This window comes from Luteimonas sp. 9C (genome assembly GCF_902506295.1).
In the GTDB taxonomy this organism is placed as follows: Bacteria; Pseudomonadota; Gammaproteobacteria; order Xanthomonadales; family Xanthomonadaceae; genus Luteimonas.
Genome location: NZ_LR733312.1, coordinates 1137626 through 1191878, shown reverse-complemented (window position 1 = coordinate 1191878; position 54253 = coordinate 1137626). Strand labels below are relative to the sequence as shown.

The following is a 54253-nucleotide window of genomic DNA, read 5'->3' as shown; positions in this document are numbered from 1 at the left end:
AAGGGAGAGCGGCAAGATGCCTATGCAGTAGATGAGGAGCAAGAAGGTGGATACAGAGTAGAGAAGTATCATTTGCCCTTGCGAAAGCTGGTTGTACCAATTCTGGAGCTTAGATGCTCCAGCTCCGTCATGCCGCTTCGGCTCTTCACTGCACGAGGGGCAGGCCCCTGACGATTCGCTTATATCTAGTCCGCATTTGCTGCAGAAACATGCAATTTCCTTGTTTGCCTAACGCCTGAATTAAGCCGACCCGCGAAGCGGGTTCGGCTTGAATGAATTGTTAGGGCTCAGCATAGTTCAGCGACACCATGTACGCACCGCCGCTGAGCAGAGTTATGGATGCCCAGATTTTGCGATCGGCTGGCATTGGAAAGGCTCCTACCTGGAATCGCTGACCTTCCGAAAGGCTTGCTTGGTGTGCTGCCCATGCGGTAGCAACCTGTTCAAGGCTTGCGGATTGGTCATCTGGGGTCTCTGGCAACTCCAGTCCACCGGTGTCAGCTGTGATCTGAGCCGCGGCTTCTTCCAACGCATTCTTGATTGAATCGACGTCTTGGCCCGAGTAGATGATGATCATGACTCGGGCCAGACGGCTGTCTTGAAAGTAGAAAGACGTGAGAGCTGGCTGACCGCGAAAAGGAAATGACTTGGTGCCAAGGTCGCCGTTGCTGAGAGCGTAATAGGGACCAGGTATTTCTTGCAGTTGAACCTGCTGCGGCGTCATGCCAAAACGCCATCCTTCATAGCCGGCGCTCTTGGCAGATAACGGCATGATCAACAGTGCAGCAAGTAGGATCTGCAACACTCGCATCACTTTCTCCTGAGCCCTAACGCTTGAATTTAGCCGCGCCGCGAAGCGGCGTCGGCTTGAATGAATTGTTAGGTGGCACTTGCATCATTGTCCCCGCGGGATTGCCAAGTAGGCCACGTAGATGCCGACGATGGCAATCGCTGAGCCCCATACCCACTGCCAGTGCTTGAGATAGAAGCCAACAAGTGACCGAGCAAAGCGGGCCGTCCAGTGATACTCGATATGGCGCTTAGGCAGGGTGAGAATGCCAGGCGCGTTGTAGCCGCCAGTTTCTACTGTTTTGCCTTTGTACCATTCTTTCAGCGCGCGAAACATGTCGTGCCACCTAACGACAGAATTAAGCCGAACCGCGAAGCGGTTTCGGCTTGGATGAATTGTTAGGCGCCACTCCGTACGTGGACGCTCTGCAGCTGTGGGAAGCGAGAAATGATCTGAACTGCCTCATCCCAATGATCCTCCAGAAACGATCCGTCGATAGGTAGAAATGCGGCCGGTGCGTCCTTGAACTGGAACTCGAGGCCTCTACCTGGGATGAACCGTCTGTGGATCGAGACGGGCACACGGCCCTCGCGAAGATGCCATGCAAGCTCGTCGATCACGACGTTCCAGCCATCTTCGTCCAGCTGATCGATCCAATCCATGGCGCCTAACGCCTGAATTAAGCCGACCCGCGAAGCGGGTTCGGCTTGAATAAATTGTTAGCCCAGCCACTGCAAAGCTGATTTGCGCCTCACAGGAAGTCTTGACCACCCGTCGAAGCCAATGCGGGTGGTAAGTTCTGCTCGGAGGGCTTGGAGCGCAGCCATGACTAAGTGTGTTTGCTTCTCGCAATCAGCTAGATTGTAGACGCGCTCGCCATGAGCGAGCTTGTTCCGCATCGTTACAGCCGCGGGGACGTGCTGCCAGATCGAGTTACCAAGCATCTTGCTGAGTGATTCACCGCGCGGGTCAAATGCAGGCCAGAATTCCTGGAGGTTCTTAAAGCCCGCGTTGCTGAAAAGGATATCTGCATGAGCTGAGGTGAAGCCGCGGCGAATTGCCATGCACTTTAATGAGCGCTTCACCGTCTTTTCGAAGGTGAAGACTGTAGTAACTAATGCCTCGGCTTTGTGGCCATTGGTTCTCAGTGACTCGATTCGCCTCAGCGCCTCTTCAAATCCGAGCGTGACTGGATACACGAAACACTCCCTGCGGGGCTAACAGTTGAGTTAACCGCACCACGGAGTGGCGTCGGCTTGAATGAATTGTTAGCCGCCGCGCATCAGGGGCAGCAACGAGTCGTTGAAGAGTGACCATTTATCAAGGAACGTCACAAGATGATTAGAGTTGACCACGAATGTCACCTTCTCTTTTGACCTCGATATGTCATCAAAGCTCCAGTCCAAGTCCTCCGGTGCGACGGCAAACTCATTGGAAAGCTGTTTCCGGAACCTGATCCACGGTACCTCAGTGATCTGCTGAGAGCTGGCCTCTCCATTTGCAAGAGAAATGTCCGCTGCGTCGATCGCGCTCGCCGATAGTTGAGCCGTTGTCACGATGACGCTCACGTAACACCTGAAGCCGTAGCTCCTCGAAACGGTGTGCGGGTACTCTTCGTTCGCAACGGCCTCAGTAGCTGTTACCACCTCGTGAGCGAGTCGCTCTAGGAGGGGTCGCGACTTCGAGTCTTGACCCGCAACCACACAGAAGTCGGATACGTAGGACGACGGCGAGCTGCGCACATCGAGGTAGCCCCGGTGTTCCTTTCCATGCCCCTCTGTGTTGTTAATGAGGATGCGGCTATCGATAGTTTTCTCGGAACCTTCGGCTGTGATGAACACCCAGTCAGACTCAAGTACGCGCTTGCACTCAACGACCATCACACAGTTGCTGGCATTGACCAAGACCAGGTCGGCGAATCCGCTCTGCCCGTTAGCGTGTAGCCAAGCGTGTTCACGGTGGAGCACCTTCCATCTTGACGCCGTCCCCTGCACGGCGCGCTCCACTGCAAGTTGGAGAGGAAAGCCCGAGCTGTTGACGATCTTGGCAAGGTCGGAATGATTTCGCATCGTGGTGGCTAACGCCTGAGTTAAGCCGCGCCACGAAGTGGCGTCGGCTTGAACGAATGGTTAGGCCCCATGGCGGCGCCCTTCGACCACAAGGTATCCCACCAGCAGGACAGCCGCGATGGCAGCGACCATTGCAATAGTTCGCTGGGCCCAGACAATTTGGAAGGCGGGCACATAGAGCGCTGCAAATAGAATGGCCGCACCCAGTGCGAAGCGGAGCCTAGCTGTGAAGACGAGCCACGCGGCGAAGAACCTGAAGCAGCCGCTGATGAAGAACCCCACCCGCCACTGCAAAGGCGAGTTAGCGAAGTGGACCAATGCCGGCCAGCGGGTAGGCACTTCACCGGCGAAGCTCAGAGCAGAGCCGAAGACGGGCCAGATTGAAAGCCACACTAGCAATCCGATAGCGAGGATCGCTGAAATTGGACGACGGGCACTCTGTTCCATGGGGCCTAACGCCTGAATTAAGCCGCGCCGCGAAGCGGCGTCGGCTTGAATGAATTGTTAGGGCCCAACCAGCGACAGAGCAAGTGAGTTATGAGTGCCACTGGCAAGCCACAGATGATTGGCCAAATACCCGACCGGAAGAAAGCCGAAGGCGACCGTGTAGATGAAGAGTAACCGGGCCGAAGTTGCTGGCTCCAGAAGTGAGTTTGTATGTCTGGCCGACTCAATTGCTCCATATGCGGCCATAGTGCCCGCAACTATGAGTAGAGACAAAAGCGCAAAAGCCTCGACTTTCAATAGCTCACGAAGCTCTCTCATTGGGCCCTAACACCTTAGTTAAGCCGAACCGCGAAGCGGTTTCGGCTTGAATGAATTGTTAGGCACCACTCCGTACGTGGACGCTTTGCAGCTGTGGGAAGTAAGAAATGATCTGAACTGCCTCATCCCAGTGGTCCTCCAGAAGCGATCCCTCGATCGGTAAAAACGCGACTGGTGCGTCCTTGAACTGGAACTCGAGGCCTCCAACTGGGATGAACCGTCTTTGGATCGAGACGGGGAAACGGCCCTCGCGAAGATGCCATGCGAGTTCGTCGATCACCACATTCCAACCATCTTCGTCCAGCTGATCGATCCAATCCATGGTGCCTAACGCCTGAATTAAGCCGACCCGCGAAGCGGGTTCGGCTTGAATGAGTTGTTAGGCCTCATGGCTGGCACACTGCACTAATCGAACCAACTGCGTCGCCCGATACGCCAAGCTGAAGCCAGCAAGAAGATTGACTGCTGTAGTACTCCCAGAAACTACCAGACTCTCGCTCTGATCTGATGGGCTGGCCGTAGAGCGCCAAAGCCTTTGACAGAGGAGCGCCCGGACAAACGCCTGAAGGGGTACAAGCATCCTGTCCCGTGGCATCGAGCTGGAGCACGTGACGTGACTTGTCCGGAGCAGCCTGCTCTAGCCAACCGATAAGCACGGTCAGCCCCGGATACTCAAACGCAATGCTCTCGCCCGCGTCAGATTGCCGGATTGGTCGACCAAGCGCGGCCACAACTTGACTCTCAGAGTCACCAAGCGCCACGCCGCCGAGGCTAAGCTCACTGTCCGATATAGACGTGCCAGGATCGGTCGCTGATCCTGTAACGAGCGCGACGGCGAGAACGATGTTCTTCATGAGGCCTAACGCCTGAATTAAGCCGCGCCGCGAAGCGGCGTCGGCTTGAATGAATTGTTAGGCCTCATCCGACTTGCTGGTGCAACCTTGGACAAGGTGCTCGCGAACTTGCTGAAGCGACTGGAAGAGCGGTGTGGGTTCGAGCCTTGCGATCTCAAGCAGCGCCTCAACGAGGTGCGCGTGGTGCTCTGACGACGCCGCAACCAAGCGGTAGGTGCCGCTCTGGACAGAGAACCAACCTCGCTTGTTGGGGGTGATGAACTCCGCTTCTAGCGGTGAGCCATCAGCGGCCCAGAACAACCAGGTAGCAGCTTCCACATCCAGCCCTTCGCAGTACGCAACGGCGTCGCCCTCGGTTGGGAAAACCGTCAGCGATCCTTCTTCGGTCTCGACGGCAAAGATCATGTAGGCCTAACGCCTGAGTTAAGCCGTGCCGCGAAGCGGCATCGGCTTGAATGAACTGTTAGGCGACTTCTGTGGCATGTCTCAGACTCCATGTACTACGTGGCAAGTGGTTCATTGAGAATGCTCCTCGCCTTGCGTCGCATTTCCTCGTAGTCTGCTACTAGATCGTTGCATTTGGCCTCTGCAGCCTTGCTGCTGCACTTAACTCGGCCAGCCGCCCGCCCTGTAAATTCATGCCAAAGGGAGTCGGGGTTTTCAATCTCGCGCCTTCCGTCATGTCGAATGAGTACTTCAGGGTGGTGTGTGCGTATCGTCTCAGGTGGTAGGCGCGAGCGTATGTCGTTCGCAGGAACTGCAATCCAATCGGTCGCGACAGTTCGATAGGCGCCCCATCGAGCTCCTGCCGTTCTAGGAAGGCACTCTTCGATGAGGGCATACTCCTCAGCTGCCAAGTAGCTTCCATGGAGGTTGAGCTTCTTCAGGTTGCAGAGGTGGCGCATTGGAAGCGCTGCAGGATAGGGCGCTCGGCAAATTACCTGCCAAAGCTTCAGCACCTCAAGCTGTGGCATCCCAGATAGAAAATCAAAATCACTGATTGGCTGATGCCAGTCACATGTTCCATGAATGGCAAGGTACTTGAGGCTTTTGGTTGCTCTTAAACCATCGAAGGTGTTCACTCTCCTGAGGTTCTCGATATGAAGCGCCCTCAATTTAGTGAGCGAGCCCACAGGGGAGATATCATCGAAGCCGGAAACGTACTCAAGCACCAGTTCTTCCAAGTTCTGCAGGTTGCATACGAACTCTAAGTTCTTGGGTCTGGCGTGGGTGATTCGAAGTCGCTTGAGGTTCCTGAGTCGGCTCACGCCGTCCAGTTGTTCAACTGTCGGTTCGTGCAAAGTTAATTCATCGAGGTTCGGCAGGGTTTGCACGCGTGACCATTTTTCATCCGCCTTTCCTATCGTCACAATCGTGATTTCGGGGCTGCCGGCTGGAACATCGCCGATACGATATGCGTAACGCTCCCTATTTGGGATTACTGTCCAGTAATTTCCCTCTCGATCAAGGAAATCTCCGAAGTGATGTCGCATGGTCTGATTCCTAGAATTTCGTATCTCAGATGCGGTTCGATTATGAAGTAATAATGGACGCTGGGCGTCGCCTAACTAGTATTAGACCCCGGATGCGGGGTGTTGCGCCGAGTATGCGATGGAACCCGGGGGCTCGCAAAGCGGGGAAATCCGACGGCGGATCAACGGCTTGCCGCAGTCGCATCAACGGTGCCGCGGCTTAGCCTGCCGGTGTTATCCGGCGCATGGAGGCGCACCGTGTTATCCGACGGAAACGGGGTGGTAACGGCAGCCGCAGCGCCGCGCTTGCTGGATCAGGTGCGGGCACGCTGTCGGGTGCGGCATCTGAGCGTGCGGACCGAACGGGCCTATGTCGGTTGGATCCGGCGTTTCATCCTCGCGAACGGAAAGCGGCATCCGCGGGAGATGGGCGGTCCGGAGGTCGAGGCGTTTCTGACTAGTTTGGCGACGCGGCATCAGGTGGCGGCGGGCACGCAGAACCAGGCGTTGGCGGCGCTGTTGTTTCTCTACCGGGACGTGCTTGGTATCGAACTGCCGTGGATGGATGACGTGGTTCGCGCGAAGCGGCCACGGCGGGCGCCGGTCGTCTTGAGTGTCGAGGAGGTCCAGCGGTTGTTGCTGGCGATGGAGGGGCGACCGGCCCTGCTCGCGCGTCTGCTGTACGGCACGGGCATGCGGTTGATGGAGGCCATGCGCCTGCGGGTCAAGGATGTCGATTTCGCGCAGCGACCGATCGTCGTGCGTGAGGGTAAGGGCGGCAAGGACCGTCATGTGCCGTTGCCGGACCGCCTGGCGGCGGGTCTGCATGACGAGATCACGCGTGCCTTGCACTTGCATGCTGCCGATCTCGCGGCGGGCCAGGGGGCGGTGTGGCTCCCCGACGCGCTGGCGCGCAAATATCCCGGTGCCGCGCGGGAGCCGGGTTGGCAATACGTGGTTCCCGCGCGGCAGCAGTCGCGCGACCCGCGTGAGGGCGTGTGGCGACGGCATCATCTCGACGCGTCGGTCCTGCAACGCGCGATACGCACGGCGCGTGTGCGCATCGGCCTGCACAAACCCGCCAGTTGCCACACGCTGCGGCATTCGTTCGCGACGCACCTGCTCGACGCAGGTCAGGACATCCGGACGATCCAAGCCCTGCTGGGCCACAAGGATCTGTCGACGACTCAGATCTATACGCATGTGCTCCAGCGCGGTGGACTGGGTGTGCGCAGTCCCTTGGACCGGCTGCCTGCCACGTGAGCGCGCAGCGGGTGCCTGGGCTCGGGCTGGGCGTTGCCGCCGGGCTGGTGCTCGGTGCGATCGCCTGTCTGCAGTTGCCCGGTCTGCCACCCTGGTGGGTGATGGGGTGTGCGCTCGCGGCGGCATTGGCGGCCTGGGCGGTCGGGCGCGGGCGATGGCGGCTGGTTGCGGCGTTCGTTGTCGGCGCAGCGCTGTGCGGGTTGCACGCGGCGCATGCCTTGTCGCTGCAGTTGCCGGCGTCGATGGAGCGGGGGGATGTCGGGGTGCGCGGGCAGATCGTCGGGCTGCCGGTCCACGAGTCTCAGCGCACGGCGTTCCTGTTCCGCGTGGCGGGCGACGCGTCGATGCCGGCACCGTTGCGCGGTCGACTGTTGCGTCTGTCCTGGTACGACGATCGCCGCGAAGGCTCGGACCTTCGGCGGTACGGGCTGCAGGCCGGCAGCGACTGGACATTCACGGCGCGGCTGCGGGCACCGCGCGGGCTGCGCAATCCGGGCTGGTTCGACGGCGAGAAGCGGGCGATGGCGCAACGCGTCACCGCGGTGGGCTATGTACGGAGCGCGGAGCCCGTCGAGCGCCTCGACGGCGCCAGCGGCGTGGATGGATGGCGCGAACGTGTTGCAACGCGTATCGACGCCGTGGTCGAGCGGGACAGTGCGCGCTATGTGCGCGCACTCGCGATCGGTGACACGCGGGCGCTGAGCGATCTCGACTGGGAAGCCCTGCGCGCGACCGGGCTGACGCATCTGATCGCGATTTCGGGATTCCACGTGGGCATGGTCGGCGGATTCTTCGCGCTGGTCGCGACAGGCCTGTGGTGGTGTCTGCCGTGGCTCGGGCGCTGGCTGCCACGACCGCAGGCAGCGGCGATCGTCGCGTTGCTTGCCAGCACCGTGTACGCCGCAGTCGCGGGCTGGGAGCTGCCCACGGTACGCACGGTGCTGATGATCGCGGTGGTCGTGATCGCACGGCTGACGCGCCGGCATCTGCGCATTGCCGATTCGCTGGCCTACGCCGCGATCGCGGTGGTGCTGGTCGATCCGATGGCGGTGCTGTCGGCCGGCTTCTGGCTCAGCTTCGCCGGTGTCGCGTGGCTGGTCTGGTGCCTGCCCGACGCGCGCGATCAATCGAAGCTGCGCGGCCTGCTGGCTTCCCAATGGGTGGCGACCATCGGCCTGTTGCCGTTGACCGTGGTCCTGTTCGGGCAGGCCTCGCTGGCGGGGCCGATTGCCAATCTCGTCGCGATTCCCTGGTGGAGCCTGGTCGTGGTGCCGCTGGCGCTGATCGGCACGGGGCTGGAGGCGCTGCATTCGGGCGCGGGTGACTGGGCCTGGCGCAGTGCGGCCTGGGCCTTCGATCTGAGCTGGCCCCTGTTCGACTGGCTGGCCGCGAGTCCGGTCTCACTCTGGTGGCTGCCCGAGCCGCACGGGCTTGCGCTGCCGCTCGCGCTGCTCGCCGCATTCTGGATGCTGCTGCCACGTGGTGTGCCCGGAAAATGGCTGGCCGCGCTGTTGTGGCTGCCGTTGCTCTGGCCGGACCGGCACCTGCCACGCGAAGGCGAGGCGGAGCTGGTCGTGCTCGACGTCGGCCAGGGCCTGTCGGTGTTGATCCGCACCGCACGCCATGCGGTGCTCTACGACACGGGCCCGGCGATTCCCGAAGCCTTCGATGCGGGCGAACGCGTCGTGGTGCCGGCCTTGCAGGCGCTGGGCGTGCGTCATCTGGATGCCATCATCGTCAGCCACGGCGATGCCGATCACGCGGGCGGCTTCGGCGCCGTGCAACGCCGCTTCGCCGCGCCCGTGGTCTTCGCGCCGCAATGGGACCGCGTGCCCGGCGCATCCCCGTGCGTGATGGGCAGCGCCTGGCGGATGGACGGCGTGACGTTCCGGTTCCTGCATCCGGACCTGCATTTTCCCGCGTTCCGCAACCCGTCGAGCTGCGTGCTCCGTGTCGAGACGCCACATGGCGCGGCGCTGCTGCCGGGCGATATCGATGCTCTGGTCGAGCGGCTGCTGGTGCGGCGCGATGCATCCGCGCTCGCGGCCGATGTGGTGATCGCCGCGCACCACGGCAGCCGGAGTTCGTCAGATCCGGCATTCGTCCGCGCGAGCGGTGCGGCGGTGGTCGTGATGTCGGCCGGCCATGGCAGCCGCTTCGGTCATCCCCATCCGGACGTGGTCGAGCGCTGGGCGCAGGCAGGCGCCGCGGTCGGCACCACGGCCGGGGGTGGCGCCACCCGGTTCCGGTTGCAGGCGGGTGGACTGGAAGTGGTGCAGGTGCGCGTCAGCCGAGTCCGGTTGTGGGATGCCGCACGTCGCGCCGCAGAACGGGAAGTGCCGCCGGAGGCGGCCGGGCAGGCTGGGCTATCCTATTCCCCGGATTGAACCGGCCATCGGCCGAAGGGGTAGGTGTGCTCGAACTGGTGAAGGCTGGCGGCTGGCCGATGCTGCCCCTGCTGCTGCTGTCGGCGGTCGCGCTGGCGATCATCGTCGAGCGCTTCTGGGCGCTGCGCCGCAAGGCGGTCCTGCCGCCGGGGCTGGGCGCGGAAGTGCGCGCCTGGGCCGCGCGCGGCACGCTGGACCCGGCGCACATCGAATCGCTGCGCGGCACGGCGCCGCTGGGCGCACTGCTCGCCGCCGCGCTCGACGTGCGCAACCGCCCGCGCGAGGAGATCCGCGAGCGGGTCGAGGATGTCGGCCGACACATCGCGTTCCGCATGGAGCGCTATCTCAATGCGCTGGGCACGATCGCCGCGGCCGGTCCGCTGCTGGGTCTGTTCGGCACGGTGGTGGGCATGATCCAGATGTTCATGGGGGTCATGGACCACGGCGTGGGCGACGTGAACCAGCTCGCCGGCGGCATCGGCAAGGCGCTGGTATGCGCGGCGGCGGGCATGATCGTCGCGATTCCCGCGTTGATGTTCCACCGCCATTTCCGTGCGCGCATCGACGGTTACATCGTGCAGATGGAACACGAGGCGATCGCGCTGATGGACGTCATCGACCCGCGCAGCCGCCGTGGCGTGCAGGTACAGGCACCGGTGCAGGGCTGACGCATGCGCATCCGCGACCGCCGCGCCGAGGACACGCCCGAACTCAATCTCGTGCCGCTCATCGACGTGATCCTGGTGCTGATCATCTTCTTCGTGATCACCACCACCTTCGATGCGCGCTCGGTGCTGAAGCTCGAACTGCCGCAGGCGACCGGCGAGCGCAACGATGCGCAGGACGGCACGCTGAGCCTGCTGATCAATGCGGACGGTCGCTACTTCGTCGACGATCGAGAAGCGCTGCGTACCGACGTCGAATCGCTCAAGCGCACGATCGCGGAGGTGGCAGGCGACGACCGCGAGCGCACCGTGCTGCTGCGCGCCGATGCGCGCACGCCGTGGCAGGCCGTCGTGACCGCCTACGACGCGCTGGGCCAGCTCGGCTTCAAGCGCATCGCCAATGCGACGGCGCCGCAGACGGCGGCAGCGCCGGCCGCGGCCGCGCAGGGGGAATGACATGAGTACCGTTGCGGACAGGGCGCAGCCCGACGCGCCGACGCCGGGCCCCGCGCGCGCCGATCGTGCGTGGCCGGTCTATCGCCGGCTGCTGCAGTTCTCCGCCGACTACCGCGGCCTGCTGTCGGTCGCACTGGTCGGCATGCTGATCGAAGCGGCCGCGGGCGGCGCCTTCACCAAGATGATGGAACCGATCATCGACGAGACCTTCGTCGGCGAGAACGCGGGCGTCAATCTCTGGTTGCCGGCGGCGATCGTCGGCCTGTTCGTGATGCGCGGCATCGCCGGCTATCTGGCCGACTACAACATGGCCAAGGCCGGCCGCGGCATCGCCCGCGATCTGCGCGTGCGCGTGCTGGGCAAATATCTGCGTCTGCCGGGCATGCGCTTCGATGCGGAGCCGGTGCCGTCGATGCTGGTGCGCCTGGGCTCGGATTCCGACCAGGTCTCGCAGGCCGCGGTGGATGCGGCCAAGGTGATGATCCAGCAGTCGCTGCAGATCATCGCCTCGCTGGTCGTGATGCTGTGGACCAGCTGGCAGGTGACGCTGACGATCCTGGTCATCGCGCCGCCACTGTCGTGGATCATGGGCAAGGTCGCGCGCCGCTACCGCCGCGTCAGCCACAACATCCAGGACAGTTCGGCGCTGCTGCTGCAGGCGGCCGACCAGTCGTTGAGCAACCAGCAGGAAGTGAAGATCTACGGCGCGCAGGCAGCGGAGAACGCGCGCTATCTCGCGGTGGCCAACCACCACATGCGCCTGAACCTCAAGGTCGAGGCGACGCGTGCGATCTCGTCCGCCGTCGTGCAGCTGATGGGCTCGGTGGGCCTGGCGCTGCTGATCGTCATCGCCGGCTACGAGGCATCGCAGGGCCGCCTGACCGCCGGTGGCTTCGTCGCACTGATGATCGCGATGATGGCGATCATCCCGGCGCTCAAGCAGCTGACCAACGTGCAGAACATGCTGCAGCGGGGTGTGGCCTCGGCCGAGCGCCTGTTTGAGATTCTCGATGCCGACGACGAGCGCGACACCGGCACCCGTCCGCTGGCGCGCGCGCGTGGCGAGATCGAGTTCCGCAACGTCGGCGCGCGGTATCCGGGCCAGAACGCGCCGGCGCTGGAGGACGTCAGCTTCGTCGCCAGGCCGGGCACGGTGACCGCGATCGTCGGCCGCTCGGGCAGCGGCAAGTCGACATTGATCAAGCTGATTCCGCGCTTCTACGCGCAGGCGCAAGGCGAGATCCTGCTCGACGGCCATCCGATCGACGACTACAGGCTGTCCGACGTGCGTCGCCAGATCGCGCTGGTCGGCCAGCAGGTGATGCTGTTCGACGACACCGTGGCGGCCAACATCGCCTATGGCGAGATGGCCGGCGTCTCGCCCGACGCGCTGGACGCGGCGATCCGCGGCGCCAACGCGCTGGAGTTCATCGAGAAGCTGCCCAAGCAGCTCGAGAGCGGCATCGGCAGCCGGGGCGGTCGCCTGTCGGGCGGCCAGCGCCAGCGCCTGGCGATCGCACGCGCGATGCTCAAGGACGCGCCGATCCTGATCCTCGACGAAGCCACCGCCGCGCTCGACACCGAGTCCGAGCGCCTGGTACAGGACGCGCTGGAACACCTGATGCCCGATCGCACGACGCTGGTCATCGCGCATCGCCTCTCGACGATCGAACACGCCGACCAGGTGCTGGTGCTCGACCACGGCCGACTCGTCGAGCACGGCACCCACCAGCAGCTGCTCGAGCGCGACGGTCTGTATGCGCGCCTGCATCGCATGCAGTTCCGTGAAGGCGACGCTGGATGAAGGCACCGCGGTACTGGTTCGACGGGAGTCGTCCGCCGCTGCACGCCCGTGTGCTGGCCAGGGTCTACGGCGCGGCCTCTCGCCTACGGCTGAGGTTCGTCCGGCCGCGCAAGGTGTCGAAGCCCGTGCTGGTGATCGGCAACCTGATCGCCGGTGGCAGCGGCAAGACCCCGCTGGCGATCGCGGTCGTGGCGCGCCTGCAGGCCGCGGGCTGGACGCCGGGTGTCGCCAGTCGCGGCTATGGCCGCGACCAGGCGGGCACGCCGCGCTGGGTCGAGCCGGTGACGGATCCGAAACTGGCCGGTGACGAGCCGGTGCTGATCGCCGCGCGTACCGGCGCGAAGGTGCGCGTCGACGCCGATCGCGTCGCCGCAGCCAAGGCGCTGATCGCGGCGGGCTGCGACATCGTCGTCTGCGACGACGGCCTGCAGCACCATCGCCTGCGCCGCGACGTCGAGGTCGAAGTCATCGACGGCGCGCGTCGCTACGGAAATGGACTGCTGATGCCCGCCGGTCCCATGCGGGAGTCGGCGAGCCGCAGCGCCGATGTCGATTTCCGCGTGCTCAACACCGGCAGCGCGAGCGATGTCGAAGCCGGCTTCGGCGAGTGGCCGATGCGGCTGGTGACCGGCCAGGCGTTGCCGCTGGTCGGCGGGCGCCCGCTGCCCTTGTCACGTTTCTCCGGACAGCGCGTGCATGCGGTCGCGGGCATCGGCGATCCCGAACGCTTCTTCGCGACGCTGCGCAGCCACGGCATCGCGGTCGTTCCCCACGCGTTCGCCGACCACCACCGCTACACCGCCGACGACCTGCGTTTCGGCAGCGACCTGCCGGTGCTCATGACCGAAAAGGACGCGGTGAAGTGCATGCGTTTCGCCGGCGAACGGCATTACAGCGTGCCGGTTTCGGGCGACCTGCCCGAGGCCTTCTGGATCGCGCTGATGGACCGGCTTGCGAAGTTGCGCTGATCGAGCGCTGGCTGCGCGCGCGTCTTGAATCCCTCGCCCTTGGGAAATGGGTGAGGGCCGACGCTCGCGACACGTTGCTCGCGTGCAGCCTCTGATGTGAGGTGTGCCGCTTTGCTCTTGCTCTCCGACGTGTTAGTCGCGGCGCTGGGGTCGTGCGACGCCCTACATCCGCCCACACCGCGATCTGTGACAATCCCCGCATGAGCACATCCACCCGTTTCGTCGTCGCCATTCCCGCGCGCTACGCGTCCACCCGGCTGCCGGGCAAGCCCCTGCAAGACCTCGGCGGTGAGCCGTTGGTGCTGCACGTCGCGCGACGCGCGCTGGCGGCCGGGGCCGACGCGGTCTGGGTGGCGACCGACGACGCCCGCGTGCGCGATGCGCTGGCCGGCACGCCCGTGCAGGTGGCGATGACGTCGCCCGACCATCCGTCCGGCACCGACCGGCTGGCCGAGTGCGCCGCCCTGGCCGGGTGGGACGAGACCACCGTCGTGGTGAACCTGCAGGGCGACGAACCCTTCGCGCCCGTCTCCGGCATCCGCGCGGTGGCCGGACTCGCGGCGCAGCCCGGCGTGGATCTCGCCACGCTGTGCGCGCCGGTCGAGGATGTGGACACGCTGCTCGATCCCAACGCGGTGAAGGTCGTACGCAGCGCCGACGGCAATGCGCTGTATTTCAGTCGCGCCCCGGTGCCGTGGCCGCGCGACGCGTTCGCGCGCAGCCGAACGGTCATGCCCGAGGGCGCGTGGTGGCGGCATATCGGCATCTACGGTTACCGGGTCGGCGTCCTGAAGCGGTTCGCGGCGATGCCGCCGGGGCAGCTGGAACAGATCGAGATGCTCGAGCAGCTGCGCGTGCTGGAAGCCGGATTTCGGGTTGCGGTGGGCATCGCGGCCGAGCCGTTTCCGCCCGGCGTGGACACACCGGAAGACCTGGCCCGCGCGCAGGCGCACCTGGCGTCCGGCGGATGACCCGCCTGCTGGTGGTCTGCCTGGGCAACATCTGCCGCTCGCCGATGGCCGAAGGCGCGCTGCGTGCGCGGATCACGGCCGCAGGTCTAGCCGGTGCCCTCGAGGTCGACTCCTGCGGCACCGGCGACTGGCACGTCGGCGATCTCCCGGATCCGCGCGCGATCCGCAATGCCGCCGGCCACGGCGTCGACATCGCCGGCCTGCGTGCCCGCACGCTGGAGGATGCCGACTACCGCGATTTCGACGTGCTGCTGTGCGCTGACGCCAGCACCCTGCGCATCGTGCGCGAGCGCCGGCCGGCCGGTGCCACCGGCGAAATCGCGTTGTTCCTGGACTGGGCCGGGCAGGGCGGCGGCGACGTGCCGGACCCGTATACCGGCGACGCGGCGGGCTTCGAATCGGTCTGGCAACTGGTCGATGCGGCGGCCCAGACGATCGTCGCGCGGCATCGACGCGGCGCTCCGGCCGTTCGCGCATAATCCGGGCATGACCGACGCCGCGACCGCTCCCGAGTTCCCGGCCAGCCTGGAGTGGCTGAACCTGACCGACCCGCTGCGCATGGCGCAGTTGCGGGGCAAGGTCTGCGCGCTCGCGTTCGTGAACCTCGCCTCGGCCTGGTCGCAGCAGCGTCTGGCCGATCTGGGCCATCTGCGCGCGCGGCACCGTGAGCGCCTCAATGTGGTGGCCGTACACGTGCCGCGCTTCGACGCCGAGCGCGAGCCGCGCCGCGCCGCCAAGCGCACGCATCGCCAGCAGGTGGAGTTTCCCGTCGCCCACGATCCGGACTGGACGCTGTGGCAGCACTACGGCATCGAGGCCTGGCCGACGGTGGTGCTGATCGACGGCGATGGCCGCGTGCGCGAGCGCATCGTCGGCGAAGGCGGCATCCGCGAGCTCGACGCGCGCGTGAGTGCGCTGGCGGCCGAGCTCACGCCGTACCCGGTCAGCGTCGAGCCGATCCGCATGCGTCGCAGCGGCGAGCCGCCGTTGCCGCTGCGCTTCCCGGTCGGCCTCGCGCTGTCCGGCAATTTTCTCTACGTCGCCGACAGCGGTCACCACCGTGTGCTCGAGTGCGACACCAGCGGGCGCGTGCTGCGCCAGTTCGGCAGCGGCAGTCCCGGCTTCATCGACGGGCCGATGGAACTCGCGGCGTTCACCCGTCCGCATGGCATCTACGTCGAGCGGGACGTGCTGTACGTGGCCGACACCGGCAATCACGCGGTGCGTCGCATCGAGCTGCGCAGCGGCGACATCGCGACGATCTGTGGCGCCGGCCGGCCGGGCATCACCAGCGAAGGTGCACTCGCCGATCCGCGCGCAGTGGCGCTCGACCAGCCGCGCGACATCGTGCTCGTCGGCGACAGGCTCTACATCGCCTGCGCGGGCGACAACCGCATCTGGCGGCTGGACCTCGGCCGGTCGACGATCGAATTGCTGGCCGGCAACGGCAAGCTGGCGGTGATGGACGGCACCGGCCAGATGGCGTCGTTCGGCGAGCCGGTCTCGCTCGCCTGCGTGCAGCAGACGCTCTACGTCTGCGACGCCAGCGGCTCCGCCGTCCGCAGCGTGCATACGCGTACCGGCGCGGTGTCGACGCTGATCGGCCAGGATCCCTGGCAGTTCGGCCGTGTCGACGGGCCGCGCACCGACGCCCGCCTGCAGCATCCACAGGCGCTCGCGCTCGAACCCGATGCGCCGGTGTTGTGGATCGCCGATGCCGGCAACGACAGCCTGCGCCGGCTGCGTCTGGGCGGCGGTGAACTGACCTCGTTCGAGCTGCCGCAGCGACTGCACGCCCCCGGGGGACTGGCGATCGGCAGCGATGCGGTGTGGATCGCCGACACCGATGCGCACGCGGTGCTGCGGCTCGATCCGGTCAGCGGCGCCGTGCGCCACATCCCGATAGGCGAATGACCGGGCCGCGCAAGGCAGGCGGCGGGGTGGAATTCGACGGCAAGGCGTTCGTCGCTGGACTCAGCACCGCACCGGGCGTCTACCGCATGTACGCGGCCGACGACACCGTGCTGTATGTCGGCAAGGCGGCGGATCTGCGCAAGCGCGTGGCGAGTTACTTCAACGCCACGCCCAAGGTCACCCGCACGATGGCGATGATCGCGCAGATCGCGCGCATGGAGACCACCGTCACGCGCAGCGAGGCCGAAGCGCTGCTGCTGGAAAACGAGCTGATCAAGTCGCTCAGGCCGCGCTACAACGTGTCGTTGCGCGACGACAAGAGCTATCCCTACGTGCTGGTGACCCGCGACGACTGGCCGCGCATCGCCGTGCACCGCGGGCCGCGCAACGTGCCGGGCCGCTATTTCGGACCGTATCCCGGCGTGACCGCGGTCCGCGAAACGCTGAACCTGATGCAGAAATTGTTCAAGCTGCGCAACTGCGAGGACAGCGTGTTCCGCAACCGCTCGCGGCCCTGCCTGCAGCACCAGATCGGACGCTGCACCGCGCCCTGCGTCGGCATGATCTCGGCGCAGGATTACGGCGATGCCGTGCGGCGCGCGTCGCTGTTCCTCGACGGACGCAGCGACGAGCTCACGCAGGAGGTCACGCGCGACATGGAGGCGGCGGCCGAGAAGCTCGATTTCGAGGATGCCGCGCGCCTGCGCGACCTGCTCGGCAACATGCGCAGCATGCAGGCGCGCCAGTACGTCGACGGCAAGGTCGCCGAACTCGACGTCCTCGCCTGCGCGATGCAGGGCAGCCAGGCCTGCGTGCTGCTGCTGGCCTTTCGCGACGGCCGTAACCTCGGCACGCGCGCCTTCCATCCGCGCACCAACGGCAGTGACGATCCGGCCGAGGTGCTGGCCGCGTTCGTGTCCCAGCATTACGCCGAGCAGGCGCCGCCGCGCGAGATCGTGCTCGACCGCGCCATCGAGGACGTGCCCCTGCTCGAGCAGGCCTTCAGCGAATCCGGCGGTCGCCGGGTGACCATCAAGACCAGCGTGCGCGGCGACCGGGCGCGCTATGTGGATCTGGCGCGCCGCAACGCCGAGATCTCACTGGCGACGGAAATGAGCAGCCAGGCTGCGCAGAATGCGCGCGCCGAATCGTTGCGCGAGATGCTCGGCCTGGCGGCAGTCGCGCAGCGCATCGAATGTTTCGACATCAGCCACACCATGGGTGAGGCGACGGTCGCCTCGTGCGTGGTGTTCGATGCGGCCGGCCCCGTGCGCGGCCAGTACCGCCGCTACAACATCGCCGGCATCGAGCCGGGCGACGACTACGCGGCGATGCACCAGGCGCTGACCCGGCGCTTCCGCAAGGCGGCTGACGCGCGCGCCGCCGAGGTCGCGGCTGTGGAGGCGGGCACCGACGTGCCCGCCGCGGCGGAAGGCGCCGGCATCCTGCCCGACGTGCTGCTGATCGACGGCGGCACCGGCCAGGTCGCGCAGGCGCGTACGGTGCTCGACACGCTGGGCATCACCGGTATCTGCCTGGTCGGTGTCGCCAAGGGCGAGGCGCGCAAGCCCGGGGATGAAACCCTGCTGCTGCCGGACGGTCGCGCGCTGAAGCCCGGGGCAGCGTCGCCCGGCCTGCAACTGGTGCAGCAGGTGCGCGACGAAGCGCACCGGTTCGCGATCACCGGGCATCGTGGACGCCGTCAGAAGGCGCGCACGACCAGCCGGCTCGAAGACATTCCCGGCATCGGCCCGCGCCGCCGTGCCAGTCTGCTGAAGCATTTCGGTGGTCTGGGCGGGCTCAAGGCCGCTGGCGCCGAGCAGATCGCCCAGGTCGAAGGCGTCAACGCAGCGCTCGCGCAGCGCATCTATGCGACCCTACACGGGCTCGACCCCGGCCCAGGCGCCGGACACGACTGAATCCCCCACAGGCGTCCGATGAAATTCACGATTCCCACCTGGATCACGCTGATGCGGATCATGCTGATCCCGGTGCTGGTGCTGGTGTTCTATCTGCCGTTCCAGTGGACCAACTTCGCCACCGCGCTGGTGTTCGCATTCGCGTCGATCACCGACTGGCTCGACGGCTGGATCGCGCGCAAGTACCACCAGTACTCCGCATTCGGCGCCTTCCTCGATCCGGTGGCCGACAAGCTAATGGTGGCCGTCGCGCTGTTTCTGATCGTGCAGGGGCATCCCACGCCGTGGATGGCGTTCTGGGCGGCGGTGATCGTGGGCCGCGAGATCGCGGTGTCCGCCCTGCGCGAATGGATGGCCGAGCTGGGCCAGCGGGCGACGGTGCGCGTCGCGGCGATCGGCAAGATCAAGACCATTGCGCAGATGGTCGCGCTGCTGTGCCTGCTGTATTCGGTGACACCCGACCAGCCACCGCGTCCGCTGCCGTGGCTGGGCCGCGAGATCTTCATCATCGGCGACTGGCTGCTGGCGATCGCGGCGATCCTGACGTTGTGGTCGGGACTGCTGTATCTGCGCGCGGCATGGCCGATCATGCGTGCCGCGGAAAAGAACAAGTATTGACACCCCGGCGGCGACGGGTAGAATTTCGCCTCCCAAGCGGGAATAGCTCAGTTGGTAGAGCGCAACCTTGCCAAGGTTGAGGTCGAGGGTTCGAGCCCCTTTTCCCGCTCCAGTTTCGAAGACGACGCCCCGGGTTGCATGCGGGGTTTCGTTTTGTCGACAGGATCAAACGTCCTGCACGGCGTCACCGGCCTGGTGGCAGAGTGGTTATGCAGCGGATTGCAAATCCGTGTACGCCGGTTCGATTCCGACCCAGGCCTCCAGCCGGCGCACCACACAGGTGGCAGGCGGGTTACAATTCGGTTCCAAGCGGGAATAGCTCAGTTGGTAGAGCGCAACCTTGCCAAGGTTGAGGTCGAGGGTTCGAGCCCCTTTTCCCGCTCCAGTTCGAAAGGCCCTGCAGATGCGGGGCTTTTTCGTATCTGGCGTCGCGACTGTCGCGATGGTTCCAATCGGCGGCGCGCTGGCGCACGCTGTCATCCAATTGCCCGGATGGCGAAACTGGTAGACGCACCGGACTTAAAATCCGTTGGCCGCAAGGTCGTGCCGGTTCGATTCCGGCTCCGGGCACCATCGTCGGCCGCGTGATGGACGGGCCGATTCCGCAGTGCGTGCGCGCGGCCCGCCGCCCGGCGTCTCTTCACGGTCGCGTTCAAGGCACCGGTTCAGGGTTCGACCAGCGCAGACACCGTGCGGGTCGGCAGCAGGGTCGGGCACGCGGTCGGCGCGTGCCGCTAGGGGCGACACCACGATGATCTCCAGACTCCGGAACAACTTCCGCCTGACCATCATCACCCTGTTGGGGTTGGTGACCGCGGTCGTGCTCGGGAGCTTCCTCGTCTGGCGGCTTGCGCGGGGCGACTGGGGCGTCGCGGCACTCGACGGCGCCGTGGTGCTCACGATGATCGCGGTCGTGCGGCTGGCCTGGCGCGAGGAGCGGACCGAGCGCGCGGGGGCGTGGATGGCGGTGCTCAATTCCGGCTTCGCGATGCTGGCGTGCCTGACGCTCGGGCAGACCGCCAGCGGCTGGGTCTATGTCGTCCTGATGACCAATTTCTACCTCGCGCCCCTGCGCGTGGCGACCTGGAGCGGTGCGGCGCTGCTGTTGACCGCTTCGGTGACGTTGCTCTGGCGCGACATCGGTCCGTACCACATCAGCACCCTGGTGACCTGGTCGCTGGTCTACGCGTTTTCGCTGGTGTTCGCGCGGCGCCTGCGCACCCACAGCACCTCACTCGAACTGCTGGCGAGTCTCGACCCGCTGACCCGCATTCCCAATCGCGGCATGCTCGAAGCGGACCTGCGCCATGCAATCGCGACCGGCCGGAACGGCCGGGCAGGCCTGCTGATCCTCGACATCGACCGCTTCAAGGCAGTCAACGACACCTTCGGCCACGCCGCGGGCGATGCGGTGCTGATCGATCTGGCTGCGCTGCTGCGGGGCGAGTTGCGCCAGGGCGATTCGGTCTACCGTTTCGGCGGGGAGGAATTCGTGATGCTGCTGCCGCTCGATTCGGAGCAGGCGCTGACGCGCGCGGCGGAGCGGGTGCGCGATGCCGTCGCGTCGCGTGTCGTCGGGCCGGGCGGTCGCATCACCGTGGCAGTCGGCGGCGCGATGCTGTCGGCCGAACGCGACTGGCAGGACTGGTTCGCGCGTGCGGACGCGTCGCTGTACCAGGCCAAGCGGGCAGGCGGCAACGCGATCCACATCGCCGAGCCGCTCTGAGGCAGATCTTCGATCAGCTGCGTCCGGCGTGCTGCGCGACGCCGTCGGCGTCGTCCGCTTCCCAGGCATGATCCACTACACGCACCTGCGCGGCGCGGACCCGGCGTACGGCCGCCAGCCTGCGGCGCCAGCGCATCGCCGCACCCGCGATTGACAGCAGGGCCAGGCCGACCGCGACGACGAAGATCCAGGGCGCAAGTGCGGCGAGCGGCGAGAGGATCGAGCCGGCGGTATTGCGCACGGCGAGGGCGAAGACCGCGCCGGTGATCAGGATGTAGACCGGCAGGACCAGTACACGCCAGAGGGTACGGGGCGCGATCATGTGAGCTCCTGCCGTGCACCGGCCGGGTCGACGCCCACCACCTCGGCGGCGTCCGGCAGCCCGCGCAAGCTGCGGAAATGTGCAGCGGCCGAAGGGCGCGCGGTATCCCAACCGATCGCCCGCGGCATCCGCTCCCATTGCGCGCGCAGCACCGGCTCGAGCTCGTGCCAGTCGGCGTCCGGCAGATCCGCATGCGCGGCACGCGTCATCTCCGCGAGGATCACCGGGTTGTAGGCAGGCAGCGGCATCGGGGCGTCAGGACACGGGTGGGAACGGAGTCGACAGTAGGCAGCGGCGCGCCAAACCGCCGTGAAGCGATGGCGCCTGCAACGGAACATTCAGTTTCCGCTGGCTCCGTGACAGATCGCTACCTACCATGGGGACAACGTGCAGCACGGGCCGGACCGGCCTGTCGCTGGAATCCACAGTCGTCCGGGGAGGATGGCGGGCCGGGCATCGTGGCCGGCTGTCGTTGAAAGGGAGTCCGATGGTCCGCTATCTCACATTCGCAGTCTGCGTCGCGCTGGCCGTGGTCTCGATCGTCATGGCGGTGCTGCACCAGGCACTGGGCTGGTCGCTCGCAGCGATTCCGTTCGTCGCACTGTCGGTGCTGGGCACGGTCGACCTGCTGCAGACGCGCGCGACCCTGCGTCGCAGCTATCCGCTGACCGCGCACTTCCGCTATGGGCTGGAAGCATTCCGGCCCGAGATCCGCCAGTACTTCATCGAGGACGACCAGGACGAGGTGCCGTTCTCGCGCCAGCAGCGGGCGCTGGTGTACCAGCGGGCGAAGAACGTCAGCGACGTCGTGCCCTTCGGCAGCGAGCTGCCGATGTACGGCACGCAGTACGAATGGATCAACCATTCGCTGGTGCCTGCGCACGCTGCGTCGTTCGATTTCCGGGTTCCCGTCGGCGACGAGCGCGCGCAGCCGTACACGGCCAGCGTGTTCAACATTTCGGCGATGAGTTTCGGCTCGTTGTCGGCCAACGCGATCCGTGCGCTGAACCTCGGCGCGAAGCGCGGCAATTTCTATCACGACACCGGGGAGGGCGCGATTTCGCCCTACCATCGCGAGCACGGCGGTGACCTGGTCTGGGAAATCGGGTCCGGCTATTTCGGCTGCCGCGATGCCAAGGGCCGCTTCGACGAAGACCTGTTCGCGCGACATGCCGCGGACCCGCAGGTGCGCATGGTCGAACTGAAACTCTCGCAAGGCGCCAAGCCCGGCCATGGCGGCATGCTGCCCGGCGCCAAGGTCACGGCGGAAATCGCCGAGACCCGCGGCATCCCCGTCGGCGTGGATTGCGAGTCGCCGGCCGCGCATACCACGTTCTCCACACCGCTCGGCCTGCTGGAGTTCGTGGACCGCATGCGCACGCTGTCGGGCGGCAAGCCGGCGGGCTTCAAGCTGGCGATCGGGCATCCTTGGGAATGGTTCGGCATCGCCCGCGCCATGCTCGACAGCGGCATCCTGCCGGATTTCATCGTCGTCGACGGCGCCGAGGGCGGCACCGGCGCTGCTCCCTCGGAATTCATCAACCACGTCGGCCTGCCGCTGCAGGAGGCGCTGATGCTGGTGCACAACACGCTGGTGGGCATCGGCCTGCGCGACCGCATCCGCGTGGCCGCGGCAGGCAAGATCACCAGTGGCTTCGACATCGCGCGCACGCTCGCGATGGGCGCGGACTGGTGCAACGCGGGACGCGGTTTCATGTTCTCGCTGGGCTGCATCCAGTCGCGCACCTGCCATACCGACCAGTGTCCGACCGGCGTCGCCACGCAGGATCCCGCGCGCTGGCGCCTCCTCGACGTGCCGGACAAGGCCAATCGCGTGTTCCATTTCCACCAGAACACGCTCAAGGCGCTGCGCGACATGATCGGCGCGGCCGGGCTGGAGCATCCGATGCAGATCGGGCCCGAGCACATCCTGCGCCGTGTCACGCCGACCGAGGTGCGATCGCTGGCGGCCCTGTACCGCTTCCTGGAGCCGGGCGAACTGCTGACCGGCGTGCCCGAGCACGCGGTGTTCAAGACGTTCTGGCCGAGCGCGCGGGCCGACAGCTTCGCGCCGCCGGCGCGGGCGTCGGCGATGCACGTGGCGAAACGGACCCACTGACGCGCCGCCGGCGCGTGCCGGTCAGTCGAGCAGTGCGAGCAGGCGCTCGGTCGGGCGTCCGATGACCGCGCGCTCCCCATGGACGAGGATCGGGCGTTCGATCAGCTCGGGGTGGCGGACCATCGCATCGATGATCGCAGCGTCCTCGAGCGCCGCGTCGTCGAGTCCGAGCGTGCGATAGGCGGCCTCGCCGGTCCGCAGCAGGGCGCGCGGCGCGAGGTCGAGGCGGCGCAGCAGCGTGCGCAGCATGTCGGCATCGAGGGGGGTGTCGAGATATCGCACGACGTCGGCCTCGATGCCCCGCGTCTGCAGCAACTCGAGCGCGGCGCGCGACTTCGAGCACCGCGGGTTGTGCAGCAGGGTCCAGGTGCCGGTCATGCCGGTGGCGGATCCGCAGCGGCCGCGGCCCCGCTGTAGCGTGCGACGACGGCGGTCGCGGTGACGTCGGCGGTGGTGTTGGCGACGGTGGCGAACGCGTCGGGCAGGGTGTCCACGGCGAGCAGCACGCCCAGCGGTTCGATGGGCAGGCCCATCGCCTGCGTCACCGGCAGGTTGTTGGTCATGAAGCTCACCTGGCCCGGCAGACCGACCGACCCCATGCTGATGACGATGCTCAGGCCGACCGCGATCGCGAGCTGCGCCGGCCCCAAGGCTGCGCCGTACATCCAGGCGATGAACACCACGACGCTCAGGTACTGCGTGGGGCTGGCAATGCGGAACAGCGACACCGCCATCGGCAACACCAGCGAGGTGACCGCAAGCGGATAGCCCAGACGGTTGCGTGCGCTGTCGATCATCACCGGCAGCGACGCGAGCGAGGACTGCGTGCTCGCGGCGATCGCCTGCACCGGCAACAGCGCCGCGGCGAAGCGCGGCAGCCGCTCGCCGGCGGCGACCACCGCGACGCCGTACATCAGCAACGTGATCGCCACGTACAGCACGCACTGCAAGGCGATGTAGTAGCCCAGTGCGGTCAGCACGCCGAGGCCGACGTGCGCGCAGACCGCGAGCACCAGCGCGAACACCCCGACCGGCGCGGCCCACAGCACCCAGCGCACGACGACGATCATCGCGTCGCCGATCGTGCGCACCAGATCGAGCATGCGCTCGCGGCGGGCGGGCTCGAGCCGGGTCAGCGCGAAGGCGAAGAACATCGAGAACACCACCAGCGGCAGCATCGCGCTGGCGGCCGCGGCGGCGATCGCGTTGCTCGGAATCACGCTGGTGATCCACAGACCGAAGCTCGGTGCCTGCGGCAGCACCTCCGGCGCCTGGATCGCGGCGCGGAACGCGGACACCAGCGCCTCGTCACGCGGCACCAGCGCCAGCAGGGCCGGTGCGGCGATCGCGGCGAACGTGCCGCAAACCGCGAGCAGGATCGCGAAGGTCGCCATCGCCAGGCGCGCGTTGCGCCCCGAGGCCGCGGCATCGGCCGCGCCGTTGATGCCGACCACGACGAGCGCGGCGACCAGGGGCACGACGGTCATCTGCAGCGCGTTGAGCCAGAGCTTGCCGATCGGCTGCGCGAACTCGGCCACCCGCAGCGCGGTGTCGGCGTTCCAGGCCGCGAGCGAGAGACCGACCACCGCGCCGGCCAGCAACGCCAGCAGCACGCGGACGGAGGCGGGAAGGGTGCGACGTGCGGGCACAGCTTCGGTCATGGCGCGCGGCCGGTGCGGAGGACTGCGGCAGCATGCCATGCGGCGCAATCGCCACGCGCCCGACGCTGCATCAGACGCATGTGTGCAGGTCCAGCGCGAGCGTGTCGCGGTGGCCGTCGACGAATCCCGTGCGCAGATACAGCGCCTTCGCGCGCGGATTGTGGTGGTGCACTTCCAGCCGCAGGACCGGCACGCCCCAGCCGTGCGCGGTCGCGCGTGCGATCGCCAGGGCCTGGGCGCCGAATCCGCGGCCGCGGGCGGCCGGTGCGAGATAGAGCTCGTCGAGCAGGGCGTGATGGCCGCCCTGTTCGAGACTGAAACCGCGGGTCAGCGCCAGGTAACCCTCGGTGCCGTCGGCGCCGAGCAGCAGCAGCGCGCCGCAGCCCGGATCGGACAGCAATGCCGACACCGCGCGCGGTGTGGCGACATCGTCGAAGTGCAGCCGGTCCTCGATGTAGAACGCCCGCATCATCGCGAGCACCGCGGGCAGATCGTCGAGTGTGGCGACACGCGAGACCAGCGGCGTCGCGTCGCTCATCGCGACAGCGCCGGCAGCTGCCAGGCGGCCTGCAGCCGTGCGTACTCGACCTCGGGCAGCAGCACGAAGCGCGGTGTGCGCGCGGGATCCAGCCAGCCCAGCAAGGTGTCCATCGCCGCGTCGGACATCGCGGTGCAACCGGCCGTGGTCTCGTCGGGACGGCGCAGCAGATGGGCGAAGATGCAGCTGCCGCGGCCGGCTTCGCCTTGTCCGTTGTGCTCGATGACGAAGCCCTGGCGATAGCGCACGTCGCCGTCGTTGTGCAGGTCCAGGCGCATGCGTTCGCTGGAACCTTCCATAGCGGCTGCGCCGACGTCCTGCGCGTCGACGATGCGGTTGTAGAGCGGCGAGGCCGGCACGTCGATGCAGTAGTGCGAGGCCTGCATCGGCAGGTACGGCAGCGCGCCGACACCGGTGGGTGCGTAGCCGAACGCTTCGCCGATCGCGAACACCCCGGCCGGCGCACGGCCGTCGCCTTCGCGTTTCTGCGGTGCGCCCGTCTGCGCCGGATGCAGGCCGATGCCCCAGCCGCTGCCGCTGCGGCCGAGCATCACCGGCTCTGCATCACCCAACGCGCGCCACACGCCATCACCGTCGCGCTCGAAGCGCCGCATCCGCGCCTGCGCCGCGTCCCAGTCGGCGGACGTCACCACGACGAGCTGCTGCGCGCCTGTCAGCGGTGCCGCCGCCGGGGATCGCGTGGTGCCGCAGGCGGCGAGCAGGAGGGTGGCGAGCAGCAGCGCGGCGGCTGCGGCGCATCGACGGAATCGGGGCATGGCGGAAGCGTCCTCTGGCGTCATGACGGAAGGCGGCGGGATGCGGTCGCGCGGCAGGTGTGCGCCTGCCGGCGCGACACGCTGCCCATGGCGTTCGGGCGCGAGCGGCTGCGCGCATCCGGCACGGTACTTCGAGCGCGGTGCTGCCGTCCGCAGGTCATCCGGCAATGGGCTCCACGCCGCGGATCGACACGATGCCCAGTCCCGGCGCATCGCCGATCGAGATGTCCGCATCGTCGAACGACACACCGCCCTCGACCGGATTCCATGCGCACAGCGACGGCCCGTCCAGATCGACCTTGGTGATGATGTCGGACTTCGCCACCGCCAGGTGCGCGGCCGCGGCGACGCTGATACTGGTTTCGATCATGCAGCCGATCATGCATTCCACGCCGTGCAGGCCGGCGATGTCGGCGAGCTTGATCGCGTTCGACAGCCCGCCGGTCTTCATGAGTTTGATGTTGACGATGTCGGCCGCGCGCACGCGGATGAGTTCGATCAGTTCGACCGGGCCGAACACGCTTTCGTCCGCCATCACCGGCACGTGCACGCGATCGGTCACGTATTTGAGACCTGCCAGATCGTGCGCCTTGACCGGCTGCTCCAGCAGTTCCGGTTCGATGCCGGCATCTTCGAGCTGGCGCATCGCATGCACGGCCTGCTTCGGCGTCCAGCCCTGGTTGGCGTCGAGGCGCAGCAGGGCGCGACCGTCGACCGCGGCGTGGACCGCACGGATGCGGTCGAGGTCCACGCCCGGATCCTGGCCGACCTTGATCTTCAGCGCGCCGAAGCCGCGGTCCACTGCCGACAGCGCGTCGGCGACCATTTTGTCGATCGTGTCGACGCTGATCGTGATGTCGGTGCGGATCACCGGATGGCCACCGCCGAGAATCCGGTACAGCGACGCGCCATGCAGCTGCGCGAACAGGTCGTAGAGCGCGATCTCGACGGCGGCCTTGGCGCTGGTGTTGCGTTCGAGCGCGGTCTGCACCAGCCGTATCAACATGTTGAAATCGGCGAGGTCGCGACCGACCAGCCGCGGCGCGATGACGGTCGAGATCGCTGCGACGATCGAGCCGTGCGTGTCGCCGGTGATCACCGCGGTCGCTGCGGCCTCGCCGTACCCGGTGTGGCCGGTGTCGGTGTGGATCGACACGATGATGTCGTCGACGCTCTCGACGGTGCGCAGCGCGGTCTTGAACGGTGTCTTCAGCGGCACGCGCACCATGCCCAGCTGGATGTCGGTGATTTTCATGGGAGTCCGACGGGGCGCGCGTGTCAGCGCACGCGCTGAATGCTGGTGATGCGGTCGATGGTGGTGCCATCCTCGCCCGACAGCATCGGCGTCACCGGCGTGACCACGACACCGTTGAGCGGCAGGCGCGCGATTGCACCGTCGCCATCGCGCACGCTCATGCCGGCGGTGTCGTGGATCACCCAGGGCTCGCCGTCGACGTGGCCGATGACCAGCATCACGTGGCCCGGAATGAACACCATGTCGCCCACGTCGGCTTCGCGCAGCAGCTGCAGGCGCTGCGCATGCGGCAGGTCGGCGGGCACCTCGATGCGGTTCAAGACCGGACTCGTCGCCTGGGCGCTGGTGTTGCGCGGCAGCAGGATGCCGACGCTGCGGTAGATCTCCGACACGAAACCGCTGCAGTCGCGCGCGTTGTAGGCGTGTCCCCAGCCGTAGCGTTCGCCGAGGAACTTGAAGGCCTGGCGGATCAGGGTCGCGCGGGTGTGGGGCAGCGCAGCGTCGGCGACATCGGCCGACGCCGGCAGCAGTGCGGGCAGGAACGACAGCGCGCCATCGTCGCCACGCACGGGCAGTTCGACGATGTGGCCGAATGCCGGCAGCTGGCCGTGCAGGGCGCGAGCCGGGTCCCAGTCGGCGCGCGGTACGCGCACGCCCATGTCGAGCTGCACGTCCGACACCGCAGGCGCCTGCGGCGTGAACACCGTGTGCGCCGTCGCACCGGCGACGACGACGCCATCGGCTGCACGCGACGCGTAATCCGCGACCACGTCACGCGTGCCGATCGCGACGTGCCGGGCGTCGACCCACGCGCGGTAGCGCTCGCTGACCACGAACAGCCACTGCCCGTCGCGGCTGGCGTGCAGCACGGCGACCGGTGCGCCGGGGAACAGGGCGTCTTCCTGGAAGCGGTCGATATCGATGTCGTCGGGCCGGCTGAAGATACGGGTCGCGGTCGGAAACGCGCGCAGGTCCGCGCGGCGCACGACGAGGCCGAAGCGCGGCGTCACCTGCGCGGGCAGGGCATCGAGCGCGAGCATGTCCATCCACGCATCGAGCGTCGCGGCCTCCACCGGGCCGTCGACGGTGAAGCGTGGCGCGGTGGGGCGCTTCGAAAGGGCAGCGATCCAGCCGGTCACCGTGCGCCGGTCAAGGCGATCGGGCAGGGCGAGCGGATCCTGGATCGACGCCTCGTTGCGACGCATCGCCGCGTTCTGCGTTTCGATCTCGGCGGCATCGAGGATGACGGCATCCGGCGCGTCGAGTCGCGCGATCCAGAACGCGGGCGACTGCATCGCCGGGGTGAGTCCGGGAATCGCGTGCGCGGGCGGCGCGGCGTGTGTCGCGCCTGGCGCAGGCAGCAGCGCCGCGAGCGCCAGCACAGTGGCGTACGTGCAGCGCAGGGCAAACGGGGACAGTCGATTGAAACGCATCGCGGCTCCTGCGGCCATGCGCATGCGAGCGCGCACCGGCCTGCGGTCGAGTCACGAGAATAGGTGTTTTACGCGTCAGGACAAGGCGGATGCGCGCATTGACATCGATTCGCCACGGGTGGTAATCACGTGCATGCCCGTTCGGTCAGGGGGCCCTGCGGGGCGGCCGGGTTGCTTTCGATCTCGGCCCGCGCCGGTGCGATCCGCGTGCGCGTGTGCCGTGTCGCCACGCCACCCGGGGAGTCCGTTTCGCATGTCCTGCCAATCCGTTCCGCTTCCATCCGTCCTCCGTCTGCTGGGTGTTGCGCTGCTGCCGGCACTGTCGACGCCTGCGATCGTGCATGCGCAGGCGCCGACCGCCGACACCCGCGTCAGCACGCTCGACCAGGTGCAGGTCACCGGTTCACGCATCGCGCGTACCGATATCGAAGGCCCGGCACCGGTGACCGTGATCACCGCCGAGGACATCCGGAAGCAGGGCTTCAGCACGGTCTGGGAATCGCTGGGGACCTTGACGCAGTTCACCGGCAACACGCTCAACGAAACCGACCAGACCGGCAACTCGCCCAACGGGCAGTTCATGAACCTGCGCGGGCTCGGTCCGGGCTATCAGCTCATCCTGCTCAACGGGCAGCGACTCGCCGACTATCCGCAGCCCTATGGTTCCAACGGGACGGCGGTGAGTCTAGGCAGCATCCCGGCCGCGGCGATCGAACGCATCGAGGTCATGAGCGGTGGCGCGTCGGCGATCTACGGCTCCGACGCGGTCGCCGGCGTGGTCAACATCATCACCCGGGAGAACTTCAGCGGCGACACGATCCGCCTGCGCGCCGGCACGACGACGCAGGGCGGCGGCGACACCGGCCTGTTCCAGTGGACCGGCGGGCGCACCGGCGATTCCTGGAGCCTCACCTATGCGCTGGAGCGGCTGGATCGAGAGGAGATCGTCGCCGCGCAGCGCGATCTCACCTATCGGGCGCATCCGCAGTACCGCAGCAATCCCGCGCGACCCACCGCGTCGATCAGCGGCGTGTATCTCCGCGCCGGCCAGACCTATCTGTGGCCCACCGACGCCGGCGCGCTGTCGTCCACCGAGCAGGCGATGCGCGATGCCTGCGCCGCGACCAATCCGGATTTCGTGCCCTTCCATTCGGCGGCGTCGGTGGCCACGCCGAACCGCTGCGGCGCGCTCGACTACTACAACGCGCGCTCGATCCAGAACGCCTACGGCAAGACCTCGGCGTACGTGTCGGGCAGTGTCGACTTCAGCGACCGCCTGACCGGCTACGCGCAGCTGCTCGGCAGCGATGCCCACGACAAGAGTTCCAGCCAGACGCACTACTACATCGGCGAAGGCCCCTTCACCGTGCGCGATCCCGAGCTGGGCCTGGTGACCGCGCAGCGCATCTTCCTGCCCGGTGAAGTGGGCGGGACCAAATACATCGAGTACGACGAGCGCGCGTGGTCGATCAACGCCGGTCTGCGCGGCACCCTGGCCGACGGCCGGTTCGACTGGGACGTGAGCCTGACCTCGTCGCGTTTCGAGATCACCACCACACGCCCGCGCTTTCTCACCCGTGCGGTGCGCGACTACTACATGGGTCCGGTGCTCGGGATTGCGCCCGACGGCAACGAGATCCGCGAGTTCCATACTGACCGCCTGTTCGCGCCGGGCTCGGCGGCGCTGTACGACCGGCTCACCACCACCGTCGTCAGCGACGGCGTCTCGAAGTCCGATCAGGCGCAGTTCGTCTTCAGCGGACCGCTGTTCGATCTGCCGGCAGGGCCGTTGCAGATGGCCGCGGTAGTGGAGGCTGCGCAGCAGGACTATTCGCTGACGCCCGACCCGCGTACGACCGTCGACTACACCGGCCCGGACCGCGTCTACAACCTCACCAGCACGCCCGGCGGTGGCCCCCGTGACCGCTTCGCGCTCGGTCTCGAATTCCGCGTGCCGGTGTTCGACAGCCTCGACGCCACGCTCGCCGGCCGCTACGACAAGTACGACGACATCACGTCCGTCGACGATGCCGTGACCTGGCAGGCCGGCCTGGAATGGCGCCCGTTCCGCAACCTGCTGCTGCGCGGCGCCCATGCAACGAGCTTCCGTGCCCCCGACCTGCTGTGGATCTATGCCGGCACCACCGGCTCCAACCCCTTCGTCGACGACGAATACCTGTGTCGCCTCAACGGCATCGCCGCCGAATCGCCGGAGTGCAACGCGGCGTTCAATTACCAGACCTTTCTCACGCAGTCGTCGAATCCGCTGCTCGAAGAAGAAACGGGCACGTCGACGACGCTGGGCGTGGTGTGGGATGTGCGGCCGAACCTGTCGGCGAGCCTCGACTGGTACCGCATCGAACTCGAAGGCCGGGTGCAGGCATTGTCGAACAGCTACTACCTCGAACAGGAAGCCAACTGCCGACTGGGGCAGGACCGCACCGGGGCCGCCGTCGACACGACGTCGCAGGCCTGCCGGTTCTACGCGGGCGCGGTGGAGCGCGTGGTGTCCGACCTCAATCCGGACGGTCGGATCACCCGCTTCGCGACGTACCCGATCAACGCGTCGTTGATGCGCACCGAAGGCCTCGATGCGGCACTGCGCTACGGCGTCGACCTGGGCGGATGGGGCGATCTGAACCTGCAGGCGGGCTACACGCACGTGCTGGCATTCGAGATCGCCGAGTTCGGTGACGAAGCGCCACGCGATGTGCGCAGCACCGTCGAATACAACAGCCAGCGCAGCCGCGCCAACTGGCGGGCCAGCTGGTCCACCGATGCCTGGAATACCAGTCTTTACGGCTATCGCTACGGCAGCCGGCCGAACTACAACGGCAACGTGTTGCCGGGCCGCACGTCGGGCTATGTGATCTGGAATGCGGACGTCTCGCGCCGCATCACCGATGACGTGACGCTCGGCATCAGCGTGCTGAACCTGCTCGACGAGATGCCGCCGCGCGATGATTCGCACACCGCGTGGCCGTACTTCGCCAGCAGCTACAGCGCGATCGGACGCCAGGTGTTCGCCAACATCACGTTCGATTTCTGACCCGTGCCGCGGATGACCCGATGCGGTTGGCTGCTGATCTGTCTCGCAGTGACGGGCCAGACGTACGCGCACGATCGGGCGGTCGACCCTGCGCGCCTCGAGGCCATGGTCGACGCCGCGGTCGCGCGTTACGACCTGCCCGGGATCGCGGTCGGCGTGATCGTCGACGGCGAGGTGGTACTGCGCCAGACACGCGGCGAGCTGCAGGCCGGGCAGGGCGCACGGGTCGATGCGGCCACGCTGTTCAAGATCGCGTCCAACAGCAAGGCAATGACCGCCGCGGTGCTGGCACGTCAGGTCGATGCGGGTCTGCTGCGGTGGGACGACCCGGTGATCCGGCATCTGCCCGGGTTCCGCATGGCCGAGGGCTGGGTCACGCGCGACATCCAGGTGCGCGACCTGTTGATCCACAACAGCGGTCTCGGCCCGGGCGCCGGGGATCTGATGCTGTGGCCGTCACCGAACCGCTTCACGCGTGCCGAGGTCGTCCACGGGTTGCGTTACCTGCGGCCGCGCTGGAGTTTCCGTTCGCGCTATGCCTACGACAACACGCTCTACATCGTCGCCGGTGAGGTCGCGGCCGCCGTGGGCGGCATGCCGTTCGACGCGCTGGTGCGGCGCGAGGTGTTCGAACCGCTCGGCATGACGCGCTGCCAGGCCGGCCGCTGGTCGCGCGATGGGGTCGGCAACGTCGCCCAGCCGCATGCGCGCATCGACGGTCGCAACGTCGTGGTACGCGCCGATGCGGCCACGATTCCCGACGAGCCGATGATGGCAGCCGGCGGACTGCGCTGCAGTCTCGACGACATGCTGCGCTGGGCGCAGGCATGGCTCGAAGCCGGCGCCGTGCAGGCCGAGCGCCCTTGGCTGTCGCAGGCGCAGCGCGCAGCCGCGTGGACGGCGCACACGCCGATGCCGCTCGGCGCACGGATGCGCGCCTGGGATCGCAGCCACTTCTCTGCCTACGGATACGGCTGGCGGCTGACCGATGTCGACGGCACCTCGAAGGTCTCGCATACCGGCACGCTCAAGGGCATGTACTCGGCGCTGACGCTGTTGCCCGAGCGCGGTGTCGGCATCGTCGTGCTGATCAACGGAGATGCGGACGACGCGCGCACGGTATTGATGCAGGCGCTGGTCAAGCAGTTCACCGGTGCGAGCGGCCCGCATGACGTCGCGTACTACGCCGCTCTGCTCTCGACGGAGCGTGCGGACAGGGGCACGTCAGCGGTCGACATGCGCACGCCTGCACGTGCGCCGACCGCGGCGGAGACTACGAACGTCGCCGGACGCTGGCGCGATGCGTGGTTCGGCCGCATCGACGTGTGTCCGCGCGGAAGCGGGCTGACCTTCGCGTCCGAGCGCTCGCCGAAACTGCAGGGTGATGTCGTCGCCGTCGACGATCGCCTGCAGGTGCGATGGCGGGATGTCGACGTCGATGTCGACGCCTGGCTCATCGCAACCCCGGCGCGGGGCCGGGCGACCGCGCTGCACATGGCCAGGGTCGATCCGGACGCGGACTTCAGCTACGACTTCGAGGATCTCGCGTTCGCACGCGAAGGCGATTGCCCGTAGCACCGGAGCGTTCGGGATCGAGATCGCCACACACGAAAAACCCCTGCATCGCTGCAGGGGTTTTCGCTTGCAAATGGCGGAGCGGACGGGACTCGAACCCGCGACCTCCGGCGTGACAGGCCAGCATTCTAACCAACTGAACTACCGCTCCAAGGCGCGAGATTCTACATGAAACGCCGGGCTTGGGAAGAGGCTGCACGCACTTTTTTTCATGGCGTCCGGCCACGCGACCAGACGGGCTGCAGACGACGCTCTGCGCGCGCGTTCTTTCCTGCAGGCCCGCACGCGACCGGGCGCCGTTGCACCTTGCGCAGGTCATCGTCGCTGGATGTCGATAGGCGGGCTGGCGCGCGTCGCCGCCATCGGTGGGCGTGTGACTTGCCACAGCCCGACACGCGCGATCATGTATGTGCCCGGCTGGCGTGCGACGTCGTGCGGCGGATCAACGTATCCATCGTCCAGGACCGGTGCGATACCGAAAATCATCGCCCACAAAAAACCCCGCATCGCTGCAGGGTTTTTCGCTTGAAGAATTGGCGGAGCGGACGGGACTCGAACCCGCGACCTCCGGCGTGACAGGCCAGCATTCTAACCAACTGAACTACCGCTCCGCGCTTTGAAACTCTTGGTGGGTGCTGAGGGTTTCGAACCCCCGACCCTCTCCGTGTAAAGGAGACGCTCTACCGCTGAGCTAAGCACCCATGCGGAACAATCGAGCCGCTTACTTTACTGCATCCTTCAGCGCCTTGCCAGCCTTGAACGCAGGCACCGTCGAAGCTGCGATCTGGATCGGCTCCTTGGTCTGCGGGTTCAGGCCGGTGCGGGCAGCACGCGGACGGGCAACGAACGAACCGAAGCCGACGAAGTTGGCCGCGTCGCCGTTCTTCAGCGCCTCGGTGATCGTGTCGAGCAGGCCATCGACGGCACGGCCGGCGTCGGCGCGCGACAGGCCGGACTTTTCGGCAACCGAAGCGATGATGTCGGACTTGGTGAGGTTTGCCATGTGTGAATTCCTCTTCTTCTTGAGATGTCGACGTGTCGTACGTCTGGAGCATCCGGCCGGCCGCGCGTTGCGCTGCAGGTCCGGACGTGGATTCCGGTCAGGCGCGCATGTTACGCGATCCCCCTGGTGATTACGACCGGATTCCCGATCGCGACTGAACAGGTTCCAGCGCGCTCGCGGCGCATTGCAGACGGCCTCCGCGCCTGCGCGGTGGCGGGCTTGCGGGTACACTGGGCGGCTCGCCATCCCGTGTCCTGACCCATGCTGCAAGCGCTTCGAGATAAGACCAGTGGTTGGATCGCCATCGCCATCGTGGCGGTACTCGCGGTCCCCTTCGCGTTCTTCGGCATGGAGCAGTATCTGTTCCAGAACAATGCCGACTATGCCGCCAAGGTCGAGGCGCCGCCGAAATGGTGGCAGTCCGCGCCGGACTGGTGGCTGGTCCGCAAGTTCGCGTGGACGTCGGCCGAGGTCAGTGCCGAAGAATTCCGCCAGACCTTCGACAGCATGCGCGAGCAACGTCGTCAGCAGGAGGGCGAGGCGTTCGATGCGCGCGCGTTCGAAACGATGGAGAGCAAGCGGGAAGTGCTCGAGCAGCTGATCGACCGCGCCGTGCTCGGCCTGGCCGCCGACCGCGCCAACATCGCCATCGGCGATGCGCAGGTGCAGGAAATCATCCAGTCGATCCCGGCGTTCCAGGTCGAGGGCCGCTTCGATCCGCAGCGCTACCAGATGGCCCTGCAGTCCACCCAGCCGCCGCGCACGCCGCGCGAGTTCCAGGAAAGCATCCGCGTCGATCTGCAGCGCGTCCTGGTGCCGCAGTCGATCGCCGAAACCGCGTTCGTCACCGAAGGCGAGTCCACCCGTCTGATGCGTCTGCTCGGGGAGCGTCGCGACGTCAGCTTCGTCGTCGTGCCGCCGCCTGCCGTCGACATGGCCGACGTGTCGCAGGCCGACCAGCAGGCCTGGTACGACTCGCATGCCGCGCGTTATCGCGAGCCGGAAAAGGTCGCGCTGGAATACATCGAGCTCAAGGCCGCTGCCGGAAAGGGTGCGGACGACGCGGCCGTCGACGAGGCCGAGGCGCGCGCCCACTTCGAACAGGTGAAGTCGCGCTTCGCGACGGCCGAGCGTCGTCTGGCCTCGCACATCCTGGTCGAAGTGCCGGCCGATGCCGATGAGGCGACGCAGCAGGCCGCGCAGAAGAAGGCGGCCGACATCGCTGCCAGGGCGCAGGCGTCGGGTGCCGATTTCGCTGCGCTCGCCCGCGAGAACTCGGACGATCCGGGTTCCAGGGACGGCGGCGGCGATCTGGGCTGGGTGGAGAAGGGCATGATGGCCGGCGCGTTCGAGGATGCGCTGTTCGCAATGCAGCCCAATGCGGTCAGCGCGCCGGTGCGTACGGACTTCGGCTGGCACGTGCTGCAGCTGCGCGAAGTGGACGCCGGCGAGCCGGTCGCGTTCGAAGATGTGCGCGAGCAGATGGAGAAGGAAGTCAGCGAAGGTGACAGCTCGCGTGTCTACAACGAGCAGGTCGGTCGCGTCGTCGACGAGATCAACAAGAACCCGATGTCGCTGGAGCCTGCGGCTGCCGCCGGCGGCGTGCAGATCCAGACCATCGCGCCGTTCGCGCGGGGTGCCGGCAGCGGCATCGCCGCCAACAACGCGGTGGTGCAGGCGGCGTTCTCGGAAGCGTTGACCCAGGACGGCACGGTCAGCGATCCGATCGAGATCGGCCCGAACCAGACGGTATTCATCCGCGTCACCAGTCACACGCCCGAGCGCGCGCAGCCGCTGGAGCAGGTGCGCGAGCGTGTGATCGCCGAGGTCCGTGCCGACCGTGCACGCAAGCAGGCCGAGCAGGCTGCCGATGCGATGGTGGCCGAGATCAAGGGCGGCAAGACCCTGCAGGCCTTGGCCGGCGAACGCCAGCTGCAGGCGCAGGACGTGCCGGGCATTCCGCGCGGTGCGCCGGTGCCGGATGCGGCGGCCAGCCAGGCCTACTTCCGTGCGGCACCGCCGACCGGCGATGCGCCTACGCCGGGCAAGGTGATGCTGGCCGACGGCAGCGCCGTCGTGTTCGCGGTGACCAAGGTCGAGCCGGGCAATCCCGCGGATGCGAGCGAGCAGGAGCAGGCGATGCTGCGCCAGCAGCTCGGCAGCCTGCTGGGCAGCGAGGATGCGGAAGTCCTGCAGCGCAGCCTGCGCCGCGAGATGAAGATCACGGTCAACGAAGCGCGCCTCTAGGCGCGCGTTCGCGACCCGCAAAAAGCCCGGCACGTGCCGGGCTTTTTTGTTGGCGACTGGCGGGCGAACGTGCGCCGGCCGATGGTGTCCGGTCAGCGTTCGTCGATGAGCAGTTCCATGCCCGGGCGCAACACGCTGCGCGCGTCGAGCGCATTGCGCGTCAACAGCTCCTGCGTCCGCAGGCCATAGCGCTTGGCGATCGACCAGGGCGATTCGCCGCGCGCCACCGTATGCATCCGGCGCGCGGTCGGCGTGGCGTCGCCGACGGTTGCAGGCATGGCGTCCGCCTCGGGCGGTGCCTCGGCCATGAAGACCGGCGGCGCGGCCGCGGCCTGCGGCACCAGCAGCGTGACCGGTTGGCCGATCCGCGCGATGCGGCCATCGACGTGCGCAGGATTGAGGCGCTTGAGACGCGCGGCGTCGGTCTCGTGGCGGCTCGCCAGCGCGTCGAGATCGCGGACCCCGTCCGGCACCGCGATCGCGGTCAACGCCGGCACTTCACGATCCATCGCGGCCATCCACGTTTCGCCTTCGCCCGCTTCCTTGATCAGGCAGGACAGGGCGTGCAGCTTCCGGACGTAGGCCTGCGTGTGCTGTGGCATCGGCAGCGATGCGGGCGTGGCGTTGCGGGCCTCCTGCCCGGCGCGCTTGAGCGCGCCGAAGACGCGGTACTCGCCGGCGTTGTAGGCCATCACGGACAGGCGCCAGTCGCCGGCGAACATGCCGTGCAGGGTCTTGAGATAACGCACCGCGGCCCGGGTGGAGTCGGCGGGCGACAGACGCCCGTCGTAGCCGGGACGGATCGGGATTTCGTGATTGCGCGCAGTCACTGCGATGAACTGCCACAGACCTGCGGGGCCGGACGCGCTGCGGGCGCCGGGCCGGTAGCCGCTCTCGACGAACGGGATCAGGGCGAACTCGGTCGGCAGGTGCTGGGCGCGCACCTCCTCGACGACGTAGGCGAACAGCGGCAGCACATCGTTGCCACGCGAGGCCAGCTGGCGGGGCACATGGCCGAAATGCGAACGCCAGCGTTCCGTCGCCTCCGCTGTGCACCCGGGCTCGGAAAGGCCATCGAGGAATCGGCGGTAGACCTCCTGGCCATTGCGGGTGACGGCAGGCGTCGAGGTCGCGGCGGCGAGCGTGGCAGGCGCCCGTGCCGCCGTGGCGTCGCCGGCGGGCGTATCGGTCGCGAAGCTGGTCGCTGCCGGGGCCGCGAGTGCGAACAGCGCTGCGGCCAGACGGGTCAGGCGCCCCGGCGTCATGCGCGGAAGCCGTCTTTCCAGCGCCGCAATGCGGCGAAGACATCGACCCGGTCGGTCAGCGCAGTGCCGGCCTCATGCGAGGCGGCGGCGCGGACCGCATCGGCGTCGACGCGGAGGAAGGGATTGCAGTCGAGCTCGCTGGCGAGCGCGACGGGCAGGGTGGGGCGCGAAACGCTGCGCATGTCGAGGATCTCCTGTTCACGGCGCCGCAGCGCTGCGTTGTCCGGGTCGACCACGCGCGCGAAGGCGGCGTTCGACTGGCTGTATTCATGACCGCAGCAGACGAGTGTATCGGCAGGCAGGGCCGCCAGCCGGTCGAGCGAGGCCAGCATCTGGGCCGCGGTACCTTCGAACATGCGCCCACAGCCGAGGCTGAACAGGGTATCCCCGCTGAACAGATGACCGTGGCCATGGAAGGCGATGTGGCTGCGCGTGTGGCCCGGAACGGCCATGACCGCGAAGCGCCAGCCCTCGATCCCGACGGTCTCGCCGTCACCGACGCGGACCGTCGCCTGCGGAATCCGCGGGTCGTCGGGTGCGAACACCGGCAGGTCCGGCCAGCGCGCCAGCAGTGCCTCAACGCCGCCGATGTGGTCGGCATGGTGATGGGTCAGCAGGATGGCGGCGGGCGTCAGGCCGGCATCGGCCGCGGCGAGCACGGGCGCGGCCTGCCCCGGGTCGACCACGACTGCACGCCCGGACGCATCCGACAGCGTCCAGATGTAGTTGTCATCGAACGCGGGCAATGGCTGCAGTCGCATCGGTGTGGGCTCGGCGGCGGCTGGAAGCCATTACAATGCCGACCATGCCCGCGATCTCCCCGGCCGGTCAACCCGGCAGCGCCCGCGACTGGTTCGACACCCCGGCCGGCCGCGCGATCCTCGACAGTGAGCACGCGCTCGTCGCCGACGCCCTGGGATCGCATCCCGGTCTGCCCTGGCTGTGGCTGACGCCGACCCGGCCGGACCGGCAGGTCGACGGGCGCGGCCTGTGCCTGGTGCGCACGGGCGACGGCCTGCACGGGCCCGTGCGCTGTGGCGTGCCCCTGCCGTTGCCGAGCGAGGCCTTCGGCGCGGTGGTCCTCCAGCATGTGGTCGGTGGCCGGGGCGATGCGCTCGGTCTGCTCGACGAGGCCGCGCGCGTGCTCGCGCCCGGTGGCCATCTGTGGCTGCTGGTGCTCAATCCGCTCACGCCGTACCGCTGGCGCTGGCGCGGAACCGGCATCGCCAGCGCCGAGCCGCTGACCTGGCGTCGCCGGATGCGCGACGCCGGCCTGGCGCCGGATGCGGTCTCCAACGGCGTGGGCCCGAGCTGGCGCACCGAGGCCGTGACGGAATCGCAGAACGGCCCGGGCCTGCGCGCGGCCTACGCGCTGCGCGGGCAGAAGCGGCATCTGCCGCTGACCCCGATGCGCAGCCGCCGCGCGATGCCGCTGCCCCTCGCGGTGCCGGCGGCCTGATCTCCCTTATTTGTCCGGAACATCCATGAAGTCGATCGAGATCTATACCGACGGCGCCTGCCTCGGCAATCCCGGCCCCGGGGGCTGGGGGGCGCTGCTGCGCTACAAGGCCACCGAGCGCGAGCTCTCGGGTGGCGAGCCGCTGACCACCAACAACCGCATGGAGCTGATGGGCGCCATCGCCGCGCTCGAAGCGCTGAGCGAGCCCTGCGAGATCGTGCTGCACACCGATTCCCAGTACGTGCGCCAGGGCATCACCGAGTGGATGCGCAACTGGATCAAGCGCGGCTGGAAGACCGCCGGCGGCGGCGCGGTCAAGAACCAGGACCTGTGGCAGCGGCTGCAGATCGCCTGCGAACGCCACCAGATCGACTGGCGCTGGGTGAAGGGCCATTCCGGACATCCCGAAAACGAGCGCGTCGACGCGCTCGCCAGTGCCGCCGCGCGCGAACAGCGCACTGCTGCGGCCTGACGGAGAGACACGCATGCGCCAGATCGTCCTCGATACCGAAACCACCGGCCTGGAATGGAAGAAGGGCAACCGCGTCGTCGAGATCGGCTGCGTGGAACTGGTCGAGCGCCGCCCGACCGGTCGCACCTACCACCAGTACATCAAGCCCGACCGCGACTTCGAACAGGGCGCGGCCGAGGTCACCGGGCTGAGCCTGGAGTTCCTCGCCGACAAGCCGCCGTTCGCCGACATCGCCGACGCCTTCCTCGAATTCATCGAAGGCGCCGAGCTGATCATCCACAACGCGGCCTTCGACGTCGGCTTCCTCGACAATGAGCTGTCGTTGCTCGGCCCGCATTACGGCGCGCTGCGCCAGCGGGTGACGGTGGAGGATTCGCTGCTGCTCGCGCGCCAGCGCTATCCGGGGCAGCGCAATTCGCTCGACGCCCTGTGCCGCCGGCTCGGCGTCGACAATGCGCATCGCCAGCTCCACGGCGCGCTGCTCGATGCGCAGTTGCTGGCCGAGGTCTATCTCGCACTCACCGCCGGCCAGCACGAAATCGGCTTCGGCGCTTCGGCTGAGCCGGAGCGCACCGCAAGCCACATCGTGCTGGCGCAGCCGGCGGGCGCGCGGCCGGCGTTGGTGGTTCAGGCCGACGAACTCGCCGCCCATGCGGCGCGGATCGAATCGATCCGCAAGAAAGCAGGCATGTGCCTGTGGGCGCCCATGGAAGCGCCGGTGGAACTGGAGACGGCCTGAAATCCGCGCCGGCGCTCAGTGCCGGCGGATCAGGATCACCGTGACGTTGTCCGAGCCGCCGCCATCGAGCGCGGCGGCGACCAGGCCGTCGACACATTCCTGCGCGCTGCATTCCAGGTGCGCCAGCACCCGCGAGATCGCGCGGTCGTCGACTTCCTCGGTCAGGCCGTCACTGCACAGCAGCAGCTGGGTGCCGGGGCTGAGTTCGCCCGACAGGGTCTCGACGTTGAGCGTCTGCGGATCGGTGACGCCCAGTGCCTGGGTCACCACGTTGCGATGCGGATGGCTGCGCGCCTGGTCGATGCTGATCGCACCCTGGGCGATGAGCTCCTGCACGTAACTGTGGTCCTGCGACAGCTGCGCGAGCTTGTTGTCGCGCCACAGATAGACGCGGCTGTCGCCGACCCATGCGACTTCGAACCGGTGGCCGGTCACGCGCGCGGCCACGACCGTCGTTCCCATCGGCAGGCTGTCGTTGCGCCGGCGCGAGGCACGGATGATCTCCTCGTCGGCGATGCGGATCGCCTGCGGCAACGCGGTGCCCTGGCGGATTTCGCGGACGATCGTCTCACGCGCCAGCGCACTGGCCACTTCGCCGTATTCGTGACCCCCCATGCCGTCCGCGATCAGCCAGAGACCGAGTTCGCTGTCGCCGTAATAGGTGTCTTCGTTGAGGTCGCGCCGCAGGCCCACATGCGTCAGATGGCCGAACTCGATCATGCGCGTCCCTGGGTCGCGTCCGAAGGGGAGGTCTGCCGCTGACAACGCGGGCACCCTGCGAAGGCGGCCAGCACGGTACGGCAATCGACGCGAGACACGATACGAGGCGTCCGGGGCTGGGAGGGTAGGCGCATTCGCTATTGTGACGGTGGACCCGTCACGAGCATAGGGCAAGCGTCGTGCACGTGGTGCATGGCGTGGGGTGATCGCCACGTCGCATTGGGTGGGTAGCGTCGTCCCGGTGAAAGCTGCAGCGTTTTTTCAGCCTCCGGATGGCTGTTGAGAAATTTGATCCTAGAGACTGGGACAGGTGATCTCGAGGGTCTACGAGTGGCGTCTTCGCGCAGTGGCGAAGCACGGCTTGGTGTCCGGCAGCAGTCACCCGCGTTTTCCACCGGGGGATCGTTCGGCCCGTCCAAGGGCCTCACCCTTCCAGCGCTTCGCGCTTCCGGGGCCAGCCGTTTGGCTGTCCGGATCCGCGCCCGGCGAATCCGTCGAACCAGGGGTTCTCATCAAATCCCCCGTTCCGCCATAAACGCAAAACGCCCCTTGCGGGGCGTTTGCGAATCTGGCGGAGAGGGGGGGATTCGAACCCCCGAGGCGCTATAAACGCCTGCCTGATTTCGAGTCAGGTACATTCAACCGCTCTGCCACCTCTCCAGATGGTCCCCGACCGCCTCGCGGCGTCCGGGGGCGCAATGATACGGGCGCGCTGCGTGGCCGACAAGCGCGGCGTTACACTGCCGGGCCGTCCACCTCCACGGCGCTGTCCATGTCCGAAATCTCCGTCCCCGTCTCCTTCGGCGAACTTCTCGACAAGCTGTCGATCCTGCAGATCAAGTCCGAGCGGATGGACGATCCCGCCAAGCTGACCAACGTGCGTACGGAATTGAGCGCGCTGGAGCAGGCGTGGATGGCGCATCCGGCCGCCGGTCACGACATCGTGCGGCTGCGCGCGGACCTCAAGGCGGTCAACGAGCGCCTGTGGGACATCGAGGACGCGGTGCGGGTCAAGGAGCGCGCCGGCGCGTTCGGCGACGACTTCGTGCAGCTGGCGCGCAGCGTGTATCTGGAGAACGACGAGCGCGCGCGCATCAAGAAGGCGATCAACCTGGCGTTGGGCTCGGCTTACGTCGAAGAGAAGTCCTATGCCGACTACCGGCGCGGCCAGGCCGCGCCCTGAGGCTCATTCGGCGGCGGCCCCGTCCGCGCGCCGCGTCTTCAGTTCGATGTATTCGTCCATGCGGCTGAGCAGCCGCCACCATTCGCCGCCGTCGTCGCGGTAGGTGCGCACCGCGCCGGCGCGCACGAGGATGCGCCGCAACTCGTCGTCCTCGAAGCCGCCCAGATGCTTGCGCAGCACGTCGAAGGACCGGTCGGTGTACCCGCGGTGCGAGAGGAAATGCCGCGCCGTGTCCTCGGCGGCGAACTCGGTCTTGTGCTCGGTGCGCAGACGCTCGAGCTGCTGCGCGTGCAACTGCCGGTTGAGCAGGAAGCTGACCGCGCCGCCGACGATCGCGCCGACGAGCGTGGCGAGCAGGCCGGCGACGATCGGGTCCATCAGCTGTGCTCCAGTCCGGCGCGGCGGCGTTCGAAGGCGGCGATCGCATCGTCCACCGTGACCAGCGCCATCACGTCGTCGAACTCGATCTTCGTGCCCCACCTGAGGTCCGCGGCCGGCTTGCCGAGGAATCTGCGGGCGGCATCGTCGTAGCGATCCACACAGAAGCGGCGGTCGGAATACGGGCCGCTGCGCTTGGGATTGCTGGCCGCGTGCAGGCCCAGCACTTTGGTGCCCATCGCATTGGCGATGTGCATCGGACCGGAGTCCGGCGTGACCAGCAGCTGTGCGCGCGAGAGCAGGGCAGGCAATTGCTTGAGCGTGTCCTTGCCGACCAGGTCGAGCGCGTCGTGGCGCATCGCCGTCAGGATCGCGTCGGTCGTCTGCCGTTCCAGGTCGCTGCGGCCACCGCACAGCACGACGCGCCAGCCCGCCGCGGCGGCGTGGTCAGCGAGCGCGGCGTAACGGTCCGGGTACCAGTTGCGCCGCACATGGCTGGAGCACGGCGAGATCATCAGCACCGGGCGGCAGTCGTCGGGCCATTGCGCGCGCGCCCAGTCGAAGGCCTCGGCGGGCACCGGCATGTCATCCCATTCGACGCGGTCCTGACGCAGCCCCAGCGGTTCGCAGAAACTGCCCAGGGCATCGAGCACATGGATGCCGGGGCGATCGGGAATGCGGGTGTTGATGAAAAGCCCGTGCAGATCCTTGGAGCGCGACGCGTCGTAGCCCACGCGCACCCGGGCGGGAATCAAGGCCGAAAGCAGGTTCGCGCGCGCGGCGACCTGCATCTGCAGCAGGACGTCGAACCGCGCGGCGGTGCCCAGCCGCGCTTTCAGCTCGCGCCGCACAGCGCGCATGCCGGCGAGGCCGGTCTTCTTGTCGTAGACCACGAAGTCCACCCCCGGCAGGCCTTCGAGCAGCCGGTGTTCGCCCTTGCCGACCACCCAGGTCAGCGCGACCTCAGGCCAGGCCGCGCGCAGGGTGCGGATCAGCGGCAGCACATGGGTCACGTCGCCGAGCGCGGACAGCCGCAGCAGACAGATCGAACGCGGCGGCGAATCGGGGCCGAAGACCCGCGGCGAAGGGCTGGAACCGGGCAGGGCAGGCGTCAAGGCTTGATAGACTCGCGTCGATGAGCAGATTCGATCCCGCCGAGAGCCTGACGCCGATACCGGCGGGCGATCGCGCGAGCGGGGGAAGCGCGGAATACGGCGCCATTCTGTTCGACGGCACGCAGCTGCGGCAAGCCGATGCGCGCTGGTTCGATCCCGAGGCCTGGGGCGGACGCGCGCAGCGCGTCGACGGCAGTGGCCGCGGCGGTGCGTGGTTCATCGAGGCGTCGCACGGGCCTTGCGTGTTGCGGCAGTACCTGCGCGGCGGCATGGTCGGGCGCTTCAACCGGGACCAGCATCTGTGGCGCGGCACGCGGCGCGTGCGCAGTTTCGTCGAGTTCCGCCTGCTGCGCGAGCTGCTGCGCCGCGACCTGCCGGTGCCGCAGCCGATCGCCGCGAGCTATCTGCGACGCGGACTGGGCTACCGCGCCTGGATCCTGATGGAGCGGCTGCCGGACGTGCGCTCGCTGGCCGACCACATGGCGGAATCTCCCGTGGATGCGCCGCTGGAGCAGACCGGACGTCTGATCGCGCGCTTCCATCGCGCCGGGCTCGACCATGCCGATCTCAACGCCCACAACATTCTGTTCGACGGCGTCGGCAAGGGTTGGCTGATCGATTTCGACCGGGGCCGCCTGTGCATTCCCGAGACCCGCTGGCGCGAGCAGAATCTCGCCCGGCTCAAGCGCTCGCTGCTGAAACTGCGCGGCGCGCGGCCGGAGGCGGACGTCGAACAGGACTTCGCGCGGCTGCGCCGGTCCTACGACGCGCTGTGGAGCCGGGGCACCTGATGACGGTCGATGTCGACTGGGCGCTGCGGTTCCAGGGCGTCGGCAACGCGTCGGCGGTGTCGCTGGGCTCGCCGATGGCGACGATCGAGCGCGATGGCGTTCCGTGGCTGACGATCGACTGCGGCGGCGAAGGCCTGACCGCGTATCTGGCGCATTACGGCGAAGCGCCGCGCGCGCTGTTCGTGACCCACGTGCATCTGGATCACGTGGCGGGCTTCGAGCGGCTCTTCGTCGACCGGTATTTCGATCCCGCGCGACGCGGCCGCCTGCCCCTCTACGTGCCGGCGCCGGTGGTGCCGTTGCTGCACAGGCGGGTGGGCGACTACCCGAACGTGCTGGCCGAAGGCGGCGCGAACTTCTGGGATGCGTTCCAGCTGATCCCGGTCGGTGATGCGTTCTGGCATGACGGCGTACGTCTTGAGGTATTCCCGGTGCGCCACCATTGGCCCGAGACCGCCTATGGAGTGCGTCTGCCGGGCAGCCTGGTGTGGAGCGGCGACACGCGGCCGATCCCGGAAATGCTGGCGCGCTTCGCAGACCAGGACGAACTCGTCGCCCACGATTGCGGCCTGCACGGCAATCCCTCGCACAGCGGCATCGACGATCTGGAACGCGAGTACCCGCGCGACCTGTTGGCGCGCTGCGTGCTGTACCACTACGCCTCCGAGGCCGACGGGATTGCGCTGGAGGCACGCGGACAGCGGATCGCCCGGCCTGGCGCCCGTTTCGCACTGCGTCCACCGGTGCTGGCGCAGGCTCCCACCGCATGAGCGCCCTGCCACATCCGCCCCAGTCGCCGCTCGACCGGCTGGGACGGCCGCTGCACGACCTGCGTCTGTCGGTGATCGAAGCCTGCAATTTCCGCTGCGGCTACTGCATGCCGGCCGACCGCGTGCCCGACGACTACGGCTTCGACCAGGCCGGGCGGCTGTCCTTCGACGAGATCGAGACGCTGGTGCGCGGCTTCGCGCGGCTGGGCATGCACAAGCTGCGCCTGACCGGCGGCGAGCCGCTGCTGCGCAAGGGCCTGCCGGCGCTGGTCGAACGCCTGGCGAAGGTGCCGGGCATCACCGATCTGGCGATGACGACGAACGCGTCGCTGCTGGCGCGCCATGCGCAGGCCCTGCGCGATGCCGGACTGCAGCGCCTGACGATCAGCCTCGATGCCCTGGATCCCGCGCTGTTCCGCACGCTGTCGGGCGCGCGCGGCGAGATCGACGACGTGCTCGCCGGCATTGCGGCCGCCGAGCGCGCAGGGTTTTCCGCGATCAAGTTCAACTGCGTGGTGCAGCGCGGCGTCAACGACCACGAGGTCGAGCGCATGGCCGCGCACTTCCGCGGCAGTGGCCACGTGCTGCGCTTCATCGAGTACATGGACGTGGGCACCTGCAACGGCTGGGACCGTGCGCGTGTCGTGCCGTCGCGCGAGTTGCACGCACGCATCGATGCCCGCTGGCCGTTGCGCGCGCTGGATGCGAACTACCGCGGCGAAGTTGCCGAGCGGCATGCCTTCATCGACGGCACCGGCGAGATCGGCTTCATCAGTTCGGTCACCGCGCCGTTCTGCGGCGATTGCCAGCGCGCCCGCGTCTCCGCGGATGGCAGCCTGTACACCTGCCTGTTCTCCGGTAGCGGCCAGCCCATGCGCAGCTGGCTCGCCGACGGTGAGGCCGCGTTCTCGTCGCGGCTGGCCGGGCTGTGGTCGCGCCGCGCCGATCGCTACAGCGAACTGCGCGGCAGCGTGCGCGCCCCGCGCAAGCACGTCGAGATGTTTCTGGTCGGCGGCTGAGCACCTGCGTTGTGCGCCGGGTGCCGCGGCACGCCCGATTCACGGTCCGCCACCCGGCTTTCCAGCACCCGCGGCGTCGCGTTCCGGACGCGGATCCAGCATGTCGCCACGCACTTCAGACGGCCCCCGGTACCATCCGGGGTTCCCCAGTCACGACGCAGGCACATGGCCCGCACGAAACCCGAGGCGCCCGCAGCGCTGACCCATATCGACGCCGCCGGCCGACCGACCATGGTCGACGTGTCCGCGAAGGCGAGCACCGCGCGCGTCGCCAGCGCCGAATGTCGCGTACGTTTTCCGGCGGATGTCGCCGCGCAGCTGCACGCCAACGGTCTGAAGAGCGCGAAGGGTGGCATCGTCGACACCGCGATCATCGCCGGCACGATGGCGGTCAAGCGCACGCACGAACTGATTCCGTTCTGCCATCCGCTGCCGATCGACGGCATCGCGATCGCCATCGACTGGCACGGTGAGCGCGAGCTGCGCATCGAATGCACGGTCAAGACGACCCACCGCACCGGCGTGGAGATGGAGGCGCTGACCGGCGCGACCGTCGCCGCGCTGACCGTCTACGACATGTGCAAGGCGCTGTCGCACGCGATCGTGCTGGGCCCCGCGAAGCTGGTCGGCAAGCGCGGCGGCAAGCGCGATGTCGGATCGATCACGGGCGGTGCGCGATGAGCGCGGTGCGCGTGCTGTATTTCGCCAGCCTCCGCGATGCCGCGGGACAGGGCGAGGAGACCTGGGCCACCGATGCGCCCGATCTGCGCGCGCTGTACGCGGAACTGCGCGCGCGACATGGCTTCGCGTTGCCGGTCGATCGCCTGCGCGTTGCCGTCGATGGCGCATTCGCGCGCTGGGACGATGCGCTGCTGCCCGGCAGCGAGATCGCCTTCATTCCACCGGTCAGCGGAGGCTGAAATGCACGATCGTGATTTCTGGCTGGCGGATGCGCCGGTCGATCTGGCACCGCTGCGTCGTCGCGTCGAGCACGATCGCGCAGGCGCGTTCGCGAGCTTCGAAGGCTGGGTCCGCGACCACAACGAGGGTCGACCGGTACGCGGCCTGCGGTACGAATCCTATGTCGCACTGGCGGAGGCCGAAGGCGCAAAAGTCGTCGCCGAGGCGCGCGAACGGTTCGACCTGTGTGCGGCGCTGTGCGTACACCGCATCGGCGACCTGGCGATCGGCGACATGGCGGTGTGGGTCGGCGTGACCGCAGCGCATCGCGGCGCGGCCTTCGACGCCTGCCGTTACATCATCGACGAGATCAAGGATCGCGTGCCGATCTGGAAGCACGAACGCTACGTCGACGGCGATGCCGGCTGGTTGCATCCCGAGTCGCCGCATGGAGGTGATGCGTGAGGCGGCTGCTGCTGGCTGCGGTGTTGCTGGCGCTCACGACCGGCGCGCACGCCGCGCCGCGGCTGCTGGTCGGCAACAAGGCGGCCGACACGGTCTGGGCGCTCGACCGCGCGAGCGGTGCACGTCTGGCGGCATACGCGACCGGTCCTGCGCCACATGAAATCGCCGTCTCCCGCGATGGCCGCACCGCCGTCGTCACGACGTACGGCCACAAGGACCCACACCACGCGCTGACCGTGATCGATCTCGTCGATGGCGGCACGCGCACCATCGATCTGGGCACGCACGGCAGACCACATGGCCTGCAACTGCTCGCCAATGGCGATGCGCTGGTCACGACCGAAAGCAGCGGTGCGCTGCTGCGCGTCGACATCGCGCGCGGTGCGGTGACCGGTGTCGCGGATGTGGGCGACGGCATCGGGCATATGGTCGCGGTGTCGAAGGACGGCGCGTCCGCGTACGTCAGCAAGATCCGCGCAGGCACCGTCGTGCGCGTGGACTTGGCGACGATGCGTGCCCTGGCCGAACGGCCTGCGGGCGCTGGCGCGGAAGGCATCGCGATCGCGCCGGACGGACGCGTCTGGGTCACCAATCGCGCCGACGACACCGTGACCGTGCATGCGCCTGATTCGCTCGACATCGTGGCGACCCTGCCGAGTGCAGGGTTCCCGATCCGCGTCGCGTTCACGCCCGATGGCCAACACGCGCTGGTCACCAATGCCAAGGCGGCCACGCTGTCGGTGTTCGAGGTCGCATCGCGCCGCGCGGTGGCGACCGTCGCACTCGCGCCGACCGACGCCGCGTTGCAGACCACGCTGCTCGGCAATGGGCCGCTGCCGATCGGCGCGCTCGTCGATCCCGATGCGCCGCGGGCGTATGTCGCGATCAGTGGCGCCGACCGCATTGCGGTGATCGACACGCGCGACTGGAAGGTGCTCGAATACTGGGCGACCGGGCGCGAACCCGATGCACTGGCGCTGGTGCCGGGCGAGGTCGCGCCTTGATCGGCCGCGCCGCTGGGCTCGTCTGCATCGCCGGCCTGGCCGGCTGCGCATCGTCACCGCCGATCGCACCGGTTCAGCCGCCCGCGGCACCACCGCAGGGCGCGGTCGGCGCGTCGTTGATGGAGCCGGCCGCGGACACGCGACGCATGGACATGCAGCGCAATCGCCGTTTCATCCATCCCAATCTGGACATGCCTGCGGCAATGCCGGTCTATCCGGCGGGCCAGCTTGCGCTGCGTCTCCCGCCGGTCGTGGTGTGCATCGATGCCGCCATCGATGCGACGGGTGCAGTGACCGCGGCCGCGCCGCGTACCAGTACGGACTGCGCGCTGCCGGAGGCCGTCGAGATCGCACCGTTCACCGGCGCGGCGCTCGCTGCCGTGCGCCAGTGGACCTATGCGCCCGCGCTGCTGTGCGTGGCGCCGGAGTCCTTCGATGGCGCCGACGCCTGCCAGGCCGATGGCGTCATCGAAACCCCGACGGCTGTTCGCCTGTCCTACGCGTTTCGGTTCAGCCAGCAGGCCGGCACGCCCGAGGTCGAGCGCATCGGATCGCCGTGATCGCCTGCATCGGATAGGCGCGCCGCCGCGGGCCTGCTAGACTCCGCGTCCCGTCGTCATGGCGGGGTCGGGCGCAAGGCCCGATGCGTGTCTCCATGGTGGCCCCGTCGGCCCCTCGCGACGCTAGACCGAAAATCCCGCCAGGGCCGGAAGGCAGCAACGGTATCGGTCGATGCGGGCGCCGAGGTCAGTCGGCGGGGCCATCACCTTGTCCGGGATCCGGCCGCGTCGACGGCTTGGGGTCTGTCGCCCCGGTGCCGCGATGCATCGCCGCCGCGGCGTTCACCGCGTCTCGCGTGCGCGTTCGAAGGTGATGATGCTGCGGGTCTCGCCCTTGTCGGCCCAGTTCGGCATCACCCGCCACGGTGTCAGCACCTGCAGGCGATCGCCGTCGCGCCTGAATTGCCGGCGCTGTTCGGTGCCGACCCACGCCGGGTTCCAGGCCACGTCGACCGCGGTGATCCAGGTATCGCCTTCGATCCGGTAGCGGCCGGTGTAGGCGATCACCGTCTCCAGCAATCGTGCTTTCTCGTGTGCGCTGTCGCCCGGCTCTCGCCCGTCGCCGGTCAGCATGAACCACACCCGGCCTTCGGGCGCGAACATGACATAGCCGCTCGGGTGGGCGCCCATCGGAGGAAAGGTCTCGCCGCTGCGCCTGACCTCGACCTCATACGAGAGAAGACGCCAGCTGCCGTCGAGAGGCGCAGCGCTTGTCTGTTCGCCAGCCGGCGTGTCCTGCTGGGTGGGGGTAGTTAGCGTCATGGCATGCGTGGAGAGCGGCAAGGCGATGGGCATCTGGTGCCGGGCGACGAGGCGGCGGGTCAGCATGGCCGATCGTGGGCCGGGATGCGATGCGGGCAGGTGCCGGGTGAGGACGGAGCGCGCGCGGCGCCGGGTTTGCAGCGACACCCCGGAAGGCGTGAATGCATTGTGGGAGCTGGTGTCCGCGGCTTTTTCGAAACAACCGCTGCGCGTGTCTCCGATCGAGTGGGTGAGCACGCACGGGGTCATCCCAGCGAATGCCGGGATCGATTCCGATCTTCTCGTCGTGCGTTGTTCGAAGAAGAGATGGTGCGTGCAGTGAGCGGATGGTTCGGCCCCTCCATGGGCCGCGCTCCTCCGGCGCGCGCCTGCGGGGCCAGCCGTTCGGCTGTCCGGATTCGCTTCGGGCGGATCCCTCGAACCCGCGGAGGTTCTTTCACTCCCCTCGCCGCCAGAAACGCAAAACGCCCCACGAGGGGGCGTTTGCGTTTCTGGCGGAGAGAGGGGGATTCGAACCCCCGAAGCGCGGTTTAGACGCTTACACACTTTCCAGGCGTGCTCCTTCAACCGCTCGGACACCTCTCCAGAACTGGCCCTTCGCGGAGCGCCGGGGCGCTGCGCAACGGCGTAGGGACGCCGCGGGCCGGCCATTCTATCCGCCGGCGCCCGTGGTCACAAGGAACCGTTGGGGGCGTGGCAGAATACGAGGATGTCCTATCTCGTCCTCGCCCGGAAGTGGCGTCCGAAGCGGTTCGCCGAACTCGTCGGCCAGGAGCACGTGGTCCGTGCGCTGACCAACGCGCTGGAAACCGGCCGCGTGCATCACGCCTTCCTGTTCACCGGCACCCGCGGCGTGGGCAAGACCACGATCGCGCGGATCTTCGCCAAGAGCCTAAACTGCGAGACCGGCACCTCGTCCGATCCCTGCGGCGCTTGCGAGACCTGTCTGGCGATCGATGCCGGTCGCTACATCGATCTGCTCGAGATCGACGCCGCCAGCAACACCGGTGTCGACGACGTGCGCGAACTGATCGACAACGCGCAGTACATGCCCTCGCGCGGCCGGGTGAAGGTCTACCTGATCGACGAAGTCCACATGCTGTCGAAGTCGGCGTTCAACGCGCTGCTCAAGACGCTTGAAGAGCCGCCGGGCCACGTGAAGTTCCTGCTGGCGACGACCGACCCCCAGAAGCTGCCGGTCACTGTGCTGTCGCGCTGCCTGCAGTTCAACCTCAAGCGGCTCGACGAGCAGCAGATCCAGGGCCAGATGACGCGGATCCTCGACGCCGAGGGCATCGCGGTCGAGGCCGGTGCGATCCGACAGCTGTCGAAGGCCGCCGACGGCAGCCTGCGCGACGGCCTGTCACTGCTCGACCAGGCCATCGCCTATACGGGCGCAGGCGGCGAGGGCGGTGCGCTCGGGGATGCGGCGGTGGCGACGATGCTCGGCAGCGTGGATCGCACGCGCGTCGGTGCGCTGCTGTCGGCGCTGGCGGATGGCGACGGATCTGCGCTGCTTGCCGAGGTGGCGACGCTGGCCGAATTCTCGCCCGACTGGGGCGGCGTGCTGGATGCGGTGTCCGAAGCCCTGCATCGCATCCAGGTGCGGCAGCTGGTGCCGGAAGTCAGCGTCGAGACCGATGGCGTGGATGTCGATGCGATCGCATCGGCGGTGCGCCCGGAAGTCGTGCAGCTCTGGTACCAGATGGCGCTCAACGGACGACGTGACGTGGGCCTGGCGCCAAGCCCGCGCGCCGGTTTCGAGATGACGGTGCTGCGCATGCTCGCGTTCCGGCCTGCAGAAGGTGGCGCGGCTGCTCCCGCCGCAGGCAGCGGCAATCGCGCAAGCGGTCCGGCTGCGGCGCGCGCAGCGCTCGGTGCACAGGCGGCGCCCGCGTCCGTGCCTGCGCCGCGCACCGCATCGCCGTCTCCGACCCCGCAGGTCGCATCTGCGCCGCCGCCAGCGGCCGTGGTCGCACCGCCATCTGCGCGTCCGGCCCCGGCGCCGGTGCGCACCACTCCGCCTGTCGATGTGCCGCCTGTCGCGCCACCGCGTGCCGAAGCACCGCCGCCTGCAGTGGCTGCGAAGCTGCGCACGCTCGATGCACACCAGTGGCTCGATCTCGTCGCCGAGCTGCCCTTGCGCGGCCCGGTGCGCGAACTCGCCGCCAGCGCCGCGTTCGTCGCGCTCGACGGTGCCGTGCTGCGGCTCGCGCTGCCCGAAGCGGACGAACACCTGAAAGCGCCGATCATGGTCCACCAGCTGTGCGAGGCGCTCGCTGGCCCGCTCGGCGGCGCGCCGCAGATCCGCTTCGAGACCGCGGCTGCGAGCGAGACCGTGACGCTGCACGAACGCAATGCGCGCGAGCGCGATGCGCGGCAGTCGAACGCCGAGAGCAATTTCATGTCCGATCCGGACGTGCAGCGGCTGATGTCGCAGCAGGGTGCCCGCTTGGTGCCCGATTCGATACGCCCTTTTGAAGAACGAGGATTTCAGTGATGCGTGGAAACATTGCCCAGTTGATGCAGCAAGCGCAGAAGATGCAGGAAAACATGCAGCGCGTGCAGCAGGAACTCGCCAGTCTCGAGGTCGAAGGCAGCGCCGGCGGCGGCATGGTCGCCATCACCCTGACCGGCAACAAGGAGTGCCGCAAGGTGCGCATCGATCCGAGCGTCCTGTCGGATCCGGAGATGGCCGAAGACCTGATCGCCGCCGCGTTCAACGACGCGTCGAACAAGGTCGACGAGGAGTCGAAGAGCCGCATGTCCGGTGCAGCAGCCGGCATGCCGCTGCCGCCGGGCATGAAGCTGCCGTTCTGAGTTGCAGTGATTCGTGATCCGAGCCGACACGCTGTGCGCTGCCAGCTTTCAGCCATCACGAATCACCGCTGACGCATCGGCAACCGTATGTCCTCCCTGCTCGAACAGCTGATCGATGCGTTGCGCGTGCTGCCCGGCGTCGGGCAGAAATCCGCACAGCGCATGGCCTACCACGTGCTCGAACGCGGGCGCGAGGGCGGGGCGCGCCTGGCGACCGCGCTGGCCGAAGCGGTCGAGAAGATCGGCCATTGCCAGCGCTGCCGCGACTTCAGCGAAACCCCCGTGTGCCCGACCTGCAGCAGCGCCGCGCGCGATGCGCAGACGCTGTGCGTGGTGGAAACGCCCGCCGACCGGCTCGCGATCGAGCAGGCGACCGGGTTTCGCGGCTTCTACTTCGTGCTGCAGGGGCGGCTGAGTCCGCTCGACGGCATCGGTCCGCATGAGCTCGGGCTCGATCTGCTCGGCGCGCGACTGGCGGAAGGCGAAGTGCAGGAACTGATCATCGCGACCAACCCGACCGTCGAAGGCGAGGCCACGTCGCACTACCTGGCCCAGATCGCGCGCCAGCACGGCGTGCGCCCGAGCCGGCCGTCGCACGGGCTGCCGCTGGGCGGCGAACTGGAATACGTCGATCGCGGCACGCTGTCGCATGCATTCGGCAGTCGCAGCGAAGTGGCGTAGGCGTGCGGGGAAGGCGGCGACGGTGACGTATGCTTTTCGGCGTCCCCGATTCCGATGACCGACGTCCATGACGACCATCTTCCACAAGATCATCCAGCGCGAGATTCCCGCCGACATCGTCTTCGAGGACGACCACGTCATCGCGTTCCGCGACATCGCGCCGCAGGCGCCGGTGCATGTACTGTTCGTGCCGAAACGCGATTTCGCCACGCTCAACGACGTGCCGGCCGACGCGCCCGGGATCATCGGGCAACTGGCGATCGCGGCCGCGGGATACGCCAAGGAACAGGGATTCGCCGAAGACGGCTATCGCATCGTCATGAACTGCAATGCGCACGGCGGCCAGACGGTGTTCCAGATCCATCTGCACCTGCTGGCCGGCGCACCGCTGGGCCGCTTCGGCACTGCGGGTTGATCGGCAGGCGCCGCTCCTACGGAGCCACGATCACCAGTAGCCCCACCAGGGCCACGGCGCCGGCCGCGTGATCACGTCGACGCGCTCGCGCTTGGGCCACAGGTAGACCACGTCGG

Annotated in this window: 57 protein-coding genes, 9 tRNA genes and 1 other RNA gene (1 of these 67 only partly in view); 37 read left to right on the top strand and 30 right to left on the bottom strand. The window is 67.7% G+C overall.

Features of this window, described 5'->3' with window-relative positions:
* Positions 1–280 precede the first annotated feature (280 nt).
* From CURTO8I2_RS05300 to CURTO8I2_RS05260, 9 genes are all read right to left on the bottom strand, one after another.
* Positions 281–811, bottom strand: a complete 531-nt coding sequence (locus CURTO8I2_RS05300; protein ID WP_159679284.1) for a hypothetical protein — start codon at positions 809–811, stop codon at positions 281–283.
* 84 nt (positions 812–895) lie between these two features.
* Entirely contained in the window at positions 896–1126 is a 231-nt protein-coding gene (locus CURTO8I2_RS05295) for a hypothetical protein (RefSeq protein ID WP_159679282.1), read from the bottom strand.
* A 62-nt stretch (positions 1127–1188) separates the two neighbouring features.
* Positions 1189–1452, bottom strand: a complete 264-nt coding sequence (locus CURTO8I2_RS05290) for a hypothetical protein (RefSeq protein WP_159679280.1) — start codon at positions 1450–1452, stop codon at positions 1189–1191.
* A 57-nt stretch (positions 1453–1509) separates the two neighbouring features.
* Positions 1510–1989 (bottom strand): hypothetical protein, encoded by a 480-nt coding sequence (locus CURTO8I2_RS05285; protein ID WP_159679278.1) that lies wholly within the window; start codon positions 1987–1989, stop codon positions 1510–1512.
* 69 nt (positions 1990–2058) lie between these two features.
* Positions 2059–2859: a hypothetical protein gene (locus tag CURTO8I2_RS05280; protein ID WP_159679276.1), complete on the bottom strand. Its 801-nt coding sequence runs from the start codon at positions 2857–2859 to the stop codon at positions 2059–2061.
* Between the two features lie 60 nt (positions 2860–2919).
* Positions 2920–3306, bottom strand: a complete 387-nt coding sequence (locus CURTO8I2_RS05275; protein WP_159679274.1) for a hypothetical protein — start codon at positions 3304–3306, stop codon at positions 2920–2922.
* 376 nt (positions 3307–3682) lie between these two features.
* A complete protein-coding gene (locus tag CURTO8I2_RS05270; RefSeq protein ID WP_159679272.1) occupies positions 3683–3946 on the bottom strand; it encodes a hypothetical protein in 264 nt (87 codons plus the stop codon).
* Between the two features lie 589 nt (positions 3947–4535).
* Positions 4536–4883: a hypothetical protein gene (locus CURTO8I2_RS05265; RefSeq protein WP_159679270.1), complete on the bottom strand. Its 348-nt coding sequence runs from the start codon at positions 4881–4883 to the stop codon at positions 4536–4538.
* 95 nt (positions 4884–4978) lie between these two features.
* Positions 4979–5971 carry a hypothetical protein gene (locus CURTO8I2_RS05260; RefSeq protein WP_201295478.1) on the bottom strand — a complete coding sequence of 331 codons (993 nt, stop codon included), beginning with the start codon at positions 5969–5971 and terminating at the stop codon, positions 4979–4981.
* Between the two features lie 237 nt (positions 5972–6208).
* Between CURTO8I2_RS05260 and CURTO8I2_RS05255 the strand changes: the two genes are divergently transcribed.
* The 16 genes from CURTO8I2_RS05255 to CURTO8I2_RS05180 all read left to right on the top strand — a co-directional run bounded on the left by CURTO8I2_RS05255 (position 6209) and on the right by CURTO8I2_RS05180 (position 20641).
* Complete coding sequence (locus tag CURTO8I2_RS05255; RefSeq protein WP_236551005.1) at positions 6209–7213, top strand: integron integrase; 1005 nt, start codon at positions 6209–6211, stop codon at positions 7211–7213.
* Positions 7210–9600: a DNA internalization-related competence protein ComEC/Rec2 gene (locus CURTO8I2_RS05250; RefSeq protein ID WP_236551004.1), complete on the top strand. Its 2391-nt coding sequence runs from the start codon at positions 7210–7212 to the stop codon at positions 9598–9600. Before CURTO8I2_RS05255 ends, CURTO8I2_RS05250 begins: the two co-directional genes overlap by 4 nt.
* 26 nt (positions 9601–9626) lie before the next feature.
* Positions 9627–10268, top strand: a complete 642-nt coding sequence (locus tag CURTO8I2_RS05245) for a MotA/TolQ/ExbB proton channel family protein (RefSeq protein ID WP_159681553.1) — start codon at positions 9627–9629, stop codon at positions 10266–10268.
* Between the two features lie 3 nt (positions 10269–10271).
* Positions 10272–10721 carry a biopolymer transporter ExbD gene (locus CURTO8I2_RS05240; RefSeq protein ID WP_159679268.1) on the top strand — a complete coding sequence of 150 codons (450 nt, stop codon included), beginning with the start codon at positions 10272–10274 and terminating at the stop codon, positions 10719–10721.
* Position 10722: 1 nt separating this feature from the next.
* On the top strand, positions 10723–12525 hold the full coding sequence (gene msbA / locus CURTO8I2_RS05235; protein ID WP_159679266.1) for a lipid A export permease/ATP-binding protein MsbA: 1803 nt from the start codon (positions 10723–10725) through the stop codon (positions 12523–12525).
* Positions 12522–13493, top strand: a complete 972-nt coding sequence (gene lpxK / locus CURTO8I2_RS05230; protein ID WP_159679264.1) for a tetraacyldisaccharide 4'-kinase — start codon at positions 12522–12524, stop codon at positions 13491–13493. The genes msbA and lpxK overlap by 4 nt, the downstream gene beginning before the upstream one ends.
* 200 nt (positions 13494–13693) lie before the next feature.
* Positions 13694–14464: a 3-deoxy-manno-octulosonate cytidylyltransferase gene (gene kdsB, locus CURTO8I2_RS05225; RefSeq protein WP_159679262.1), complete on the top strand. Its 771-nt coding sequence runs from the start codon at positions 13694–13696 to the stop codon at positions 14462–14464.
* A complete protein-coding gene (locus tag CURTO8I2_RS05220; RefSeq protein ID WP_159679260.1) occupies positions 14461–14943 on the top strand; it encodes a low molecular weight protein-tyrosine-phosphatase in 483 nt (160 codons plus the stop codon). Before kdsB ends, CURTO8I2_RS05220 begins: the two co-directional genes overlap by 4 nt.
* A gap of 7 nt (positions 14944–14950) precedes the next feature.
* Positions 14951–16378, top strand: a complete 1428-nt coding sequence (locus CURTO8I2_RS05215) for a thioredoxin-like domain-containing protein (protein ID WP_159679258.1) — start codon at positions 14951–14953, stop codon at positions 16376–16378.
* Entirely contained in the window at positions 16375–18297 is a 1923-nt protein-coding gene (gene uvrC, locus CURTO8I2_RS05210) for an excinuclease ABC subunit UvrC (RefSeq protein ID WP_159679256.1), read from the top strand. The genes CURTO8I2_RS05215 and uvrC overlap by 4 nt, the downstream gene beginning before the upstream one ends.
* Positions 18298–18315: 18 nt before the next feature.
* Positions 18316–18915: a CDP-diacylglycerol--glycerol-3-phosphate 3-phosphatidyltransferase gene (gene pgsA / locus CURTO8I2_RS05205; protein WP_159679254.1), complete on the top strand. Its 600-nt coding sequence runs from the start codon at positions 18316–18318 to the stop codon at positions 18913–18915.
* Positions 18916–18951: 36 nt separating this feature from the next.
* A tRNA-Gly gene (locus tag CURTO8I2_RS05200) sits at positions 18952–19027 on the top strand.
* Positions 19028–19104: 77 nt separating this feature from the next.
* Positions 19105–19178 (top strand) — tRNA-Cys (locus CURTO8I2_RS05195).
* Between the two features lie 46 nt (positions 19179–19224).
* Positions 19225–19300 (top strand) — tRNA-Gly (locus CURTO8I2_RS05190).
* Positions 19301–19401: 101 nt separating this feature from the next.
* A tRNA-Leu gene (locus tag CURTO8I2_RS05185) sits at positions 19402–19488 on the top strand.
* Between the two features lie 178 nt (positions 19489–19666).
* Positions 19667–20641, top strand: coding sequence for a GGDEF domain-containing protein (locus CURTO8I2_RS05180; protein WP_159679252.1), 975 nt, complete (start codon positions 19667–19669; stop codon positions 20639–20641).
* A gap of 13 nt (positions 20642–20654) precedes the next feature.
* On the opposite strand, the gene CURTO8I2_RS05175 is transcribed toward CURTO8I2_RS05180, so the two are convergent.
* Together CURTO8I2_RS05175 and CURTO8I2_RS05170 are read right to left on the bottom strand one after the other, a co-directional pair.
* On the bottom strand, positions 20655–20963 hold the full coding sequence (locus tag CURTO8I2_RS05175) for a hypothetical protein (RefSeq protein ID WP_159679251.1): 309 nt from the start codon (positions 20961–20963) through the stop codon (positions 20655–20657).
* Positions 20960–21211, bottom strand: a complete 252-nt coding sequence (locus CURTO8I2_RS05170; RefSeq protein WP_159679249.1) for a hypothetical protein — start codon at positions 21209–21211, stop codon at positions 20960–20962. Before CURTO8I2_RS05170 ends, CURTO8I2_RS05175 begins: the two co-directional genes overlap by 4 nt.
* Positions 21212–21450: 239 nt before the next feature.
* Between CURTO8I2_RS05170 and CURTO8I2_RS05165 the strand changes: the two genes are divergently transcribed.
* Complete coding sequence (locus CURTO8I2_RS05165) at positions 21451–23082, top strand: FMN-binding glutamate synthase family protein (RefSeq protein ID WP_159679247.1); 1632 nt, start codon at positions 21451–21453, stop codon at positions 23080–23082.
* A gap of 21 nt (positions 23083–23103) precedes the next feature.
* Here the strand turns inward: CURTO8I2_RS05165 and arsC are convergent, their stop codons facing one another.
* The 6 genes from arsC to CURTO8I2_RS05135 form a co-directional block, all read right to left on the bottom strand.
* Complete coding sequence (gene arsC / locus CURTO8I2_RS05160; RefSeq protein WP_159679245.1) at positions 23104–23460, bottom strand: arsenate reductase (glutaredoxin); 357 nt, start codon at positions 23458–23460, stop codon at positions 23104–23106.
* Complete coding sequence (locus tag CURTO8I2_RS05155) at positions 23457–24743, bottom strand: cation:dicarboxylase symporter family transporter (RefSeq protein ID WP_159679243.1); 1287 nt, start codon at positions 24741–24743, stop codon at positions 23457–23459. Before CURTO8I2_RS05155 ends, arsC begins: the two co-directional genes overlap by 4 nt.
* Before the next feature lie 70 nt (positions 24744–24813).
* On the bottom strand, positions 24814–25281 hold the full coding sequence (locus CURTO8I2_RS05150; protein ID WP_159679241.1) for a GNAT family N-acetyltransferase: 468 nt from the start codon (positions 25279–25281) through the stop codon (positions 24814–24816).
* Complete coding sequence (locus CURTO8I2_RS05145; protein WP_159679239.1) at positions 25278–26057, bottom strand: hypothetical protein; 780 nt, start codon at positions 26055–26057, stop codon at positions 25278–25280. The genes CURTO8I2_RS05150 and CURTO8I2_RS05145 overlap by 4 nt, the downstream gene beginning before the upstream one ends.
* A gap of 157 nt (positions 26058–26214) precedes the next feature.
* A complete protein-coding gene (locus CURTO8I2_RS05140; protein ID WP_159679237.1) occupies positions 26215–27312 on the bottom strand; it encodes a dipeptide epimerase in 1098 nt (365 codons plus the stop codon).
* Between the two features lie 23 nt (positions 27313–27335).
* A complete protein-coding gene (locus CURTO8I2_RS05135) occupies positions 27336–28745 on the bottom strand; it encodes an SH3 domain-containing protein (protein WP_159679235.1) in 1410 nt (469 codons plus the stop codon).
* A gap of 253 nt (positions 28746–28998) precedes the next feature.
* Between CURTO8I2_RS05135 and CURTO8I2_RS05130 the strand changes: the two genes are divergently transcribed.
* Positions 28999–31794 (top strand): TonB-dependent receptor, encoded by a 2796-nt coding sequence (locus tag CURTO8I2_RS05130; RefSeq protein ID WP_159679233.1) that lies wholly within the window; start codon positions 28999–29001, stop codon positions 31792–31794.
* 48 nt (positions 31795–31842) lie between these two features.
* Positions 31843–33369, top strand: coding sequence for a serine hydrolase (locus CURTO8I2_RS05125; protein WP_236551003.1), 1527 nt, complete (start codon positions 31843–31845; stop codon positions 33367–33369).
* Between the two features lie 74 nt (positions 33370–33443).
* Here CURTO8I2_RS05125 and CURTO8I2_RS05120 read toward each other — a convergent pair.
* The 4 genes from CURTO8I2_RS05120 to CURTO8I2_RS05105 all read right to left on the bottom strand — a co-directional run bounded on the left by CURTO8I2_RS05120 (position 33444) and on the right by CURTO8I2_RS05105 (position 34372).
* A tRNA-Asp gene (locus tag CURTO8I2_RS05120) sits at positions 33444–33520 on the bottom strand.
* Between the two features lie 383 nt (positions 33521–33903).
* A tRNA-Asp gene (locus CURTO8I2_RS05115) sits at positions 33904–33980 on the bottom strand.
* A gap of 15 nt (positions 33981–33995) precedes the next feature.
* A tRNA-Val gene (locus CURTO8I2_RS05110) sits at positions 33996–34070 on the bottom strand.
* Between the two features lie 20 nt (positions 34071–34090).
* On the bottom strand, positions 34091–34372 hold the full coding sequence (locus tag CURTO8I2_RS05105) for an HU family DNA-binding protein (RefSeq protein WP_159679230.1): 282 nt from the start codon (positions 34370–34372) through the stop codon (positions 34091–34093).
* 261 nt (positions 34373–34633) lie between these two features.
* Here CURTO8I2_RS05105 and CURTO8I2_RS05100 point away from each other — a divergent pair, with 261 nt between their 5' ends.
* Positions 34634–36619 (top strand): peptidyl-prolyl cis-trans isomerase, encoded by a 1986-nt coding sequence (locus CURTO8I2_RS05100; protein WP_159679228.1) that lies wholly within the window; start codon positions 34634–34636, stop codon positions 36617–36619.
* A 92-nt stretch (positions 36620–36711) separates the two neighbouring features.
* Here CURTO8I2_RS05100 and CURTO8I2_RS05095 read toward each other — a convergent pair whose 3' ends face one another.
* Both CURTO8I2_RS05095 and gloB read right to left on the bottom strand, forming a co-directional pair.
* Positions 36712–37884: a lytic transglycosylase domain-containing protein gene (locus CURTO8I2_RS05095; RefSeq protein ID WP_159679226.1), complete on the bottom strand. Its 1173-nt coding sequence runs from the start codon at positions 37882–37884 to the stop codon at positions 36712–36714.
* Complete coding sequence (gloB, locus tag CURTO8I2_RS05090; protein WP_159679224.1) at positions 37881–38645, bottom strand: hydroxyacylglutathione hydrolase; 765 nt, start codon at positions 38643–38645, stop codon at positions 37881–37883. Before gloB ends, CURTO8I2_RS05095 begins: the two co-directional genes overlap by 4 nt.
* Before the next feature lie 44 nt (positions 38646–38689).
* Here gloB and CURTO8I2_RS05085 point away from each other — a divergent pair, with 44 nt between their 5' ends.
* From CURTO8I2_RS05085 to dnaQ, 3 genes are read left to right on the top strand one after another with little or no spacing between them, the layout of a single operon-like run.
* Positions 38690–39343, top strand: a complete 654-nt coding sequence (locus tag CURTO8I2_RS05085) for a methyltransferase domain-containing protein (RefSeq protein ID WP_159679222.1) — start codon at positions 38690–38692, stop codon at positions 39341–39343.
* A 25-nt stretch (positions 39344–39368) separates the two neighbouring features.
* On the top strand, positions 39369–39815 hold the full coding sequence (rnhA, locus tag CURTO8I2_RS05080) for a ribonuclease HI (protein WP_159679220.1): 447 nt from the start codon (positions 39369–39371) through the stop codon (positions 39813–39815).
* 13 nt (positions 39816–39828) lie between these two features.
* Entirely contained in the window at positions 39829–40554 is a 726-nt protein-coding gene (dnaQ, locus tag CURTO8I2_RS05075) for a DNA polymerase III subunit epsilon (RefSeq protein ID WP_159679218.1), read from the top strand.
* Positions 40555–40569: 15 nt separating this feature from the next.
* Here dnaQ and CURTO8I2_RS05070 read toward each other — a convergent pair whose 3' ends face one another.
* Positions 40570–41274: a protein phosphatase 2C domain-containing protein gene (locus tag CURTO8I2_RS05070; RefSeq protein WP_159679216.1), complete on the bottom strand. Its 705-nt coding sequence runs from the start codon at positions 41272–41274 to the stop codon at positions 40570–40572.
* 569 nt (positions 41275–41843) lie between these two features.
* Positions 41844–41934 (bottom strand) — tRNA-Ser (locus tag CURTO8I2_RS05065).
* Positions 41935–42046: 112 nt separating this feature from the next.
* On the opposite strand from CURTO8I2_RS05065, the gene CURTO8I2_RS05060 reads away from it, so the two are divergent.
* Entirely contained in the window at positions 42047–42457 is a 411-nt protein-coding gene (locus CURTO8I2_RS05060; RefSeq protein ID WP_159679214.1) for a DUF6165 family protein, read from the top strand.
* A gap of 3 nt (positions 42458–42460) precedes the next feature.
* On the opposite strand, the gene CURTO8I2_RS05055 is transcribed toward CURTO8I2_RS05060, so the two are convergent.
* Together CURTO8I2_RS05055 and CURTO8I2_RS05050 are read right to left on the bottom strand one after the other, a co-directional pair.
* Positions 42461–42835 carry a hypothetical protein gene (locus CURTO8I2_RS05055; protein ID WP_159679213.1) on the bottom strand — a complete coding sequence of 125 codons (375 nt, stop codon included), beginning with the start codon at positions 42833–42835 and terminating at the stop codon, positions 42461–42463.
* Positions 42835–43938 carry a glycosyltransferase family 9 protein gene (locus tag CURTO8I2_RS05050; protein WP_236551121.1) on the bottom strand — a complete coding sequence of 368 codons (1104 nt, stop codon included), beginning with the start codon at positions 43936–43938 and terminating at the stop codon, positions 42835–42837. Before CURTO8I2_RS05050 ends, CURTO8I2_RS05055 begins: the two co-directional genes overlap by 1 nt.
* Positions 43939–43970: 32 nt before the next feature.
* Here CURTO8I2_RS05050 and CURTO8I2_RS05045 point away from each other — a divergent pair, with 32 nt between their 5' ends.
* The 9 genes from CURTO8I2_RS05045 (at position 43971) to ffs (ending at position 49660) form a co-directional block, all read left to right on the top strand.
* Positions 43971–44741, top strand: coding sequence for a 3-deoxy-D-manno-octulosonic acid kinase (locus tag CURTO8I2_RS05045; RefSeq protein ID WP_159679211.1), 771 nt, complete (start codon positions 43971–43973; stop codon positions 44739–44741).
* Positions 44741–45511, top strand: a complete 771-nt coding sequence (locus CURTO8I2_RS05040) for an MBL fold metallo-hydrolase (RefSeq protein WP_159679210.1) — start codon at positions 44741–44743, stop codon at positions 45509–45511. Before CURTO8I2_RS05045 ends, CURTO8I2_RS05040 begins: the two co-directional genes overlap by 1 nt.
* Entirely contained in the window at positions 45508–46530 is a 1023-nt protein-coding gene (gene moaA / locus CURTO8I2_RS05035; RefSeq protein ID WP_159679208.1) for a GTP 3',8-cyclase MoaA, read from the top strand. Before CURTO8I2_RS05040 ends, moaA begins: the two co-directional genes overlap by 4 nt.
* Positions 46531–46695: 165 nt before the next feature.
* Positions 46696–47211 carry a cyclic pyranopterin monophosphate synthase MoaC gene (gene moaC / locus CURTO8I2_RS05030; RefSeq protein ID WP_159679206.1) on the top strand — a complete coding sequence of 172 codons (516 nt, stop codon included), beginning with the start codon at positions 46696–46698 and terminating at the stop codon, positions 47209–47211.
* A complete protein-coding gene (locus CURTO8I2_RS05025; protein ID WP_159679205.1) occupies positions 47208–47450 on the top strand; it encodes a MoaD/ThiS family protein in 243 nt (80 codons plus the stop codon). Before moaC ends, CURTO8I2_RS05025 begins: the two co-directional genes overlap by 4 nt.
* A 1-nt stretch (position 47451) precedes the next feature.
* Positions 47452–47895 (top strand): molybdenum cofactor biosynthesis protein MoaE, encoded by a 444-nt coding sequence (locus CURTO8I2_RS05020; protein ID WP_159679203.1) that lies wholly within the window; start codon positions 47452–47454, stop codon positions 47893–47895.
* Positions 47892–48899: a beta-propeller fold lactonase family protein gene (locus CURTO8I2_RS05015; RefSeq protein ID WP_159679202.1), complete on the top strand. Its 1008-nt coding sequence runs from the start codon at positions 47892–47894 to the stop codon at positions 48897–48899. Before CURTO8I2_RS05020 ends, CURTO8I2_RS05015 begins: the two co-directional genes overlap by 4 nt.
* The gene (locus CURTO8I2_RS05010) at positions 48896–49459 is read left to right on the top strand and encodes a hypothetical protein (protein ID WP_159679200.1); all 564 of its coding nucleotides are present in this window, start codon (positions 48896–48898) and stop codon (positions 49457–49459) included. Before CURTO8I2_RS05015 ends, CURTO8I2_RS05010 begins: the two co-directional genes overlap by 4 nt.
* Before the next feature lie 104 nt (positions 49460–49563).
* Positions 49564–49660: signal recognition particle sRNA small type (gene ffs / locus CURTO8I2_RS05005), an RNA gene on the top strand.
* A gap of 81 nt (positions 49661–49741) precedes the next feature.
* On the opposite strand, the gene CURTO8I2_RS05000 is transcribed toward ffs, so the two are convergent.
* On the bottom strand, positions 49742–50287 hold the full coding sequence (locus CURTO8I2_RS05000) for a lipocalin-like domain-containing protein (RefSeq protein ID WP_236551002.1): 546 nt from the start codon (positions 50285–50287) through the stop codon (positions 49742–49744).
* Positions 50288–50713: 426 nt separating this feature from the next.
* Positions 50714–50806 (bottom strand) — tRNA-Ser (locus CURTO8I2_RS04995).
* 124 nt (positions 50807–50930) lie between these two features.
* On the opposite strand from CURTO8I2_RS04995, the gene dnaX reads away from it, so the two are divergent.
* From dnaX to CURTO8I2_RS04975, 4 genes are all read left to right on the top strand, one after another.
* Positions 50931–52721: a DNA polymerase III subunit gamma/tau gene (gene dnaX, locus CURTO8I2_RS04990; RefSeq protein WP_159679199.1), complete on the top strand. Its 1791-nt coding sequence runs from the start codon at positions 50931–50933 to the stop codon at positions 52719–52721.
* Entirely contained in the window at positions 52721–53041 is a 321-nt protein-coding gene (locus CURTO8I2_RS04985; protein ID WP_159679197.1) for a YbaB/EbfC family nucleoid-associated protein, read from the top strand. The genes dnaX and CURTO8I2_RS04985 overlap by 1 nt, the downstream gene beginning before the upstream one ends.
* An 87-nt stretch (positions 53042–53128) precedes the next feature.
* Positions 53129–53722: a recombination mediator RecR gene (gene recR, locus CURTO8I2_RS04980; protein WP_159679196.1), complete on the top strand. Its 594-nt coding sequence runs from the start codon at positions 53129–53131 to the stop codon at positions 53720–53722.
* 67 nt (positions 53723–53789) lie between these two features.
* Entirely contained in the window at positions 53790–54137 is a 348-nt protein-coding gene (locus CURTO8I2_RS04975; protein WP_159679194.1) for a histidine triad nucleotide-binding protein, read from the top strand.
* A 30-nt stretch (positions 54138–54167) separates the two neighbouring features.
* On the opposite strand, the gene CURTO8I2_RS04970 is transcribed toward CURTO8I2_RS04975, so the two are convergent.
* Positions 54168–54253 carry the 3' end of a Slp family lipoprotein gene (locus tag CURTO8I2_RS04970; RefSeq protein ID WP_159679192.1) on the bottom strand. The gene runs 406 nt beyond the window's last position, so only the last 86 of its 492 coding nucleotides appear in the window; the start codon falls outside the window, past its right edge; the stop codon is at positions 54168–54170.

What these genes read in the sequence shown, in the direction of transcription:
- CURTO8I2_RS05300 (WP_159679284.1), bottom strand. Translation starts at nt 811, where the DNA reads ATGCGAGTGTTGCAGATCCTACTTGCTGCACTGTTGATCATGCCGTTA.
- CURTO8I2_RS05295 (WP_159679282.1), bottom strand. Translation starts at nt 1,126, where the DNA reads ATGTTTCGCGCGCTGAAAGAATGGTACAAAGGCAAAACAGTAGAAACT.
- CURTO8I2_RS05290 (WP_159679280.1), bottom strand. Translation starts at nt 1,452, where the DNA reads ATGGATTGGATCGATCAGCTGGACGAAGATGGCTGGAACGTCGTGATC.
- CURTO8I2_RS05280 (WP_159679276.1), bottom strand. Translation starts at nt 2,859, where the DNA reads ATGCGAAATCATTCCGACCTTGCCAAGATCGTCAACAGCTCGGGCTTT.
- CURTO8I2_RS05275 (WP_159679274.1), bottom strand. Translation starts at nt 3,306, where the DNA reads ATGGAACAGAGTGCCCGTCGTCCAATTTCAGCGATCCTCGCTATCGGA.
- CURTO8I2_RS05270 (WP_159679272.1), bottom strand. Translation starts at nt 3,946, where the DNA reads ATGGATTGGATCGATCAGCTGGACGAAGATGGTTGGAATGTGGTGATC.
- CURTO8I2_RS05265 (WP_159679270.1), bottom strand. Translation starts at nt 4,883, where the DNA reads ATGATCTTTGCCGTCGAGACCGAAGAAGGATCGCTGACGGTTTTCCCA.
- CURTO8I2_RS05260 (WP_201295478.1), bottom strand. Translation starts at nt 5,971, where the DNA reads ATGCGACATCACTTCGGAGATTTCCTTGATCGAGAGGGAAATTACTGG.
- CURTO8I2_RS05240 (WP_159679268.1), top strand. Translation starts at nt 10,272, where the DNA reads ATGCGCATCCGCGACCGCCGCGCCGAGGACACGCCCGAACTCAATCTC.
- msbA (WP_159679266.1), top strand. Translation starts at nt 10,723, where the DNA reads ATGAGTACCGTTGCGGACAGGGCGCAGCCCGACGCGCCGACGCCGGGC.
- lpxK (WP_159679264.1), top strand. Translation starts at nt 12,522, where the DNA reads ATGAAGGCACCGCGGTACTGGTTCGACGGGAGTCGTCCGCCGCTGCAC.
- kdsB (WP_159679262.1), top strand. Translation starts at nt 13,694, where the DNA reads ATGAGCACATCCACCCGTTTCGTCGTCGCCATTCCCGCGCGCTACGCG.
- CURTO8I2_RS05220 (WP_159679260.1), top strand. Translation starts at nt 14,461, where the DNA reads ATGACCCGCCTGCTGGTGGTCTGCCTGGGCAACATCTGCCGCTCGCCG.
- CURTO8I2_RS05215 (WP_159679258.1), top strand. Translation starts at nt 14,951, where the DNA reads ATGACCGACGCCGCGACCGCTCCCGAGTTCCCGGCCAGCCTGGAGTGG.
- uvrC (WP_159679256.1), top strand. Translation starts at nt 16,375, where the DNA reads ATGACCGGGCCGCGCAAGGCAGGCGGCGGGGTGGAATTCGACGGCAAG.
- pgsA (WP_159679254.1), top strand. Translation starts at nt 18,316, where the DNA reads ATGAAATTCACGATTCCCACCTGGATCACGCTGATGCGGATCATGCTG.
- CURTO8I2_RS05180 (WP_159679252.1), top strand. Translation starts at nt 19,667, where the DNA reads ATGATCTCCAGACTCCGGAACAACTTCCGCCTGACCATCATCACCCTG.
- CURTO8I2_RS05175 (WP_159679251.1), bottom strand. Translation starts at nt 20,963, where the DNA reads ATGATCGCGCCCCGTACCCTCTGGCGTGTACTGGTCCTGCCGGTCTAC.
- CURTO8I2_RS05170 (WP_159679249.1), bottom strand. Translation starts at nt 21,211, where the DNA reads ATGCCGCTGCCTGCCTACAACCCGGTGATCCTCGCGGAGATGACGCGT.
- CURTO8I2_RS05165 (WP_159679247.1), top strand. Translation starts at nt 21,451, where the DNA reads ATGGTCCGCTATCTCACATTCGCAGTCTGCGTCGCGCTGGCCGTGGTC.
- arsC (WP_159679245.1), bottom strand. Translation starts at nt 23,460, where the DNA reads ATGACCGGCACCTGGACCCTGCTGCACAACCCGCGGTGCTCGAAGTCG.
- CURTO8I2_RS05155 (WP_159679243.1), bottom strand. Translation starts at nt 24,743, where the DNA reads ATGACCGAAGCTGTGCCCGCACGTCGCACCCTTCCCGCCTCCGTCCGC.
- CURTO8I2_RS05150 (WP_159679241.1), bottom strand. Translation starts at nt 25,281, where the DNA reads ATGAGCGACGCGACGCCGCTGGTCTCGCGTGTCGCCACACTCGACGAT.
- CURTO8I2_RS05145 (WP_159679239.1), bottom strand. Translation starts at nt 26,057, where the DNA reads ATGCCCCGATTCCGTCGATGCGCCGCAGCCGCCGCGCTGCTGCTCGCC.
- CURTO8I2_RS05140 (WP_159679237.1), bottom strand. Translation starts at nt 27,312, where the DNA reads ATGAAAATCACCGACATCCAGCTGGGCATGGTGCGCGTGCCGCTGAAG.
- CURTO8I2_RS05135 (WP_159679235.1), bottom strand. Translation starts at nt 28,745, where the DNA reads ATGCGTTTCAATCGACTGTCCCCGTTTGCCCTGCGCTGCACGTACGCC.
- CURTO8I2_RS05130 (WP_159679233.1), top strand. Translation starts at nt 28,999, where the DNA reads ATGTCCTGCCAATCCGTTCCGCTTCCATCCGTCCTCCGTCTGCTGGGT.
- CURTO8I2_RS05105 (WP_159679230.1), bottom strand. Translation starts at nt 34,372, where the DNA reads ATGGCAAACCTCACCAAGTCCGACATCATCGCTTCGGTTGCCGAAAAG.
- CURTO8I2_RS05100 (WP_159679228.1), top strand. Translation starts at nt 34,634, where the DNA reads ATGCTGCAAGCGCTTCGAGATAAGACCAGTGGTTGGATCGCCATCGCC.
- CURTO8I2_RS05095 (WP_159679226.1), bottom strand. Translation starts at nt 37,884, where the DNA reads ATGACGCCGGGGCGCCTGACCCGTCTGGCCGCAGCGCTGTTCGCACTC.
- gloB (WP_159679224.1), bottom strand. Translation starts at nt 38,645, where the DNA reads ATGCGACTGCAGCCATTGCCCGCGTTCGATGACAACTACATCTGGACG.
- CURTO8I2_RS05085 (WP_159679222.1), top strand. Translation starts at nt 38,690, where the DNA reads ATGCCCGCGATCTCCCCGGCCGGTCAACCCGGCAGCGCCCGCGACTGG.
- rnhA (WP_159679220.1), top strand. Translation starts at nt 39,369, where the DNA reads ATGAAGTCGATCGAGATCTATACCGACGGCGCCTGCCTCGGCAATCCC.
- dnaQ (WP_159679218.1), top strand. Translation starts at nt 39,829, where the DNA reads ATGCGCCAGATCGTCCTCGATACCGAAACCACCGGCCTGGAATGGAAG.
- CURTO8I2_RS05070 (WP_159679216.1), bottom strand. Translation starts at nt 41,274, where the DNA reads ATGATCGAGTTCGGCCATCTGACGCATGTGGGCCTGCGGCGCGACCTC.
- CURTO8I2_RS05060 (WP_159679214.1), top strand. Translation starts at nt 42,047, where the DNA reads ATGTCCGAAATCTCCGTCCCCGTCTCCTTCGGCGAACTTCTCGACAAG.
- CURTO8I2_RS05055 (WP_159679213.1), bottom strand. Translation starts at nt 42,835, where the DNA reads ATGGACCCGATCGTCGCCGGCCTGCTCGCCACGCTCGTCGGCGCGATC.
- CURTO8I2_RS05045 (WP_159679211.1), top strand. Translation starts at nt 43,971, where the DNA reads ATGAGCAGATTCGATCCCGCCGAGAGCCTGACGCCGATACCGGCGGGC.
- CURTO8I2_RS05040 (WP_159679210.1), top strand. Translation starts at nt 44,741, where the DNA reads ATGACGGTCGATGTCGACTGGGCGCTGCGGTTCCAGGGCGTCGGCAAC.
- moaA (WP_159679208.1), top strand. Translation starts at nt 45,508, where the DNA reads ATGAGCGCCCTGCCACATCCGCCCCAGTCGCCGCTCGACCGGCTGGGA.
- moaC (WP_159679206.1), top strand. Translation starts at nt 46,696, where the DNA reads ATGGCCCGCACGAAACCCGAGGCGCCCGCAGCGCTGACCCATATCGAC.
- CURTO8I2_RS05025 (WP_159679205.1), top strand. Translation starts at nt 47,208, where the DNA reads ATGAGCGCGGTGCGCGTGCTGTATTTCGCCAGCCTCCGCGATGCCGCG.
- CURTO8I2_RS05020 (WP_159679203.1), top strand. Translation starts at nt 47,452, where the DNA reads ATGCACGATCGTGATTTCTGGCTGGCGGATGCGCCGGTCGATCTGGCA.
- CURTO8I2_RS05000 (WP_236551002.1), bottom strand. Translation starts at nt 50,287, where the DNA reads ATGCTGACCCGCCGCCTCGTCGCCCGGCACCAGATGCCCATCGCCTTG.
- dnaX (WP_159679199.1), top strand. Translation starts at nt 50,931, where the DNA reads ATGTCCTATCTCGTCCTCGCCCGGAAGTGGCGTCCGAAGCGGTTCGCC.
- CURTO8I2_RS04985 (WP_159679197.1), top strand. Translation starts at nt 52,721, where the DNA reads ATGCGTGGAAACATTGCCCAGTTGATGCAGCAAGCGCAGAAGATGCAG.
- recR (WP_159679196.1), top strand. Translation starts at nt 53,129, where the DNA reads ATGTCCTCCCTGCTCGAACAGCTGATCGATGCGTTGCGCGTGCTGCCC.
- CURTO8I2_RS04975 (WP_159679194.1), top strand. Translation starts at nt 53,790, where the DNA reads ATGACGACCATCTTCCACAAGATCATCCAGCGCGAGATTCCCGCCGAC.